The 56,806-nt window shown below is 74.7% G+C and carries 53 protein-coding genes (2 of these 53 only partly in view); 14 read left to right on the plus strand and 39 right to left on the minus strand.

All coding sequences use genetic code 11. The annotated features are described in order from the left end of the window. Nucleotides 1-105 carry the end of a LacI family DNA-binding transcriptional regulator gene (locus tag LEP48_RS18450; RefSeq protein WP_225564907.1) on the plus strand. It extends 864 nt beyond the left edge of the window, so the window shows 105 of its 969 coding nt (coding positions 865-969); its start codon lies beyond the left edge, outside the window; its stop codon occupies nucleotides 103-105. 82 nt (nucleotides 106-187) lie between these two features. On the opposite strand, the gene LEP48_RS07165 is transcribed toward LEP48_RS18450, so the two are convergent. The 21 genes from LEP48_RS07165 to mraZ all read right to left on the minus strand — a co-directional run bounded on the left by LEP48_RS07165 (nucleotide 188) and on the right by mraZ (nucleotide 24,146). Further along, nucleotides 188-2,179, minus strand: a complete 1,992-nt coding sequence (locus LEP48_RS07165; RefSeq protein WP_225564908.1) for a glycoside hydrolase family 55 protein — start codon at nucleotides 2,177-2,179, stop codon at nucleotides 188-190. A 96-nt stretch (nucleotides 2,180-2,275) separates the two neighbouring features. Then, complete coding sequence (locus LEP48_RS07170; RefSeq protein WP_225564909.1) at nucleotides 2,276-3,208, minus strand: RluA family pseudouridine synthase; 933 nt, start codon at nucleotides 3,206-3,208, stop codon at nucleotides 2,276-2,278. A 1-nt stretch (nucleotide 3,209) separates the two neighbouring features. After that, nucleotides 3,210-3,947, minus strand: a complete 738-nt coding sequence (locus tag LEP48_RS07175; protein ID WP_255640890.1) for a signal peptidase II — start codon at nucleotides 3,945-3,947, stop codon at nucleotides 3,210-3,212. A 31-nt stretch (nucleotides 3,948-3,978) separates the two neighbouring features. Then, nucleotides 3,979-4,440 carry a TraR/DksA family transcriptional regulator gene (locus tag LEP48_RS07180; RefSeq protein ID WP_225564910.1) on the minus strand — a complete coding sequence of 154 codons (462 nt, stop codon included), beginning with the start codon at nucleotides 4,438-4,440 and terminating at the stop codon, nucleotides 3,979-3,981. 182 nt (nucleotides 4,441-4,622) lie between these two features. Further along, on the minus strand, nucleotides 4,623-5,255 hold the full coding sequence (locus LEP48_RS07185) for a DivIVA domain-containing protein (RefSeq protein ID WP_225564911.1): 633 nt from the start codon (nucleotides 5,253-5,255) through the stop codon (nucleotides 4,623-4,625). A gap of 226 nt (nucleotides 5,256-5,481) precedes the next feature. Beyond that, on the minus strand, nucleotides 5,482-5,766 hold the full coding sequence (locus LEP48_RS07190; protein ID WP_225564912.1) for a YggT family protein: 285 nt from the start codon (nucleotides 5,764-5,766) through the stop codon (nucleotides 5,482-5,484). Nucleotides 5,767-5,880: 114 nt separating this feature from the next. Next, nucleotides 5,881-6,357: a cell division protein SepF gene (locus LEP48_RS07195; RefSeq protein ID WP_225564913.1), complete on the minus strand. Its 477-nt coding sequence runs from the start codon at nucleotides 6,355-6,357 to the stop codon at nucleotides 5,881-5,883. A 123-nt stretch (nucleotides 6,358-6,480) separates the two neighbouring features. After that, a complete protein-coding gene (pgeF, locus tag LEP48_RS07200) occupies nucleotides 6,481-7,290 on the minus strand; it encodes a peptidoglycan editing factor PgeF (RefSeq protein ID WP_225564914.1) in 810 nt (269 codons plus the stop codon). Then, nucleotides 7,287-8,585 (minus strand): cell division protein FtsZ, encoded by a 1,299-nt coding sequence (gene ftsZ, locus LEP48_RS07205; protein ID WP_225564915.1) that lies wholly within the window; start codon nucleotides 8,583-8,585, stop codon nucleotides 7,287-7,289. Before ftsZ ends, pgeF begins: the two co-directional genes overlap by 4 nt. 268 nt (nucleotides 8,586-8,853) lie before the next feature. Further along, nucleotides 8,854-9,924, minus strand: coding sequence for a cell division protein FtsQ/DivIB (locus LEP48_RS07210; protein WP_225564916.1), 1,071 nt, complete (start codon nucleotides 9,922-9,924; stop codon nucleotides 8,854-8,856). Further along, entirely contained in the window at nucleotides 9,924-11,543 is a 1,620-nt protein-coding gene (gene murC / locus LEP48_RS07215) for a UDP-N-acetylmuramate--L-alanine ligase (protein WP_225564917.1), read from the minus strand. Before murC ends, LEP48_RS07210 begins: the two co-directional genes overlap by 1 nt. Continuing rightward, nucleotides 11,540-12,709 (minus strand): undecaprenyldiphospho-muramoylpentapeptide beta-N-acetylglucosaminyltransferase, encoded by a 1,170-nt coding sequence (murG, locus tag LEP48_RS07220; RefSeq protein WP_225564918.1) that lies wholly within the window; start codon nucleotides 12,707-12,709, stop codon nucleotides 11,540-11,542. The genes murC and murG overlap by 4 nt, the downstream gene beginning before the upstream one ends. A 10-nt stretch (nucleotides 12,710-12,719) precedes the next feature. Beyond that, complete coding sequence (ftsW, locus tag LEP48_RS07225; protein ID WP_225564919.1) at nucleotides 12,720-13,985, minus strand: putative lipid II flippase FtsW; 1,266 nt, start codon at nucleotides 13,983-13,985, stop codon at nucleotides 12,720-12,722. A 26-nt stretch (nucleotides 13,986-14,011) separates the two neighbouring features. Then, a complete protein-coding gene (murD, locus tag LEP48_RS07230; protein WP_225564920.1) occupies nucleotides 14,012-15,481 on the minus strand; it encodes a UDP-N-acetylmuramoyl-L-alanine--D-glutamate ligase in 1,470 nt (489 codons plus the stop codon). Continuing rightward, a complete protein-coding gene (gene mraY / locus LEP48_RS07235; protein ID WP_225564921.1) occupies nucleotides 15,478-16,560 on the minus strand; it encodes a phospho-N-acetylmuramoyl-pentapeptide-transferase in 1,083 nt (360 codons plus the stop codon). Before mraY ends, murD begins: the two co-directional genes overlap by 4 nt. After that, the gene (locus LEP48_RS07240; protein ID WP_225564922.1) at nucleotides 16,557-18,008 is read right to left on the minus strand and encodes a UDP-N-acetylmuramoyl-tripeptide--D-alanyl-D-alanine ligase; all 1,452 of its coding nucleotides are present in this window, start codon (nucleotides 18,006-18,008) and stop codon (nucleotides 16,557-16,559) included. The genes mraY and LEP48_RS07240 overlap by 4 nt, the downstream gene beginning before the upstream one ends. Then, complete coding sequence (locus LEP48_RS07245) at nucleotides 18,005-19,642, minus strand: UDP-N-acetylmuramoyl-L-alanyl-D-glutamate--2,6-diaminopimelate ligase (RefSeq protein WP_225564923.1); 1,638 nt, start codon at nucleotides 19,640-19,642, stop codon at nucleotides 18,005-18,007. The genes LEP48_RS07240 and LEP48_RS07245 overlap by 4 nt, the downstream gene beginning before the upstream one ends. Nucleotides 19,643-19,729: 87 nt before the next feature. Next, the gene (locus tag LEP48_RS07250) at nucleotides 19,730-21,469 is read right to left on the minus strand and encodes a peptidoglycan D,D-transpeptidase FtsI family protein (protein WP_225564924.1); all 1,740 of its coding nucleotides are present in this window, start codon (nucleotides 21,467-21,469) and stop codon (nucleotides 19,730-19,732) included. 458 nt (nucleotides 21,470-21,927) lie between these two features. Next, nucleotides 21,928-22,368 (minus strand): cell division protein FtsL, encoded by a 441-nt coding sequence (ftsL, locus tag LEP48_RS07255; RefSeq protein WP_225564925.1) that lies wholly within the window; start codon nucleotides 22,366-22,368, stop codon nucleotides 21,928-21,930. Beyond that, complete coding sequence (gene rsmH / locus LEP48_RS07260) at nucleotides 22,365-23,450, minus strand: 16S rRNA (cytosine(1402)-N(4))-methyltransferase RsmH (protein WP_225564926.1); 1,086 nt, start codon at nucleotides 23,448-23,450, stop codon at nucleotides 22,365-22,367. Before rsmH ends, ftsL begins: the two co-directional genes overlap by 4 nt. Nucleotides 23,451-23,711: 261 nt before the next feature. After that, the gene (mraZ, locus tag LEP48_RS07265) at nucleotides 23,712-24,146 is read right to left on the minus strand and encodes a division/cell wall cluster transcriptional repressor MraZ (RefSeq protein ID WP_225565178.1); all 435 of its coding nucleotides are present in this window, start codon (nucleotides 24,144-24,146) and stop codon (nucleotides 23,712-23,714) included. A gap of 404 nt (nucleotides 24,147-24,550) precedes the next feature. Between mraZ and LEP48_RS07270 the strand changes: the two genes are divergently transcribed. Genes LEP48_RS07270 through LEP48_RS07280 form a run of 3 tightly spaced genes read left to right on the plus strand, consistent with a single transcriptional unit; the run spans nucleotide 24,551 to nucleotide 29,158 of the window. Next, nucleotides 24,551-25,549 (plus strand): AAA family ATPase, encoded by a 999-nt coding sequence (locus LEP48_RS07270; protein ID WP_422723814.1) that lies wholly within the window; start codon nucleotides 24,551-24,553, stop codon nucleotides 25,547-25,549. Between the two features lie 10 nt (nucleotides 25,550-25,559). Next, the gene (locus LEP48_RS07275) at nucleotides 25,560-26,933 is read left to right on the plus strand and encodes a DUF58 domain-containing protein (RefSeq protein WP_225564927.1); all 1,374 of its coding nucleotides are present in this window, start codon (nucleotides 25,560-25,562) and stop codon (nucleotides 26,931-26,933) included. Continuing rightward, on the plus strand, nucleotides 26,930-29,158 hold the full coding sequence (locus LEP48_RS07280; protein WP_225564928.1) for a transglutaminase TgpA family protein: 2,229 nt from the start codon (nucleotides 26,930-26,932) through the stop codon (nucleotides 29,156-29,158). Before LEP48_RS07275 ends, LEP48_RS07280 begins: the two co-directional genes overlap by 4 nt. A 95-nt stretch (nucleotides 29,159-29,253) precedes the next feature. Here LEP48_RS07280 and LEP48_RS07285 read toward each other — a convergent pair whose 3' ends face one another. Genes LEP48_RS07285 through LEP48_RS07295 form a run of 3 tightly spaced genes read right to left on the minus strand, consistent with a single transcriptional unit; the run spans nucleotide 29,254 to nucleotide 31,462 of the window. Next, nucleotides 29,254-29,688: a DUF3040 domain-containing protein gene (locus LEP48_RS07285; RefSeq protein WP_225564929.1), complete on the minus strand. Its 435-nt coding sequence runs from the start codon at nucleotides 29,686-29,688 to the stop codon at nucleotides 29,254-29,256. A 38-nt stretch (nucleotides 29,689-29,726) separates the two neighbouring features. Beyond that, entirely contained in the window at nucleotides 29,727-31,004 is a 1,278-nt protein-coding gene (gene dinB / locus LEP48_RS07290; RefSeq protein ID WP_225564930.1) for a DNA polymerase IV, read from the minus strand. Continuing rightward, complete coding sequence (locus LEP48_RS07295; RefSeq protein ID WP_225564931.1) at nucleotides 31,001-31,462, minus strand: SAV_6107 family HEPN domain-containing protein; 462 nt, start codon at nucleotides 31,460-31,462, stop codon at nucleotides 31,001-31,003. Before LEP48_RS07295 ends, dinB begins: the two co-directional genes overlap by 4 nt. 204 nt (nucleotides 31,463-31,666) lie before the next feature. Here LEP48_RS07295 and LEP48_RS07300 point away from each other — a divergent pair, with 204 nt between their 5' ends. After that, nucleotides 31,667-32,626, plus strand: a complete 960-nt coding sequence (locus tag LEP48_RS07300; RefSeq protein ID WP_225564932.1) for a spermidine synthase — start codon at nucleotides 31,667-31,669, stop codon at nucleotides 32,624-32,626. Nucleotides 32,627-32,773: 147 nt separating this feature from the next. Here the strand turns inward: LEP48_RS07300 and LEP48_RS07305 are convergent, their stop codons facing one another. From LEP48_RS07305 to LEP48_RS07325, 5 genes are all read right to left on the minus strand, one after another. Then, the gene (locus LEP48_RS07305; RefSeq protein WP_225564933.1) at nucleotides 32,774-32,977 is read right to left on the minus strand and encodes a cold-shock protein; all 204 of its coding nucleotides are present in this window, start codon (nucleotides 32,975-32,977) and stop codon (nucleotides 32,774-32,776) included. Nucleotides 32,978-33,338: 361 nt separating this feature from the next. Then, nucleotides 33,339-34,280, minus strand: coding sequence for a PAC2 family protein (locus tag LEP48_RS07310; protein ID WP_225564934.1), 942 nt, complete (start codon nucleotides 34,278-34,280; stop codon nucleotides 33,339-33,341). Between the two features lie 193 nt (nucleotides 34,281-34,473). After that, nucleotides 34,474-34,914, minus strand: coding sequence for a response regulator (locus tag LEP48_RS07315; protein ID WP_225564935.1), 441 nt, complete (start codon nucleotides 34,912-34,914; stop codon nucleotides 34,474-34,476). A gap of 95 nt (nucleotides 34,915-35,009) precedes the next feature. Next, a complete protein-coding gene (locus LEP48_RS07320; protein ID WP_225564936.1) occupies nucleotides 35,010-36,236 on the minus strand; it encodes a sensor histidine kinase in 1,227 nt (408 codons plus the stop codon). Beyond that, nucleotides 36,233-37,642 carry a PP2C family protein-serine/threonine phosphatase gene (locus tag LEP48_RS07325; RefSeq protein WP_225564937.1) on the minus strand — a complete coding sequence of 470 codons (1,410 nt, stop codon included), beginning with the start codon at nucleotides 37,640-37,642 and terminating at the stop codon, nucleotides 36,233-36,235. Before LEP48_RS07325 ends, LEP48_RS07320 begins: the two co-directional genes overlap by 4 nt. A gap of 223 nt (nucleotides 37,643-37,865) precedes the next feature. On the opposite strand from LEP48_RS07325, the gene LEP48_RS07330 reads away from it, so the two are divergent. Both LEP48_RS07330 and serA read left to right on the plus strand, forming a co-directional pair. Beyond that, a complete protein-coding gene (locus LEP48_RS07330; protein ID WP_225564938.1) occupies nucleotides 37,866-40,190 on the plus strand; it encodes a HelD family protein in 2,325 nt (774 codons plus the stop codon). 7 nt (nucleotides 40,191-40,197) lie between these two features. Continuing rightward, nucleotides 40,198-41,472, plus strand: a complete 1,275-nt coding sequence (serA, locus tag LEP48_RS07335; protein ID WP_255640891.1) for a phosphoglycerate dehydrogenase — start codon at nucleotides 40,198-40,200, stop codon at nucleotides 41,470-41,472. Between the two features lie 155 nt (nucleotides 41,473-41,627). Here serA and LEP48_RS07340 read toward each other — a convergent pair whose 3' ends face one another. From LEP48_RS07340 to LEP48_RS07350, 3 genes are all read right to left on the minus strand, one after another. Beyond that, nucleotides 41,628-41,831 (minus strand): DUF5302 domain-containing protein, encoded by a 204-nt coding sequence (locus LEP48_RS07340; protein WP_225564940.1) that lies wholly within the window; start codon nucleotides 41,829-41,831, stop codon nucleotides 41,628-41,630. A 103-nt stretch (nucleotides 41,832-41,934) separates the two neighbouring features. Continuing rightward, complete coding sequence (gene nrdR, locus LEP48_RS07345) at nucleotides 41,935-42,477, minus strand: transcriptional regulator NrdR (RefSeq protein ID WP_225564941.1); 543 nt, start codon at nucleotides 42,475-42,477, stop codon at nucleotides 41,935-41,937. Between the two features lie 86 nt (nucleotides 42,478-42,563). Then, nucleotides 42,564-42,905 carry a LysM peptidoglycan-binding domain-containing protein gene (locus LEP48_RS07350; RefSeq protein ID WP_225564942.1) on the minus strand — a complete coding sequence of 114 codons (342 nt, stop codon included), beginning with the start codon at nucleotides 42,903-42,905 and terminating at the stop codon, nucleotides 42,564-42,566. 254 nt (nucleotides 42,906-43,159) lie between these two features. Between LEP48_RS07350 and lexA the strand changes: the two genes are divergently transcribed. Then, a complete protein-coding gene (gene lexA / locus LEP48_RS07355; protein WP_225564943.1) occupies nucleotides 43,160-43,906 on the plus strand; it encodes a transcriptional repressor LexA in 747 nt (248 codons plus the stop codon). 28 nt (nucleotides 43,907-43,934) lie between these two features. Here the strand turns inward: lexA and LEP48_RS07360 are convergent, their stop codons facing one another. The 3 genes from LEP48_RS07360 to hflX form a co-directional block, all read right to left on the minus strand. After that, the gene (locus tag LEP48_RS07360; RefSeq protein WP_225564944.1) at nucleotides 43,935-44,891 is read right to left on the minus strand and encodes an L-lactate dehydrogenase; all 957 of its coding nucleotides are present in this window, start codon (nucleotides 44,889-44,891) and stop codon (nucleotides 43,935-43,937) included. A gap of 9 nt (nucleotides 44,892-44,900) precedes the next feature. Continuing rightward, on the minus strand, nucleotides 44,901-46,982 hold the full coding sequence (locus LEP48_RS07365; RefSeq protein WP_225564945.1) for an ATP-dependent DNA helicase: 2,082 nt from the start codon (nucleotides 46,980-46,982) through the stop codon (nucleotides 44,901-44,903). A 70-nt stretch (nucleotides 46,983-47,052) separates the two neighbouring features. Beyond that, complete coding sequence (gene hflX / locus LEP48_RS07370) at nucleotides 47,053-48,576, minus strand: GTPase HflX (protein WP_255640892.1); 1,524 nt, start codon at nucleotides 48,574-48,576, stop codon at nucleotides 47,053-47,055. Between the two features lie 180 nt (nucleotides 48,577-48,756). On the opposite strand from hflX, the gene LEP48_RS07375 reads away from it, so the two are divergent. Further along, a complete protein-coding gene (locus LEP48_RS07375; RefSeq protein WP_225564946.1) occupies nucleotides 48,757-49,362 on the plus strand; it encodes a class I SAM-dependent methyltransferase in 606 nt (201 codons plus the stop codon). Nucleotides 49,363-49,397: 35 nt separating this feature from the next. Here LEP48_RS07375 and dapF read toward each other — a convergent pair whose 3' ends face one another. Further along, a complete protein-coding gene (gene dapF / locus LEP48_RS07380; RefSeq protein ID WP_225564947.1) occupies nucleotides 49,398-50,330 on the minus strand; it encodes a diaminopimelate epimerase in 933 nt (310 codons plus the stop codon). Next, complete coding sequence (miaA, locus tag LEP48_RS07385; RefSeq protein ID WP_225564948.1) at nucleotides 50,327-51,346, minus strand: tRNA (adenosine(37)-N6)-dimethylallyltransferase MiaA; 1,020 nt, start codon at nucleotides 51,344-51,346, stop codon at nucleotides 50,327-50,329. Before miaA ends, dapF begins: the two co-directional genes overlap by 4 nt. A gap of 145 nt (nucleotides 51,347-51,491) precedes the next feature. Here miaA and LEP48_RS07390 point away from each other — a divergent pair, with 145 nt between their 5' ends. Beyond that, nucleotides 51,492-51,965 carry a VTT domain-containing protein gene (locus LEP48_RS07390; protein WP_225564949.1) on the plus strand — a complete coding sequence of 158 codons (474 nt, stop codon included), beginning with the start codon at nucleotides 51,492-51,494 and terminating at the stop codon, nucleotides 51,963-51,965. Here LEP48_RS07390 and LEP48_RS07395 read toward each other — a convergent pair. Next, nucleotides 51,915-52,637: a hypothetical protein gene (locus tag LEP48_RS07395; protein ID WP_225564950.1), complete on the minus strand. Its 723-nt coding sequence runs from the start codon at nucleotides 52,635-52,637 to the stop codon at nucleotides 51,915-51,917. The genes LEP48_RS07390 and LEP48_RS07395 overlap by 51 nt on opposite strands. Before the next feature lie 137 nt (nucleotides 52,638-52,774). On the opposite strand from LEP48_RS07395, the gene LEP48_RS07400 reads away from it, so the two are divergent. After that, entirely contained in the window at nucleotides 52,775-53,344 is a 570-nt protein-coding gene (locus LEP48_RS07400) for a YbjN domain-containing protein (protein ID WP_225564951.1), read from the plus strand. Continuing rightward, on the plus strand, nucleotides 53,341-53,940 hold the full coding sequence (locus LEP48_RS07405) for a type III secretion system chaperone family protein (protein ID WP_225564952.1): 600 nt from the start codon (nucleotides 53,341-53,343) through the stop codon (nucleotides 53,938-53,940). The genes LEP48_RS07400 and LEP48_RS07405 overlap by 4 nt, the downstream gene beginning before the upstream one ends. A 39-nt stretch (nucleotides 53,941-53,979) precedes the next feature. Here LEP48_RS07405 and miaB read toward each other — a convergent pair whose 3' ends face one another. After that, complete coding sequence (miaB, locus tag LEP48_RS07410) at nucleotides 53,980-55,626, minus strand: tRNA (N6-isopentenyl adenosine(37)-C2)-methylthiotransferase MiaB (RefSeq protein ID WP_225564953.1); 1,647 nt, start codon at nucleotides 55,624-55,626, stop codon at nucleotides 53,980-53,982. A 178-nt stretch (nucleotides 55,627-55,804) separates the two neighbouring features. Between miaB and LEP48_RS07415 the strand changes: the two genes are divergently transcribed. Continuing rightward, nucleotides 55,805-56,599 carry an amino acid ABC transporter ATP-binding protein gene (locus LEP48_RS07415; RefSeq protein ID WP_225564954.1) on the plus strand — a complete coding sequence of 265 codons (795 nt, stop codon included), beginning with the start codon at nucleotides 55,805-55,807 and terminating at the stop codon, nucleotides 56,597-56,599. Between the two features lie 69 nt (nucleotides 56,600-56,668). Beyond that, nucleotides 56,669-56,806, plus strand: partial view of a glutamate ABC transporter substrate-binding protein gene (locus LEP48_RS07420; protein WP_225564955.1) — the 5' portion only. 702 nt of this gene lie beyond the right edge of the window; only the first 138 of its 840 coding nucleotides appear in the window; the start codon lies at nucleotides 56,669-56,671; its stop codon lies off the right edge, out of view.

Genomic DNA, 56,806 nt, shown 5'->3' on the forward strand with positions numbered 1-56,806 from the left:
CAGTCGGAGCACCTGGCCGCGAGCGTCCTGGCGGCGATCGACGGCGCGGACGCCCCGCCGTGGCCCGACGACCCGGCGCTGGTCGTCGCCCGCGGCTCCGCCTGAGCCGGGCGGCCGCCCCCGCGGGAGCGGCCGCCCGGCCCTGTCCGACGACCGGCCCGGTCCGACGGCCGGACGCCGGCGCGCGTCAAGGCGCCGGGTAGTCCACCACGAACTCCGGCGACCCGGACGTCGACGGCGGCACCGCGTCCCCGACCCCGTTGACGACGTGCTCGATCGTCCCCGCGCTGAGGTTGACGGTCATGATGTGGTGCAGCCGCACTCCCGGGGCCTGCGGCACGGCGAACCCGTTCTCGGTGACGATGTCGGGGTCGTTCTGGTTGAACACGTAGACCCCGGCGCCGAAGAGCCGGTGTCGCTCCACGTGGTCGCCGACCTTGTACCCCGCCCAGCCGAGCGTGCCGTCCGGCTGGGTCCAGTCCGCCTGGGTGGGCGGGTCGTAGGGCAGCTCGTTCTGGTAGAGGACGACGGTGCCGTCCTCGCCGTTCCACACCGTGTTGTGCTCCTGGAAGTGCTCGACGAACAGCCCGGTCGCGGTGACCCGGTCACCGTTGACGACGACGCCGGTGCGGCCGGTGTTCGTGCGCCAGCGCATCGAGTCTCCGTTGACGCCTTCCGAACCGTCCGTGGGGAAGCCCTCCACGCCGTGGTCGCCGCGCCAGACCCAGGTGTGGTCGATGAGCACGTCGTCGGCGTTCACCTCGAGCGCCACGTCGACCTTGCCCACGTGCGGCCCGCCGACCCGGAAGTACACGTCGGAGAGCGTCACGGGGTTCTCGCCCGTGGTGCAGCGCGGGTCGATCGCCGCCCACAGCGCCGACCGCTCGCAGAGGCGGTCGCGCCAGGTGTCGACCCGGTCCCGCCAGGGGCTCCGGTCCGCGCGGCCCACCTGCAGCAGCACCGGGGACTCGACCGTGCCCGCGTCGATCGTCACGCCCGCGACGACCACGCCGGCCGTGTCGGCCACCGTGAGCGGGACGGCGCCGTCCACGGCGGTGAGGGTCGCGTGGCCCATGCCGAGCACCACCGTGCCGGGCCGCTTCACCTTGATGCTGCGCGCGACGTCGTACACGCCCGGCGTGAGCAGCAGGTGCTTGCCGCGCGCCAGGTGCCGGTTGATCGTGGCCACGGAGTCACCGGGCCGCGCGATGTAGAAGTCCGTGATCGGCACCGTGCGTCCCGGCGTCGGGCCGTCCGCCCAGGAGATGCCGCTGGTGTCCTTCTGCGCGGCGGGGACCCGCACCTGGTAGCGGCCGTCGTCGTCGACGAACAGGTACGGCTTCTCGCGGCTCACGGGCGTCGTGTCGAGCGTCGTGTACGGCTCGGCCGGGAAGCCGGCCTCGCTCGGTGCGCCCTCGACGCCGGCGAACACCTGGTTCCACACCCCGTTGGACCAGCCGCCGCCGAGCTCGGAGTTGCGCGTGAGCCACTGCTGCTGGGAGCCGTTCGTCACGGCGGTGTCGAACCGGGAGTCCGCGATGAAGCCCCCGCTGGCGAACTGCGGGCCCGCGGAGCAGTAGTCCATCAGCGACAGCGGACCGCGGACGTCGAGGCGCCGCATCGAGACGGCCTGGGACACCGCCCAGAAGTTCGTGGTGGCCTCGCAGCCGCCCTGGCCCGCGGTGTTCACGTCGAGCGCGAGGTTCGAGATGGTCCGCCAGAAGTTCACGAGCGCGATGCAGTTCGGGTTCGCGTCGTCGCCCAGGCAGCGGTTGCGCACCTCGATGGCGCCGTTGACGGTGACGTCGTCCGGTGACGCGCCCAGCCCGGCGACCTCCGTGTAGTACCCGACGCCGAACTGCAGCGGGTCCGCGTCGCTGCCGTACGTGCCGGGCAGGAAGTAGACCGCGTGGCGGTCGGTGCTCATCTCGGCGTCGACCTGCTTCGCGTGCAGCGCGTCCATCGCCTGCTGGATCTCGTCCTGCGGCGTGTCGGGGCCGAAGACCGTGACGTTCGGCCCGAGGTCCGGGTCCCGCGGGTCGATCCGCTGACCCGGCGTCGCCTGCGCGCCGGGGGCTCCTGCCAGGACTGTCACGAGTGCTGCTCCTGCGGCGACGGCCGGCGCGCGGCGGAGCCGGTGCAGTACCGGTCCGGGCGTCGGCCCGTGGGGTGATGACATGCGTCCTCCTCGTCGAGGTCGCGGGTGACTCGTGTCACCCGTCGGCACGACAGTAGGGCGCGCGGGGCGCCACGACAAGCGGCACCCACGGATCGCTCAGGCGTAGGCGCCGCGGACCACCTCGAGCGCCCGCGCCAGGTCCTGCGGGTACTCGCTGGTCACCTCGACGTGGCGGCCGGTCACCGGGTGCTCGAAGCCCAGCCGCACGGCGTGCAGCCACTGGCGCGCCAGCCCGACCTTCGACGCCAGCACCGGGTCCGCGCCGTAGGTGAGGTCCCCCACCAGCGGGTGCCGCACGGCCGAGAAGTGCACCCGGATCTGGTGCGTGCGGCCCGTCTCGAGGTGCACCTCGACCAGGGAGGCCGCCGGCAGCATCTCCAGCACCTCGTAGTGGGTCACCGAGTGCTTGCCGTCGGCGACGACGGCGAACCGGTAGTCGGCCCCCGGGTGCCGGCCGATCGGGGCGTCGATTGTCCCGGTGGTCGGCTCGGGGTGTCCCTGCGCGAGCGCGTGGTACACCTTCGTGACCGTGCGCTCCTTGAACGCCCGCTTGAGCCCCGAGTACGCCGCCTCGCTCTTGGCGACCGCCATCAGCCCCGACGTCCCGACGTCGAGCCGGTGCACGATGCCCTGACGCTCCGCGGCGCCCGAGGTCGCGATCCGGTAGCCCGCCGCGGCGAGGGCGCCGACCACCGTCGGGCCGGTCCAGCCGGGCGACGGGTGGGCGGCGACGCCCACCGGCTTGTCGATCACCACGACGTCGTCGTCCTCGTACGCGATGCCCATGCCGGGCACCGGCTCGGGCACGACGGCGGGACCGGCCGCCGTCGGGTCCGGCACGTCGACCTCCAGCCGGCCACCGGCCGGCACGCGGTCCGACTTGCCCACCGTGCGGCCGTCGAGCTGCACGGCGCCGGACGCGGCGAGCTCCGCGGCCTGCGTGCGGGAGAACCCGAGCATGCGCGCCAGGGCCGCGTCGACCCGCTCGCCCGCGAGTCCGTCCGGGACGGGAAGCGTACGCAGTGCCACCTCAGCGCTCCTCGTGGCCGTCGGACGACGCGCCCTCGGGGACCGCACCCTCGGGAGCCGCGCCGGCGGGCTCCGCCGGCGCCTCGTCGTCGGCGTGCCGCTGCCCGTCGAGCCCGATCCCGCGGAACGTGAGGACGACGATGAGCCCGGCCGCGACGACGATCGCGATGTCGGCCACGTTGCCGATGAACACGCCGTAGTCGATGAAGTCCACCACGTGTCCTCGGGCGAACCCGGGCTCGCGGAAGAACCGGTCGCCCAGGTTGCCGAGCGCCCCGCCGAGCAGCAGCCCGAGCGCCACCGCCCAGCCGGCCGACCCGATCCTGCGGATCGCGCGCACGATGACCACGACCACCACGACCACCACGATCGTGAGCACCCACGTCATGCCGCCGCCGATCGAGAGGGCCGCGCCGTCGTTGTAGATGAGGCGCAGGCCGAGCAGGTCGCCGACGAGCGGCAGCGCCGCGGCCCCCGGCTCGAGCGCCGACTCCGCCCACCACTTGGTGAGCTGGTCGGCGGCGAGCACGAGCGCGGCGAGGACGACGGTCCAGGCGACCAGCCGCCGGCGGCGCGCGGGAGCGGTCACCGGCACGTCGCTGTCGGCGCCGCCGTCGGCCGCTGCGTGGGTGGCGGCACCGCCGTCGGCGTCGGCGTCGGACGGCACCGGCGACGACGTGGGCGCGTCGTCCCGGGGCGCGGGCTCAGGGGCCGGGGAACCGGCGGGCGTGGTGGACATCGTCGGCCAGTCTAGGTGGCCGACGCGAGCCTCAGCGCCGCTCCTCGCGGGCCTTCGCCTCGACGGACAGCGTCGCGCGCGGGAACGCCTGCAGGCGGGCCTTGCCGATCGGCAGGCCGGTGATCTCGCACGTCGCGTACGTGCCCTTGCCGATGCGGTCGATCGCGTGGTTCGTCTGCTCGAGCAGGTCACGCGTGTTGTTGACGAGGGTGAGCTCCTGCTCACGCTCCAGCGCGCTGGAGCCGTAGTCCGCCTGGTCGTCACCGGCGCCGTCACCCGAGTTCCGCAGCAGGTCGGACAGCTCCGCGTCCGCCGCGGCGAGCTCCCGCTGGAGCCTGGCGGCGTCGTCGAGGAGGAACGCGGCGAGCTCCTCCACCTCGTGCAGGGTCCACGGCTCCTCGCCGTCGCGCACGGGGAACTTCTTCACGTCCCGGGTCAGGTGCGGGAAGTTCTCCCGCAGTGCGGCACGGGTCGCGGTCGAGAGCTTGGCCATCGGTGCCCCTCCATCGGCTCGCGATCTCCTGCGGACCGCGAGGTCACCGCAGCGTAAGTGCGAGAACCGGTCCGCACAACAGCACGCGCCGTGAGGCGTCGTGCTCGTCGTGCGGACCGGTTCTCGCATCGATCGGACCAGCCGATCAGGTCGCGCGGCGTGCACCCGGGTGGTGCCGCGGCTCAGAGCTCCGAGGAGCGTGCGGCACCGGCGTTCTGTCGCGGCGGGAGCGCGGAGCCCCGCGCGTCCAGGTCGCCGAGCAGGTTCTGCAGGAAGCTCTTGAGACGGGTCCGGTAGTCGCGCTCGAAGAGCCGCAGCTCGTCGATCTTGCGCTCGAGCAGCGAACGCTCCTGCTCGAGCTGCGACAGGGTGCGGTGGCTCGTCTCCTCGGCCTCGCGCACGATCCGGGTGCCCTCGGACTTGGCCTCGGAGATCAGGCGGTCGCCCTCCTCCTGGCCCGAGCGCACGTAGTCGTCGTGAAGCTTCTGGGCGAGCTGGAGCATGCCGGTGGCCGACTCGGGCTCCTGCGGCGGCTGCCCCTTCGCGGCCGCCATCGGCGCGGGAACGGGTGCCGGGGCCGGCGTCGGCGCGGCGGGCTGCGCCTGCTGCGCGGCGTCGGACCGGCTCAGCTCTCCGACCCGACGCTCGGCCGCGGCCAGCTTCGAGCGCAGGTCCTCGTTCTCCTCCTGGACCGAGGTGAGCGTGCGTACGACCTCGTCGAGGAAGTCGTCCACCTCTTCGACGTCGTAGCCCTCTCGGAACTTCGTCGCGGCAAACTTCTTGTTCAGGATGTCCTCTGCCGTCAGCAGCGCCATCGTCTCACCTCATCGGTTGCACAGTCTCGGTTGCACGGTCGTGGCACGGACCCGGGCCGTCCGTCGTCCGGGTGACCACGGTAGCCCACGGCGCGCGAGGCGACATGCGCAGATGCCGCGCGCCGCGGGCGCCCACACGACGTCTTCACACCGGGCGTCGGCGGCCCCGGGCGGGAAAGGTCCGGCTTGTCGGGGTTCGGCGCGACGCGCCGGCGAGCCCGTGGCGTCAGAGGCTGCCGAAGAACGACGACAGCAGCGACACGCCGATGAACAGGACGAGGAAGGCCAGGTCGAGACGCACCTGACCGAGCGTCAACGGGGGGATCAGGCGGCGCAACCAGCGCAGCGGCGGATCGGTCACCGTGTAGACCGCCTCGGCGATCACCAGGACGACACCCCGCGGGCGCCAGTCCCGCGCGAAGAACTGCACCCAGTCGAAGACGAGTCGTACGACCAGGCACAGCAGGAAGAGCCAGAGCACGATGCTGATCAGCTGGAAGATGACGCTCACGGGGACGAACCTACCTGAGACGAGCGGCGGCCAGGGTCGGCGTGCCTCGACCCTGGCCGTGTGCAGCGGGCGCGGGGGCGCGCTCACGGGCAGCGCGCCGTGACGGAACCGCGATCAGCTCTGGTTGTAGAACGCTCCCCCGCGGCCCGACGGCACGGGAGGCGTGGTGGCGGGGGCTTCCTCGCCCGCGATCTCGACGTGCTCGGGCGAGAGCAGGAAGACCTTGTTGGTCACCCGCTCGATCGACCCGTGCAGGCCGAAGATGAGACCGGCCGAGAAGTCGACCAGACGCTTCGCGTCCGCGTCGTCCATGTCGGACAGGTTCATGATGACCGGCGTCCCGCCGCGGAACGCCTCGCCGATGCTGCGGGCGTCGTTGTACGAGCGCGGGTGGATGGTGGTGATCCGGCGCAGGTCGCTGCCCACGACGGACTCGGTCACCCCACCGCGGTGCAGCGGGGTGACCTGTGCCTGGTAGTCGTCACGCACCGGTGCCTCCAGCTCCTCGTACTCGTCGAGGTACTCCTCCGACTCGCCCCGGTCGTCGGCGAGCCCCAGGTACAGCATCGTCTTGCGAAGCGCTCCGCCCATCGCCCTGCTCCGTTCGTCGGCACGTCCCGCCCTGCGACTCGGACGGTGACCTGACCGTAACCATGGCGAGCCGCGCAGTAACGGACGACACGCCGGAGTGTCGCGGCACGCGGGGCAGGCTGGTCACGTGAGCGTGACGACCCCCGCCTGCCGGCCCGTCGTCGTCCCCGCCGCCGTCGCGCGGCGATGGGAGTACAGGTCCGGGTCGGTGAGTGTGCACCGGTCCACGTGCACGGCGGCGACGCCGCGGCCGGCGAGCTGGGCCAGGACGCCCCGCGGGAGGTCGAGCGCGGGGGTTCCCGCGGCGGTGGCGGAAGCCGTCTCGGGCACGACCCGTGACACCTGGGCCGCCAGCTCGGCGGGCACCTCGTAGCACCTGCCGCAGACGGCCGGCCCCACCGCGGCGCGCACGTCCGCCGTCCGGGCGCCACGCGCGACCATCGCGTCCAGCACCGCGTCGACCACCCCGAGCTCGGTGCCCCTGCGCCCGGCGTGGGCGACGGCGACGACACGAGCCACCGGGTCGGCGAGCACCACGGGGACGCAGTCGGCGACGAGGACGCCCAGGCCGAGCCCTGCCGTGGCCGTCACCAGCGCGTCCGCCTCCCCGGAGACGAGCGGGGGCGCGTCCGACGCCCAGCGCTCGCGCTCCGCCTCGCCGAGCTCGAGCACCTCGCGGCCGTGCACCTGCGCCGCGAACGCCACCGGTGCCCCGACCCAGCGCTCCAGCCGGGCACGGTTCTCGCGGACCCTGACCGGGTCGTCGCCGGTCGACGTGCCCAGGTCGAGCGACGACCACGGTGCGGGCGAGACGCCGCCGTGCCGGGTGGTGAACCCGGCGACGACGCCCGCACCGAGGTCGACACGGAGCAGTCCGGCGCCGAACTGTGCCGGCAGCAGCGACTCCTGGGCCCAGCCGACCGGTGCGCTCACTTGAGGAAGTCGGGCACGTCGAGCTCCTCGGCCGGGCGGCGCGGCTCGTCGAACAGCCGCGGCACCTCGACGGGGCGCTCGACGGTCACGCCCTCGCCCGCGCCGTCCTCGACGACCGTGAACGCGGGCCGCTGGTCGGCGGCGTGGCCCACCGGGACGGGCGCGTCCAGGCTGGCCGGGACGTCGTCGGGCTCGGCCGGGATCGGCCGCGGCTGCTGGTGCACGGGCTGGGGCGGAGCGGTGCGTGCCGCGTCCGGCAGCGGCACGGAGGACGTGGTCGGCGCCGCCGGCCGCGTCGACGACCCCGAGACCTGGCCCAGGGCGCGGGCGTCCTTGCGCACCTGCGGCACGCCGCCGTCGAAGCCGGCGGCGATCACCGTGACCCGGACCTCGTCGCCGAGGGCGTCGTCGATGACGGTGCCGAAGATGATGTTCGCCTCGGGGTGCGCGGCCTCCTGCACGAGACGCGCGGCCTCGTGCACCTCGAAGAGCCCGATGTCGCTGCCGCCCTGGATCGAGAGCAGCACGCCGTGGGCGCCGTCGATCGAGGCCTCGAGCAGCGGCGAGGAGATGGCGAGCTCGGCCGCCTGGATGGCCCGGTCCTCCCCGCGCGCCGAACCGATGCCCATGAGCGCCGACCCCGCACCCTGCATGACGGACTTGACGTCCGCGAAGTCGAGGTTGATCAGGCCCGGCGTGGTGATGAGGTCGGTGATGCCCTGGACACCGGAGTGCAGCACCTGGTCGGCCGAGTGGAACGCGGCGATCGCCGAGACGCTCTTGTCGGACATGGACAGGAGCCGGTCGTTCGGGATGACGATGAGGGTGTCGACCTCCTCGCGGAGCGTGTCGATCCCCTGCTCGGCCTGCACCGAGCGGCGCCGGCCCTCGAACGTGAACGGCCGGGTGACGACCCCCACCGTGAGCGCGCCGAGCGAGCGCGCGATCCGCGCCACGACCGGGGCGCCACCGGTGCCGGTGCCGCCGCCCTCGCCCGCCGTGACGAAGACCATGTCGGCGCCCCGCAGGACGTCCTCGATCTCCTCAGCGTGGTCCTCGGCCGCCTTCTTGCCGACCTCCGGGTCGGCGCCGGCGCCCAGGCCTCGGGTGAGCTCGCGCCCGACGTCGAGCTTGACGTCGGCGTCCGACATCAGCAGCGCCTGCGCGTCGGTGTTGATGGCGATGAACTCGACGCCCTTGAGGCCGACCTCGATCATGCGGTTCACGGCGTTCACGCCGCCACCGCCGATGCCGACCACCTTGATCACTGCCAGGTAGTTCTGCGGAGTTGCCACGTCGTTGCCTCTCGGGTCGTTCTGGTCCCGACTCCCCCTCCACCCGAGATCCTGGGCCCGGGACTCAAACCCTAAGGTTCGAGTTGAGGGTTAGAGTTATGTCAGGTTGCTGCTGCGTTCGACGGTATGCGCCCGGCCGGACGCGACGACGGACGTGTCTCGGCGTGTCGCACCGGCCGGACCCACCGACAGGCCCACCGGCGACCTCGCCGCGCCCACCGCCGACCGCGCGACCGCCGGACCGCGCCATCCGACCCACCACGACGGCTCACCGGGTGACCGGAAGCTCAGGGGACGAGACGTCGAGCGTGCGGGCGTCCGGCGCCACCTCGCGCAGCGTGGCCACGACGGAGATCTTGAGCGGCATGTCCTCGCTGCTCCCCCAGCGCACGGTCGTGCCGTCGTCCAGCACGGTCTCGACGGCATCCTGCGTCCCCGCGCTCGCCTCCGTGACCTTCCCGGCGAGCCCGTCGGGCAGCGCGGTCAGCACGTGCAGGGCGGCCTGGAGCGCGCGGGCGTCGTCCAGCGGCACCGTGACCTGCGCCAACCCCTTCGGTGCCTTGAGCCGGGTGGCGAGCCGCACGCCCTCGTTGTCCAGGACGACGTAGCCGTCGTCGGTCGGGACCGCCGCCACCGGGACCCGGGCGGTCAGCGCCACGCGGAGACCGTGCGGCCAGGCTCGGGTCAGGCTCACGTCCTTCACCCCCCGCACCTCGAGGATCTCCTGGCGCATCGCGACCGTGTCGAGCCGCGGGAGCGGCACCCCGACCGAGGCCTCGACGATCTCGCGCACCGCCTCGGGGTCCACCGTGGTGCCCTCGCCGGAAACCTGGACCTCCCCCGGCTCGAGCGCCAGCACCGGCGACCACAGCGCCCCCGCGACGAGGCCGCCGCCGACCACCAGCACGAGTGTCCACGTGAGCACGCGGCGCCACGCGCGGTGCCGGCGCATCGCGGTGCGCTCCGCGAGCCGGTCGGCCATCGCCGTGGACACGCGCGGCGGGGTCTGGCTGTCCGCCACGGCGACCGCCGTGCCGACCGCCGTGCCGCCCGCCCTCGGCGGGGGCTTGGACGCGGCGTCCGCGCCGGCCCTCGACGCCGGCTTGGACGCCGGCTTGGACGCGGGCTTCGACGGCGGCGTGGAGCGGCCCGGCGCCGGCTTCGGACCAGCCTTCGGCGCGGCCTTCGCTCCGCCCTTCGCGGTGGCCGCCCCGCCCGCGCGGGGGACGGAGCCGGTGCGCGGGCGGGACGACGACCCGGCACGCGGGGTCCCGCCCGTCGCCGGCTCGCGGCGCGCGGGCGTCCGGGGCGCGGGGCGCGGGCGGGGCGGGGGACGCATCAGTCCATGCTCTCCTCAGTGCCGGGCCCGACGGGCCCCGCCACGCCGTCGGCGGCCCCGCCGGGCCCCGTACCACCGTCGCGGACCGCACCCACCGAGTGATCGGTGCGGTCGGTGCGGTCGGTGCGGTCGGTGCGGCCGGCACGGTCGGCGAGGTCCGCGAGGATCACCGGGCCGAGCTCGGTGACGTCGCCCGCCCCCACGGTGAGCACGATGTCTCCCCGCCGCGCCGCGCGGGCCGCGACGTGCGCGGCCTCGGCCCGGTCCTCGACCGCGCGCACCGCGCCGCCCGTCACGGTGCGCGGCGCGAGACCGGTGATGGTGTGCGCGCCCACGGCAGGGTCGACGTCCTCGCGCGCCCGGTAGACGCCCGTGACCACCACCTCGTCCGCGAGCGCCAGCGCCTCGGCGAACCGCTGCGCGAAGATCCGGGTGCGGGAGTACAGGTGCGGCTGGAAGAGGACCACGATCCGCCCGTCGCCCGCCACGGGCCGCGCGGCCCGCAGGAGGGCCGCGACCTCCGTCGGGTGGTGGTCGTAGCTGTCGAAGACCCGTACCCCCGCGGCCTCGCCGCGCAGCTCGAAGCGCCGGCCCGTGCCGACGAACGTCCCGGCCCCGGCCACCGCCCGGTCCGCGGGGACCCCAAGGAGCACCGCGGCGACGACGGCGGCCGTCGCGTTCAGCGCGTTGTGCGCCCCGGGGACGTCCAGGCGCAACGCGTACGGCCCGTCCCCGAGCGGCCCGCCCCCCACGGTGGCGCTCACGGTGCCCGCGCCCGGGACGACGTCGCGGACCCGCACGTCGGCGTCGGCGGCGAGCCCGTACGTGACGACGCGCCCGCCCGCGGCGCGGTGCGCCACGGCGAGCGCCGCCGAGCCCGGGTCGTCGGCGCAGGCGACGAGCGCGCCACCGACCGCGATGTGCCCGGCGAACGCCACGAACGCCTGCTCGAACGCCTCCTGCGACCTGTAGTGGTCGAGGTGGTCCGGCTCGACGTTCGTCACGACGGCGATCGTCGGTGCGTAGTTGAGGAACGATCCGTCCGATTCGTCGGCCTCGGCGACGAGCACGTCCGACGTGCCGAGATAGCCCCCGGGGACCGCGTGCTCGGTGCTGTCCGCGTCGCGCACCCGGACGGTGCCGCCGATCGCGAAAGAGGCGTCCACGCCGCAGGCGCGCAGCACGGTGGCGACCATGGCCGAGGTCGTCGTCTTGCCGTGCGCCCCGGCGACGGCGACCGCGCGCCGGTCGACCATGAGGGACGCGAGCGCCTGGGAGCGGTGGAGCACCCTGATCCCGGCTGCCCGTGCCGCCACGAGCTCCGGGTTCGACTCCCGCACGGCGGAGGAGACGACGACCGAGTCGACGAGCGGGTCGCCGTCGGCGCCCACGACGTGCGCCGCGTCGTGCCCCACCCAGACGTGCACGCCGTCGGCCCGCAGCGCGTCCAGCGCCGGGGACGTGGCGGCGTCGGACCCCTGGACGGGCACGCCGCGCGCCGCGAGCAGCCGCGCCACGACCGACACGCCCGCGCCACCCACCCCGACGAGGTGCACCCGCCCGAGTGCCTCGACGGGCAGCGGCGGCGCCCCGGCGCCAGGGCCGTGCTCGCCGCTCATGCCTGCTGCCCGGACGGCGCCGCGCCACCCGCGACGGCCTCGCCCACCAGGTCCGCGACCCGCGCCGCGGCGTCCCGCACGCCGGCGGCCCGCGCCGCGGCGGCCATCGACGCGAGCCGGCCCGTGTCACCCAGGAGCGCGGGAACCTGCCGCGCGACCCACGCGGACGTCAGGTCGGCGTCGTCCACGAGCAGCCCGCCGCCCGCCTCGACGAGCGGACCGGCGTTGAGCCGCTGCTCCCCGTTGCCGATGGGCAGCGGCACGTACACGGCCGGGACGCCGAGAGCGGCCAGCTCGCACACCGTGCCCGCGCCCGACCGCGCCACGACGAGGTCGGCGACGGCGAGCGCCAGGTGCATCTCCGACAGGTACTCGCGCACCTGGTACCGGGCGGCCTCGTGACCCCCGGCCAGCACGGCGTTCTCGACCGCCGTGCGCACCGGGACGTCCTTGCCCTTGCCGGTGAGGTGGAGCACCTGCACGCCGGCGGCGAGCAGGGCGTCGACGGCACCGGCGAGGGCCGCGTTGACCGACGCCGCCCCGGACGACCCGCCCGTGACCACGAGCGTGGGCGAGGTGGCGTCCAGGCCGAGCGCGTCGGCGGCCCGCACGCGGGCACCGGCCGCGTCCCGCTCCCGCTCCTCGACCAGCGCGCCGATCTCCGCGCGCAGCGGCAGGCCGACGACGGTGGCGCCGGGAAGCTCGGTACCGGCGAAGGTGACGCCCACGCGAGCGGCCCAGCGCGCGCCCAGCCGGTTGGCGAGCCCCGGGCGCGCGTTCTGCTCGTGGATCACCACGGGGACACCCCGCCGCCGCGCCGCGAGGTACGCCGGCGTGGAGACGTAGCCGCCGAAGCCGACCACGGCCTGGGCGTCGATCTCGTCGATCGCCGCCTCCGCGGCGCGCACGGCGGACGTGAGGCGGCCGGGCAGCCGCAGGAGGTCGACGCTGGGGCGGCGCGGCAGCGGGACGCGCGGCACGGGCCACAGCCGGTACCCGCGGGCGGGGACGAGCTCCGCCTCCAGGCCCGTGGTGGTGCCGAGCGCGATGATCCGTGCCTCGGGCTCCCTGGACCGCAGCTCGTCCGCGACGGCGAGGAGGGGATTGACGTGGCCGGCCGTGCCGCCGCCGGCGAGCACGACGGAGGTGACTGCAGAACTCTTCACACCCCGGACCCTATCGGCCGCGGGGACCTCCTCGGCCGCGCCCGCGGCGTCGTGAGAGGACACCGACGGACCGGCGCACGACACCTGCCCGGGCGGCGAGCGCGTCGGCCGCGCCCGGCTCGGTGCGCGCGAAGCTGATGACCACGCCGAGCGCGATCATCGTGGTCACCAGAGCCGAACCGCCCGCCGAGACGAGCGGCAGGGGGACGCCGATCACGGGCAGCACCCCGATGACCACGCCGATGTTGATGAACGCCTGCCCGACGATCCAGCAGGCGATCGCCGCCGTCGTGATCTTGACGAACGGGTCCGGGTGCCGCCGCACGACGCGCGCCATCGCGACGCCGAGCACCGCGAACAGCGCCAGCACGAGGAGGGTCCCGAACAGCCCGAGCTCCTCGCCGACGACCGCGTAGATGAAGTCGTTGTGAGCCTCCGGGAGATAGTTCCACTTCTCCCGGCTGGCGCCGAGCCCGACGCCGAAGAGGCCGCCGGTGCCGAGCCCGTACAGGCCGTGGATGGACTGGTAGCACTCCCCCTGCTTGTCCGCGCAGGTGCCGTAGGTGGCCAGGATCCGGTCGAGCCGGTCGCTGCCGTCCTGGTTGAGGATGAGGAACCAGCCCACGAACGCGGCGGCGGCCCCGCCGCCGAGGGCGAGCATCGTCGCCGGGGCTCCGGAGACCCAGTAGGCGCCCAGCCCGAGCAGCGCGATGACGAGCGCCGTGCCCAGGTCGTGCCCGGCGACGACCAGCCCGGCGACCACCACGATGCCGATGCCGCCCGGTGCGATCGCCTGCCCCCACCGCCCGAGCAGGTGCTGCTTGCGGCCCAGCACGGCCCCCAGCCACAGGGCCAGCGCCAGCTTGGCGAGCTCGGAGGGCTGGATCCGCACGGGCCCGATCGGGAGCCAGTTCTGGTTGCCGTTCACCGAGTCCCCGACGATCATCACCGCGACGAGCAGCGCCACCGCCACGAGCAGTGCCGGCCAGGCGAGCCGCTTGTACCAGCGCACGGGCAGTCGCGACGCGACGAGCATCAGGGGCAGGCCGATGAGCGCGTACTGCCCCTGGGTGAGGAACGCCAGGTAGGGCGAGTCCCCTCGGGAGATCGACTCGATCGTGGAGCTCGACAGCACCATGACGAGGCCGATGACGAGCAGCAGGCCGGTGGCCCCGACGAGCAGGTAGTAGCTCGTCACGGTCGAGTTCCACTGGCCCAGCCAGGGCCGGTCCGTGCGACCGGCGGCCGGCCGCGTGGTCCCCGTCGTCACCGCCATGCGCTCCCCCGTGCCTCGTGCGTCGCCTACGGCGTCCCGGTCAGCTCCTGGACCGCCGTGGCGAAGGCCTCCCCGCGCCGTGCGTAGGAGGCGAACTGGTCCATCGACGCGCCCGCCGGGGCGAGGAGCACGGTGTCGCCCTCGCGGGCGAGACCCTGCGCGGCCGCCACGGCCCGGCGCATCACGGAACCAGTGTCGCCGGGATCGACCACGACGACGGGGACCTGCGGGGCGTGTCGGGCCAGCGCGTCGCGCAGGGGGGCCGGGTCGGCGCCGATGAGCACGGCGGCGCGGAGCCGGTCCGCCTGGCCGGAGACCAGCTCGTCGAACGACGCGCCCTTGGCCAGGCCGCCCGCGACCCACACGACGGTGCCCGCCGCGCAGGCACCGAGGGAGGCCGCGGCCGCGTGCGCGTTGGTCGCCTTCGAGTCGTCCACGTAGGAGACCCCGCCCAGCTCCCGCACGAGCGCGATGCGGTGCGCGCCGGGCCGGAACGCGCGCAGCCCGTCGCGGACCGCAACCGCGGGCACCCCGTGCGCCCGGGCGAGGGCCGCCGCCGCGAGCGCGTCCGCCACGACGTGCGGGGCCGGCGGGGCGCCCGGGGGCGCGAGGTGCGCCAGGTCCGCCAGCGTGGCGAGCTCGGTGGCGTGCGTGCGGTGCTCCCGGGTGCCGGACGCGGCGTGGAACGCGCGGTCGACCAGCACGTCCTCGACGACGCCGACCTGACCGAGCGCGGGCGCGCCGAGGGTGCAGCCGACGGCGCGGGCGCCCTCGACGACATCGGCCTCCTCGACCAGCTCGCGCGTCGCGGGGTCGGCCACGTTGTAGACGCAGGCCACCTGCACGCGGTCGAGGATGCGGCCCTTGTCGCGGGCGTAGGCCTCGAACGACCCGTGCCAGTCGAGGTGGTCCGGCGCCAGGTTCAGCACCGCCGCGGCCTCGAACGACGTCGTGCCGGTGAAGTGGAGCTGGAAGCTGGAGAGCTCGACGGCGAGCACGTCGTAGGACGGGTCGAGCGCCGCCGCCACGAGTGGGGCGCCCACGTTGCCGACGGCGGCCGTGCGCAGGCCCGCGGCCCCCAGGATCGAGGCGAGCATCTCCACCGTGGTGGTCTTGCCGTTCGTCCCGGTCACCCCGAGCCACGGCGCCGGGCCACGAGCGGCCCCGTCGTCCGCCGGCCCGCGGTCGGTCCGCAGCCGCCAGGCGAGCTCCACCTCGCTCCAGACCGGCACCCCGGACTCCGCCGCGGCGGCCAGCAGGGGCGACGAGGGGGGCCAGCCCGGGGACGCGACCACCAGGTCGGCCGCCGCGACGACCTCCGCCGCGCGTCGCGGGTCGTCCGCGTCGCGCACGTCGGCGCCCTCGGCGCGGGTGTCGACGGTCACGAGCGAGCGCACCCGGCCCGCCAGCGCGTCCGCCACCGCACGGCCCGTGACCCCGAGCCCGGCGACGACGACGCGCGCCTCCCCGAGGCCGACGGTCAGGTCCGGCGTCACGTGACCACCCACTCGGCGTAGAAGACGCCCATGCCGAGGGCGGCGAAGAGGCCCGCGATCAGCCAGAACCGGATGACGATCGTCACCTCGCCCCACCCGGACAGCTCGAAGTGGTGGTGCAGCGGCGCCATCTTGAACACCCGCCGGCCGGTCATCTTGAAGAAGCCGATCTGGATGACGTCCGACATGACGATGATGACGAAGAGCCCACCGATGATCGCCGCGAGGATCTCGGTGCGGGACAGGATCGAGATGCCAGCGAGCGCGCCGCCGAGGGCCAGCGAGCCGGTGTCGCCCATGAAGATCTTCGCCGGGCTGGCGTTCCACCACAGGAAGCCGACGCACGCGCCGCAGATGGCCGCCGCGATGATCGCCATGTCCTGCGGGTCGCGCACCTCGTAGCAGCGGGGGCCGGCGGCGGCGAGGCGCTGGCACGACTGGTTGAGCTGCCAGATGCTCAGCAGCACGTACGCGCCGAACACGATGAGCGACACGCCCGTGGCCAGCCCGTCCAGGCCGTCGGTGAGGTTGACGGCGTTGGACCAGGCGGTGATGAGGAAATTCGCCCACACCACGAACAGGATCAGGCCCACGGTGATGCCGGCGAACGCGAGGTCGAGGTTGGTGTCGCGCAGGAACGAGATCCGCGTGGAGGCCGGCGTGCGCGCGTTGTCGTTGGGGAACTGCAGGGCGAGCACGGCGAAGCCGATGCCGACGAAGCCCTGCCCCACGATCTTGGCCCTGGCCGTCAGCCCGAGGGAGCGCTGCTTGCGGATCTTCGTGAAGTCGTCGAGGAACCCGACCAGGCCGAGACCGGTCATGAGGAAGAGGCACAGCCACGCCGACGCGCTGGGCGGGCGTCCCGCGACCGCCATCGACACCGCGAAGCCCACCAGCGTGGCGCCGATGATGACGACGCCGCCCATCGTGGGGGTGCCGCGCTTGGTGAAGTGGGCGGTAGGGCCGTCCTGCCGCACGAACTGGCCGTAGTTGCGGTGGATGAGGAACCGGATGAACAGGGGGGTGCCGAACAGCGCGACGATCATCGAGACCGCCGCCGCGGCGATGATGGCGATCACGGGGCGACCTCCCCGGTGACCTGCGGGCCGGCCTGCGACGTGGCCGGGGTACCGGCGGCGAGCTCGTCGCCCAGCCGCCACAGCCCCGCCCCCAGCGAGGACTTGACGAGCACGACGTCGCCGGGCGCGAGCTCGTCTGCGAGCACGCCGCGCGCGGCGTCGAGGTCAGGCACGAAGACCGACTCCTCTCCCCAGGACCCCTCCTGCATGGCTCCCTCGTGGATGTGGTAGGCCCCTTCGCCGACGACGACGAGGAGCTTGACGTTCAATCGCACCACGAGCCGGCCGATGGCGTCGTGCGCGGCGCGCGCGGAGTCGCCGAGCTCGAGCATCTCGCCGAGCACCGCGACGGACCGCCGCGTGCGGCCGGCCATGACGGCGAGCGTCCGCAGCGCGGCCCGCATCGAGTCGGGGTTGGCGTTGTAGGCGTCGTCCACGACGGTGACACCGTCGGGCCGCTCGGTGACCGCCATGCGGTGCGGGCTGAGCGCGGACGCGCTACCCAGCGTCGCGACGACGTCCGCGAGGTCGGTGCCGAGCGCCGTCGCCGCGGCTGCGGCCGCCAGCGCGTTGCTCACGTGGTGCGCGCCGACCAGGCGCAGGTCGACCCGCGCCGGGGCGCCGGCGCCCTGCAGGGTGAACGACGCCCGGCCGGACGCGTCGACGGCGACGTCGTCGGCCCGCACGTCGGCGGACGGGATCGTCCCGAAGGTCACGACGCGTCGTCCGTCGGCGCCCGCCGCCATCGCGGCGACCCGCTGGTCGTCGGCGTTGAGCACGACGGTGCCGCCGGGCAGCGCCCCGGCCACCATCTCGGCCTTGGTGGCCGCGATCGCCTCGACGGAGCCGAACTTGCCGACGTGGGCCGTCCCCACGGCGAGCACCACCCCGACGTCGGGCGGCGCGATCCGGGTGAGGTAGGCGATGTTCCCGGGGGCGTCGGCGCCCATCTCCAGCACGAGGGCGCGGGTGTCCGCGGTGATCTGGAGCACGGTCAGCGGCAGGCCGATCTCGTTGTTGAACGAGCCTGCCGGCACGACGACGGCGTCCGCCGGCCGCCCTGCCCGCAGGACCTGACCCAGCAGGTCCTTGGTCGTGGTCTTGCCCACCGACCCCGTGACCGCGACGACACGCAGGTCGCCCGCGGCGCGGACCCGCGCGAGCACCGCGCGGGCGAGCTCGCCGAGCGCGACCTGCACGTCGTCGACGACGACGGTGGGGACGCCCTCGACCTCGCGCGCCGCCAGCACGAGGGTCGCCCCCGCGCCGACCGCGGCCGCGGCGAAGTCGTGGCCGTCGACGTGCTCGCCGCCCAGCGCCACGAACAGCGACCCGGCCTCCACCCGGCGCGAGTCGACGACGACCGGGCCGTGCACCCGGGTCCCCGCCTCGGCGTGCAGCCGTCCCCCTGTCGCCTCGGCGACGTCGGCGGCGGTCAGATCGATCATGCGGTGGTGGTCCTCTCGTCCTTGGCGCCCTCGTGACCGGCGCGCTGCTGCAGCGCCCGGCGGGCCTCGACCCGGTCGTCGAGCTCGACGTCGACGCCGGCGACTTCCTGGATGGTCTCGTGGCCGCGTCCGGCCACGAGCACGGTGTCCTCGGGTGTCGCGGTGCGCACGGCGCGCGCGATCGCCTCCGCGCGGGGCGCGACCTCGGCGACCTCGACCTCCCGGCCCGCCTCGCGGGCCACGGCCTGCGCGGCGCGCGCGCCGTCGAGCACGGCCGCGCGCACCGCGGCGGGGTCCTCCCCGTGCGGGTCGTCGTCCGTGAGCACCACGACGTCCGCGCCGGCGACGGCGGCGGCGCCCATCGAGGGGCGCTTGCCCTTGTCCCGGTCCCCCGTCGCACCGAAGACGACGACGAGCCGCCCCGCGGTGGTGGGTCGCAGCGCTGCCAGCGCGAGCTCGAGCGCGTCCGTGTTGTGCGCGAAGTCGACGACCACCCGGGGGTTCCCGTCCCCGCCCGGACCGACGACCTCCATGCGTCCGGGCACGCGCGCGCTGAAGCCGCCCGCGGCCGCGAGCGCCTGGACGACGTCGTCCAGGTGCGCCCCGCCCTCGAGGACCATCGCCGCGGCGAGTGCCGCGTTCGCCACGTTGAAGTCGCCCGGCAGGGTCGTGGAGGTGCGCAGCGTGCGCCCGTCGGCGTGAGTCAGGACGAAGGCCGAGCCGGTGCCGTGGGGCACGACGTCGGTCACGGTCCAGTCCGCGGCGGCCTCGCCGGGCCGCGCGGCCCGGGTGCGCACCGTGGCCACCGGCACGCGTGCCGCCGCCGCCATCCGCTCGCCCCAGACGTCGTCGACCACGACGACGCCCCGGCGCGCGTGCGCGGGCGTGAACAGCGCGGCCTTGGCGTCGAAGTAGGTCTGCAGGTCCCCGTGGAAGTCCAGGTGGTCCTGGCTCAGGTTCGTGAAGCCGACGACGCCGAACTCGACGCCGTCCACCCGGTGCATCGACAGCGAGTGCGACGAGACCTCCATGGCGAGCGTGCGCACGCCCTGCTCGCCCATCGCCGCGAGCAGCGCCTGCAGGTCCGCTGCCTCCGGCGTGGTGAGCCGGCTGGGCAGCACGCGGTCCCCCACGCGCATCTCGACGGTGCCGACGAGGCCGCCGGTCCAGCCGAGCGCACGCAGCAGGTGGTCGAGCTGGTACGTCGTCGTGGTCTTGCCGTTGGTGCCCGTGACGCCGAACGTCATGAGCCGGTCCGCCGGGGTGCCGTACACCCACGCGGCGACGGGCCCGAGCACCGCGCGAGGGTCCGGGGCCACGAGCACGGGCGTCGACACGAGCCCGGGCGCGGACGCGAGGAAGGCGGCGCCGTCGGCGTCCGTGAGGACCGCGCGGGCGCCGCGCGCCACCGCGTCCGCGGCGAACCGTGCGCCGTGCGCGTGCGCGCCGGGCAGGGCCACGAACAGGTCGCCGTCGGCCACCACGCGGTTGTCGGAGGCCACCGAGGAGACGACGACGTCCGCGCCGTGGGGCGGGGCCGGCGACGTCACCTCGAACCCGAAGGCCAGTGCGAGGTCCCGCACCCGGCGGGGCGCGGTGCCCTCCGGCCGGATGCGGGGATGCGGGGAAGTCACGGAGAAGAACCTACCCTCTGGGGGGCCCGCTCCTGGTACCCGGCCCAGGTCCCATGGCGAGGGTCACGCTCCCCGCGCGGGGACCGGTCACGAGCCGTCTTTCCAGGTGAGGGGGTACGGGTCGAACCTCGTCCCGCTGGGCGGCACGTCCGCCTTCTGCAGCGTGTACCCCATGAGGTCGCTGAACACCGGCGCCGCCGTCACGCCACCGTAGATCGACGAGTGCGGGCTGCGCAGGAACACCGACACCGTGTACTTCGGGTCGTCGGCGGGCGCCACCCCGATGAACGAGGCCATGTAGGTGGTGGCGCCACCGGGCAGGAACATCTGGGCGGTCCCCGTCTTCCCGGCCACGCGGTACCCAGGCACCCGCGCCGAGGACGCCGTGCCCTCGTCACCCGTGACGGACTCGAGCATCCGCAGCACCGACCTCGCGGTCTTCGTGGACACCACCCGGGTCTCCTCGGGCGCGGGCGCCGGCGTGAACGTGCCGTCGGCGGCGCGCGACCCGGCGAACAGGCTGGGCTCGACCAGCACGCCGTCGTTCGCGATGGTCGAGAAGACCTGCGTGGCCTGCAGCGCGTTCACCGCCAGCCCCTGGCCGAACAGGATCGTGTACGGGGTGCGCGGGTCGTTCGCGAGGCTCTCCTTCGACGGCAGCAGCCCCTTGGACTCTCCGGGCAGGCCCAGGCCGGTGAGCTCGCCGAGCCCGAACTTGCGCAGGTAGTCGAGACGCACCTGCTGAGGGATCTTCTCCCCGATCTGCACCGTGCCCGTGTTCGACGAGTGCGCCAGCACCCCGGCCAGGGTGAGGTGCTGCACCGGGTGCTCGTGGGAGTCCCGGAACGACTGCCCGTTCGGGGTCTCGTAGCGGTACGGCACCTCGAACCGGCTGCCCGGCTCCCAGTAGCCGCCCTCCAGGGCGGCCGCCATGGTGATCACCTTGCCGGTGGACCCGGGCTCGAAGACGTCCTTGACGGCGCGGGAGCCGTCCGCGACCGCCGCGGTGGAACGGTCGTTGGGGTCGACGTCGCCCGAGTCCGCCAGGGCGAGGACCTTGCCGGTGGAGATCTCCGAGACGACCGCCATCGCGTACCTGGCGCCCGTCGCGGACACGGCCTCGTCGAGCAGCTCCTCGGCCTTCCACTGGATGTCGGAGTCGACCGTCAGCTGGACGTCGCTTCCCGCGACCGCGGGGGTGGCCTCGACCGGCGCGTTGGGGATCATCACCCCGTCGCGCCCCTGCTCGAACGTCGTCCGGCCGTCGGTGCCCGCCAGGAGGTCGTCGTACGCGCCCTCGATGCCGCCCTGCCCCTCCTGGTCGGCGTTCAGGAAGCCGACCAGGGTGCCGGCCACCTCCCCCGCCGGGTACGTGCGGCGGGACGTCTGCTCCGTCCTGATGTAGGCGCGCAGCCCCAGGTCGGCGACGGCGCGCTGCACCTGGGGCACCGCGTCACGCTTGAGCGGGACGTACCGGTCCTCGCCGTTGAGCCGCGCGGCCAGCACGGCCGGTTCCTCGTCCAGCACCGGTCCGAGCAGCTGCGCGATGCCGAGGGCGCCGTCCTGGACCGGCTCGCCCGTGGACGTCTCCACCCGCTCCCCGCCGCGGAACCCTTGGATGGCCTGCTGGTCGGCGATGATCGTGTACCGGTCCACGCTCGTGGCGAGCGCGCGGCCGTTCGCGTCCACGATGTCGCCGCGGTGCGCGAGCTGCACGTCGGAGGTGGTGCGCATCGCCTGCGCCTCCCTCGCCAGCGCGGGGCCCTGGAAGATCTGCACGTGCACCAGCCGGCCGACGAAGACCGTCAGGACGAGCGCCGCGATCACGATCAGCCAGCGTTGCCGCTGCTCCGGCGTCCCGGGACGGGGCGCCGAGCGCCGCGGCGGAGCCGTGCGCGACGGCCGACGGCGCTCGGGCGCCGATGTCTTCCGGACGCCCCTGGCCGCGGCGGACGTCCCCGACCCGCCCGCGCGGGGGGCCGACGTCCCCGACGCGCGGGTCCGCGGGGCCGACGTCGTGGCGGACGCCGGGCGCGCGGGCTGCTTGCGCGGGGAGGACTTCTGCGGGGCCGACGTCCGGGAGGCCGACGTCCGGGAGGCCGACGTCCGCCGCGGCGCGCCACCGGACCTGCCGGCAGTGCCTGACGTGCCTGACGTGCCTGACGTGCCTGACGTGCCGCGGCGGCCGGCGCCGCTCGTCGATCGGGGTGCCACCCCCCGATTCTGCGGTGCGCCGGCGCCCGGACCGTGACCCCGGCGCGGGCGTGTCGCCCCGCCGCCGGAGGTCACGGCGTACCCGAGCCGTCCGAGTCCTGGTCCGTCCCGACGGTGCTGCGCTTCTCGACGCTGATCATCGTGGGGTTCTCGGCGGGAACCATGCCCAGAGCCCGGGCCCGGTCGTCGAGCGACGCCTCCGCCGCCCGCAGCTGCGCCTGCTTGGCCTGCACGTCCTCGGCGACCCGGGCCACCTGGCGCTGCAGCGACGCCGACTCGTACGAGCCGCGGGCCATCGTCGTGTTGAGCAGCAGCGCCGCCAGCAGCGCTCCCGCCAGGATCACGGCGCACAGCACCAGGAACGGCGCGCCGGACGTCGCCTGCAGGGGCGCCCGCACGGCGTCGAGCCGCCGCCCACGTTCGGCCCCCCCGGCCAGCGGGGTCAACGGCGCGCGGCGCGGCGCGGTCGTCCTGGGGCTCGGGGTCGCGGCCGGGGCACGCAGGGCACTCATCGGCGGGCCTCCTTGGTGGTCGGGTGGGGCAGCAGGTGGGACGGCGTCGGGCGCAGGCGGCGGGCGGCACGCAGCCGCACCGACGCCGAGCGCGGGTTGCGCTCGAGCTCGGCCTCGTCGGCCTCCTCCGCGCCCCGCGTGAGGGCCTCGAGGTACGGCCGGTGGGTCTCGGGCTCGACCGGGAGCCCCGGCGGGGCGCTCGACGTCGTGCCGCGCGCCAGCGCCCGCTTGACGATCCGGTCCTCCAGCGAGTGGTACGCCTCGACGACGACCCGCCCGTCGGTGGCCAGCGCCTCGATCGCCGCGGGGACGGCGCGCTCGAGCACCTCCAGCTCGCCGTTCACCTCGATCCGCAGGGCCTGGAAGGTGCGCTTGGACGGGTTGCCGCCCGTGCGGCGCGCCGCCGCGGGGATGGCGTCGCGCACCAGCTCCGCGAGCTCCGCCGTGCGCTCCCACGGGCGCTCCTCGCGGCGGCGCACGATCGCGCGGGCGACCCGGGGGGCGAACCGCTCCTCGCCGTACTCGCGCAGGATCCGGGCGAGGTCACGCTCGGCATAGGTGTTCAGCACGTCGGCCGCCGTCATCCCGCCCGACTGGTCCATCCGCATGTCGAGGGGGGCGTCGTGCGCGTACGCGAACCCGCGGTCGGCCTCGTCGAGCTGCAGGGACGACACCCCGAGGTCCATCAGCACGCCCTGGACGCCGCCCGGGGAGTGCTCGGCCACGACCTCACCGATCTCGTCGTACACCGCGTGGACCGGCGTGAACCGCTCGCCGAAACGGGCCAGCCGTGCCCCGGCCAGCGCCAGCGCCTGGGGGTCGCGGTCGATCCCGAGGACGCGCGCGGTGGGCACCTGCTCGAGGACCGCCTCGGTGTGCCCGCCCATGCCGAGCGTGCAGTCGACCAGCACGCTGCCGGGGGTGGCGAGCGCCGGCGCGAGCAGGTCCACGCAGCGCTGCAGCAGCACGGGGAGGTGCCGGTCGCTCGCCGGGCGCCCCGGGGCGCGAGAGCCGGCCCCGCCGGGCGTGGGCCCAGAGCCCTGCTCTGGCGTGGTCGCGTCCTTGGTGGCGTCGTCGGTCATGACTGGTCCTCCTCTCGCTCGTCGCGGTCGTGCCGTCGTGTGGTCGGTCGTGGTGGTGCGTCCCGCCGGGGCCGGCCGGTCAGGTCTCCCTCCGCGTGTTCTGGCGCCGGGGAAGTGCGTCAGACTCTCGCGGCTGGAGGCCTCACCGGCCGGGCCGGTCTCGTGGTGCTCGTGTCCTGCTGTGCTCATGTGGCTGATGTACCTGATGTACCTGTGGTGCCGCTGTGCTGTTGTGGGTCCTGCCGGGCCGCCGGGAACGGCCTAGAACTGCAGGTCCGGGAAGAGCTGCTCCGCCGTGTCGGAGTACGCCGACTCCTGCTCGGCGAGGTACGTCTCCCACGCCGCGGCGTCCCAGACCTCGACACGGGTGCCGGCGCCGATCACCGCGACGTCCCGCTCCAGGCCGGCGTACGCGCGCAGCGCCGGCGGGATCACCACGCGACCCTGCTTGTCCGGGACCTCGTCGCTCGCGCCCGACAGAAACACGCGCAGGTAGTCGCGCGCCTGGCGGCTGGTCACCGGGGCCTGCCGGACCTGCTCGTACATGCGGCCGAACTCGTCCATGGGGAGCAGGAACAGGCAGCGCTCCTGCCCCCGCGTCAGGACGAGGCCGGGAGCGAGGCGAGCACGGAACTTCGCCGGGAGGATCAACCGGCCCTTCTCGTCGAGCTTGGGGGTGTACGTGCCCAGCAGCAGTCCAGACCCCGGGAATCCCTCCCCCAGCACTCCGGCCACGGCCCGCACCTCCCCTCGCGCTCCCGCGCCCTCCACGCTACTCCACTTTGCTCCACCGGGCCCGCTCATAGGCCGGGGAGTTCTCCCCATCGCTCCCCCACCGGTGCCGGGTGGACGCCTCGCGCGGCTCGTGCACCCCCGTCCGCCCCCGTCCGTGGCGGCGGCGCGGGTCGCGCACGGGCAGCAGATCACCCGCCGGGGACCTGTGACGGAAGGCACATCTGCGGCGGCGGTTCCACTACGCTGCGAGAAGGTCGGTGGGTGACCCCACCACAGGCAGGCCGGGTCACCGCCCCGGCCCGGCACCCGGAGGACACGTGCAGCCCCACATCGATGCGCCGTCGACGCCCACCGCGAGCGGCCCGCTGCGCTCCCAGGACCTCGCGCGAGGGATCGCGGACCTGGTCGGCACCACCGCGAAGGTGCGCGACGCCGTGGAGTCCGTCGTCGCGGGCCGGGCCGGCCTGGCAGACGTCACCGTCGCCGTGCTGCTCGCGGAGGGCCACCTCCTCATCGAGGACGTGCCCGGGGTCGGCAAGACCACCCTGGCCAAGGCCCTGGCCCGCAGCATCGACTGCCGGGTGGGCCGGATCCAGTTCACGCCGGACCTGCTGCCCAGCGACCTCACGGGCGTGAACATCTTCCGGTCGGCGACGCACGACTTCGAGTTCCGGCCTGGGCCCGTCTTCAACAACGTCGTCATCGGCGACGAGATCAACCGGGCGTCGCCGAAGACTCAGTCCGCGCTCCTGGAGTGCATGGAGGAGGGCCAGACCACGGTCGACGGCACCACCTACTCGCTCCCTCGCCCGTTCCTCGTCGTCGCCACGCAGAACCCCGTCGAGATGGAGGGCACCTACCCGCTGCCGGAGGCCCAGCGCGACCGCTTCACCGCGCGCCTCACCGTCGGATACCCGGATCCGGACGCCGAGATGACCATGCTCGACCGGCAGGAGTCCGCGGACCCGCTGGCGCACCTCGCACCCGTGACCACCGGCGCCGACATGGCGAGGTTCGCGACGCTGGTGCGCTCCGTGCACGCGGCGCCGGCCGTCAAGCAGTACGTGCTCGACCTGGTGGGGGCCACCCGGTCGCACGCCGGGCTCCGGCTCGGCGCCTCGCCGCGTGCCTCGCTCCAGCTCCTGCGGGTGGCCAAGGCGCTCGCCGCCATGTCCGGCCGCGAGCATGTGCTGCCGGACGACGTCCAGGGCCTCGCGGTGCCCGTCCTGGCCCACCGCCTCATCCTGAGCACCGAGTCGCGGCTCGCCGGGACGACCGCCGAGGACGTCGTGACCGAGATCGTGCAGCGGACCGGCGTCCCCGGCGCCCGCACCGGCATGCCTGTCCGCCCCTTCGGACGCTGAGGCCGCCGCCGTGGTCAGCGAGACCGCCCCGGGCCCCGGGGCACCGGCGCCCGGCACGACGCCGAGCCCCGCTCGCGCCGCCCTGGGCCGCCTCGCCCGCGTGCGCCTCACCGGCCGCGGGTACGCGCTGCTGATCTCCGGCGGCGTCCTGGTGCTCGTCGGGATCCTGCTCGAGCTGCCCGACGTCGTCGGCCTCGGGGCCGCCGGGATGCTCGCGGTCGGGTGCGCCTGGGCCGTGATGGGGGTCCAGCGGCTCGACGCCGGCCGCGGTGCGCTGGTCGTGGCCCGTGAGCTCACCCCCAACCCGGTCGTGCGCGACCGGTCGACCGCGGTCCGGCTCGTCGTCGGTGCGCGGTCACGCACCGGCGCCGCGTACGAACGGCTCGCCCGCCTGCGGCTGTCCGAGCAGGCCGCGCACGAGCTGGCCGGGCCGCAGGGCATCCGCGCGCGGGTGACCGCCCACCCGGACCGGATCACGGTCGGCTACACGCTCCACCCCACCCGGCGTGGCCGGTGGCCGCTCGGCCCTCTCCTGACGACGCGCACGGACGCGTTCGGCCTGGTGCGCACGACGCAGTCGCTCGGCGAGCCGAGCCTCGTCGCGGTGCGACCGCGGACGCTCCCGCTGCCCACCCGCACCCGCGTGCTGGGCGACGTCGACCACATCGCCACCGGGGCCCGGCTCGCCTCCACCGACGACTCCGTGCTCCGCGAGTACGTCTCCGGCGACGACCCGCGACGGGTGCACTGGGCGGTCTCCGCGCGCCAGGGCCGGTTGATGGTGCGTGCCGACGAGAGCGCCGGGGTGCGGCCGGTGACCGTCCTGCTCGACTGCTCCCTCCTGCCGCCCCCGGCCGACAACCGCGGCGGGTCGTGGCCCACGCAGCGCGGGGTGCGCCAGCTCGAGGACGCCGAGCACGCGGTCGAGCTCGCGGCGTCGGTCGCCGTGTCGTTCCTCGACTCCGGGCACCCGGCGCGGCTCGTGTCCACGGGCGCCGGGGCCACCGGGTTCGCCCCGGGCGCGCGCACCGGGCGCTCCGCGGTCCTCGACGCCGCGGTCGACCTGCACGGCCACCGCACCGCGGCCGAGGCACAGAGCGCCGTGGCCGCCACCGCCCGGTCCCTGCGGCTGGGCCGCACCCAGGCGGAGATCACCGTCGCCGTCCTGGCCCCCCTGCCCGACGCCGCGCGCTCCGAGGTCGCGTCGCTCGCGAGCGACGGCACCTGCTGGGCTGTCGTCGTGGCGCCGTCCGACCCGCGCGGCGGTCTGGACGCCGAGCGGACCGCGACCGACCTGCGGCACGCCGGCTGGCAGGTGGCGGTCTGCCCTGCCGGCACGCCCGCCGACCGCGCCTGGGCCCTCCTGACGGAGCGGGCCGCATGATCCCCGCACACTCCGGGCCCGTGGTCCGGACCGTGGCCTTGGGCCTCCTCGTCGCCGTCGCCGTCGCCGCGTCGATGCTCTCCCTGACCACGATCATCGTGCCGGGGTGGTGGGTACGCGCGGGCCTCGTCGGGATCGCGCTCGTGACGTGCACGACGATCACCACCCGCGTGCTCGTAGAGCGTCGCCGTCGGGCCCGTCGCGGGGCCGGCGCGACCGAGTCCGGGTCGGTGCTGCCGACGCTGGCGGGTGCCGTGGTGGCTGCCTGGTTCACCCTCGCGCGGTTCGGGGGCCCGACCGCCGACCTCGCCCTCGTCGTCGGTCCCGCCCACGTCGGTCGCGCGATCTCGCGGCTCGGCGAGGCCGGTGAGATCGCCCGGTCGGAGGTCGCCCCGGTCACGGGTGCGCTCCCGATCGCCCTCCTGGCGGTGGGCGGCACCCTCGGCGTCCTGCTCCTCGCCGACGCTCTCGCGGGCGGGCTGCGCCGACCGGCGGCCGTGGGCCTCCCGCTGCTCGCGCTGTGGGGCCCGCCGCTGGTGCTCACCGGCGAGGTCAGCTGGGGCGTGTTCGTCGTCACCGTCACCGCGTTGCTGCTGCTGCTCACGCTCGAGGGCCCGGTCGGCGCGCGGGCGCGACGCTCCGGCGAGCGTCCGCCCGCCCCCGTGCGCCGGGCCGAGCGTTCCCGCGCCCTGGTCACCACCGCCGCGGCCATGACGGTCGCGATCCTCGCCGGCCTCGTGGGGACGGCCTCGGCCGCCCTGCCCGGCGTGGCCGGCGGCTGGTACCGGGCCTTCACGACCACGGGCGACACGATCCGGCTCGCCGAGGACCTCGACATCCTGAGCAGCCTCACCGAGCGGTCGAGCGCCGTGGTCCTGCGGTACGAGGGGTCCGAGGACCTCTCCGTCGGCCCGCTGCGCAGCTACACCGCCACCGCGTTCGACGGCCGCAGGTGGCAGCGGGGTGCCGAGCGCGACGGCGAGGAGTTCGCCCCCGCCGACGTCCTGTGGCCGGAGGAGCCACCGGCCTCACTCCGGACGCAGGAGGTCTCCCTGACCGTCGGCGAGCTCCGGGACGACAAGCTCCCGCTGCCGATCGACCCGCGCACCGTCACCACCGACGAACCGTGGCGCTACGACCCGTCGCGCGACGAGGTGATCGGGGCGCGCACCGACCCCGGCGAGTCCTACGTCCTGGGCGTGCGGTCGCGCGACCTGACCCCCGAGGCGCTGCAGGACGCGGGCACCGCGGACCTCGACGAGGCCCTGACCCAGATCCCGGACACCGCGCACGCCGACGAGATCGCGCAGACGGCGCGCGACGTCGTCGGCGACGCCGCGACCGGGTACGACCAGGCCGTCGCCCTGCAGCGCTGGCTGCGTGACGCCGGCCGGTTCACGTACTCCACGACCCTGCCCCGTGGCGGCACCGGCGACCCGGTGTGGGACTTCCTGCAGCATCGGACCGGCTACTGCATCCAGTTCGCCACGACGATGGTGGTGATGGCCCGGTCCCTCGGGCTGCCCACCCGGATCGCCGTCGGCTACCTGCCCGGCGAGCGCACCGACGAGACGTCGTGGGAGATCACCGGCGAGGACTCGCACGCCTGGCCGGAGATCTACTTCGAGGGGGCGGGCTGGGTCCGCTTCGAGCCGACCCCCGCACAGCAGACGGGCGCCGCGCCGCAGTACACGGTCCCGGAGGTCGACGGCGCCGCGGCACCCGTGCCGACCGCCAACGAGTTCGACGAGCGGCCGACCGCCGACGCCGCACCGAGCGAGGCGGCCTCGGCGTCCGAGGCCCCGCAGGTCGCCGCGCCGCCCGTGGACGACTCCGTGCCTGCCTGGGTGTGGGGCGTGACCGCGGCGCTCGGTGCGGGGGTCGTCGCCCTGTTCCTCGTCCTCCTGGCCCGGCGACGGCGCGACACGCCACCGCTCGACCCCGAGCGCGCCTGGTCCCAGGTGGTGGCGACCCTGGCCGCCGGTGGCGTCCGACTGCCCCCGCCCACGACCTTGCGCCGGGCTCCCGAAGCGATCGCCGGTAAGGTCGCGGAGCGGTCGGGCCGGCCCGTCGCGGGTGACGTCCTGGACGACCTCGGCGCCCTGGCCGACACCGTGGAGCAGTCCCGCTACGCCCTGACGCCGGAGCACGTGGACCCGGAGCGGCTCGAGTCGCTCACGAGCTCCGTGACGACTGGGCTCGCCGAGCAGCTCGGCAAGCCCTGAGGTCCGAGACCACCGCACAGGACGGGCCCCCCGGCATCAGCCGAGGGGCCCGTCCTCATGAGCGGTACGTCACTCGCGCACGAGTGCCGTCGGGGTCAGTGGCCCTGCTGACGACGACGCTCCCAGCGCTCCTCGAGGCGCGCGATGAATCCGGGCCCCTTGCTGTTCTGCGCGGGACGGGCGGGGGCGGAGGCCGCGGGCCGCGGCGCGCGGCCGGGCTGCGTCGACGGATCCACCGTCCCGTCCGCCCGGACGACGCCGGCCGGCCCGGACTTGCGGGGTGCGGCGAACGCATAGGCGACGCCGGCGAACATCAGGACGAACCCGGCCACCCCGACCCAGGTCTGCGAGGTCATCGCGCCGACCACGAGCAGGAGCATGCCGACCACGACGCCGACACCGGCCAGGACATAGCGCATCGGCGAGCGACGGCGCGCCTGTTGCAGCGTGTTGGCCAGACGAGGGTCGTCGCTGCTCAGCGCGCGCTCCATCTGCTCCAGCACTCGCTGCTCGTACTCGGACAGAGGCATCGAGTCCCCCCGGGTCTCGCGGTGGAACGTTATCCCCCTCAGGATAGGCCCGCCGCGCCCGGCGCGGTAGTCGGCGGGTGCTCCTGCGGCCCCCGGGTCCCCGAGGCGCCCAGTCTGATGGCCGACCGACCGAATTTCTCCCGCACCGCGTCGAGCGTGACCTCCACCTCACGGCGTGCCTCGCGGCGCGGGTCCAGGGCTTCCTCGAGCGTCGGCTGCTCCGCGAGACCCGCACGTTGTTGCAGGTTCTCGCCGCGGACACCGACCAGCCGCACCGGCAGGCCGCGCAGGTCGGCGGCGGCCAGCAGCTCGCGCGCGACGAGGAAGATCTCGCGCGCGACGTCCGTGGGCGTGCCGAGCGTCCGCGCGCGCGTCAGTGTCCGGAAGTCGCTGGTGCGCACCTTGACCGAGACCGTCCGGGCCACGACCCCTTGGTGGCGCATCCGCGCGGCGACGCGGTCGGCCAGCTCGAGCACGCGGTCCTCGACGGCGCCGAGGTCCCACAGGTCCCGCGCGAAGGTGGTCTCCGCCCCGACGCTGCGCTCCTCGCGGCCCGGCACGACCGGCCGCGGGTCACGACCCCACGCCAGGTCGTGCAGATGGGCGCCCGCGACGCTCCCGACGGCCGCCTGCAGCGACGGCACGTCGCAGTCGGCGAGCTCGGCGACCGTCGTGACGCCCCAGCGTGCCAGCGCCGCCTCCGTCTTCTCCCCCACGCCCCACAGCGCCCCCACCGGCAGGGTGCGCAGGAACGAGACGGTGGCGGCCGCCGGGACGAGCATGAGCCCGTCGGGCTTCGCGTGGGTCGACGCCAGCTTGGCGACGAACTTGTTCTGCGCGATGCCCACCGAGCAGGTGATGCCGTGCTCGGCGCGCACCCGTTCGCGCAGGCGCGCGCCGATCTGCGTCGGGCTGCCCAGGCGCCGGCGGGCACCGGACACGTCGAGGAACGCCTCGTCGACCGACACCCGTTCGACGAGCGCGGTGACCTCGCCGAGCATCTCCATCACCGACTCGGAGACCGAGTGGTAGAGACCGTGCTCGGGCGGCACGACCACCAGGTGGGGGCACAGGCGCAGCGCGGCGGCCATCGACATGGCCGACCTCACGCCGAACGCCCGCGCCTCATAGGTGGCCGCGAGGACGACGCCTCGCCCCTGGCCGCCCACCACCATGGGCCGCCCGCGCAGCTCGGGACGGCGGACGAGCTCGCACGACGCGAAGAAGGCGTCCATGTCGACGTGCAGGATCGACGTGCCCGACTCGTCCGAGCCCCAGTCGCGGAACGCCCCGGCCGCCCGCGGGCCGCGGCTCACGACGCCGCCGGCGCGGCGTGCAGTCGCAGGGCGAAACCGCCGTCGGGGTCGACCAGGATCCCCACCTCGTCGCGGAAGTCCTCCGCGCAGGCGACGAGCTCCGCGGCCCGACGCGCGGTGACCTGCTCCCCGTGCCCCGCCTCGATCGCGACCCGGAGCCGGGCGCCCGAGGCGAAGTATCCCGCCCACGGCGCGAGGTCCGGCTCGACCCGCGCCAGCATGTCCCACACGGACCGCGCGCCGGTGCGGGGCGAGGGACGGCCGCGCAGCGCGACCACCGCCGCCGCCGCGCGCAGCGCTGCCAGGTGCCCGTGCTCGAACCGCTCCGCCGGGTCGGACGCGGTCGCCGCCGCGGCGAGCTCGGCGTCCGAACGGGCCAGGAGCCGGTCGACCTCCGGGTCCGTGCCGCCCCGGGCCGGCGGACCGGCGGGACGGGGGACGCGGTCGTGCGACGGCACCGGGCCCGGCCCGCGCCGCGCCGCATGGCCCGACCTCGTCCGAGCGGACGTCCCAGTCTTCGTCTCGGCCAGCATCGCGCACCTCCCGTGCTCCGCGGTCTCCCGCTACCCCAGTGTCGAACACATGTTCGAACTCTGTCAATCCCCCGGCCGGGACCGCCGCGTCCTGCCGGCGGCGGCCGTCGGGGCGGGGAGACTGGTGCCATGTCCCGTTCTGGCACCCGCCGACCCGGCGGCCGCAAGGGCCGCGCCGTCCCAGGATCTCGCGAGGCACCGACACTGCCCACGGAGCCCGTCGACATCGACACCGGGTCGGCCCGGGTCGAGCGCGACCCCGACCGCCCCGACCTCGTGACGCTGTACGTCAACGACGTCCCGAGCTCCGCGCTGGACCTCGCCGACCCCGGGTTCCTCTCCTTCGAGTACATGCAGCAGATGGCATCCGTGCTGGACGTGCTGCCGCCCGGGCCGCTCCGGGTCCTGCACCTGGGCGCCGCGGGATGCGCGCTGCCGCGGTACGTGGCCCACGAGCGGCCAGGGTCGCGCCAGCTCGGGGTGGACGTCGACGCCCGGTTGCTCGAGCTCGTGCGCACCTGGTTCGACCTGCCGCGCTCGCCCGCGCTCCGGCTGCGCACCGACGACGCGGGCCACGCGCTCGCGGGGCTGCCGCCGGCGTCCTACGACGTGGTGGTCCGTGACGTGTTCGCGGGTGACCGGACGCCGGCCCACCTCACCGGCGAGGAGTTCTTCGTCGCCGCCCACCGCGTGCTCAGGCCCGGCGGCGTGCTGCTGGCCAACTGCGCCGACCGGCCCCCGCTGCACCTCGTGCGTCGCGAGCTCGCGGCGCTGGCGGGCGCCTTCGGTGCCGACGCCGCCCGGGACGGGCGTCTCGGGGCGATCGCCGAGCACGCGATCCTCAAGGGCCGGCGATACGGCAACGTCGTCCTCGTCGCCCTCCGCGGGCCGGACCAGGACGCACCAGCCGCCGACGACAGCGGCGCGACAGACGCCGGAGCGACGGACGGCGGAGCGACGGACGGCGGAGACCTCAAAGACCCCGCCCTGGCACGCGCCCTGCGCAGCCTGGCCGTGCCCGCGCACCTGGTGTCCGGCGCGGAGCTCGTCCGGTTCGCGAGCCTCACGCCGGCCGGCGTCCGGAGCTAGCTCACCGGCGCTACGGGGCCACGGCGCTACGGTGCCACGGCGCTACGGTGCCACGGCGCTACGGTGCCACGGCGCTGCGGGCTACGGCGCGGCGGGCACGACGAGGGCCGCGGACCTCGCGGTCCGCGGCCCTCGTCCTCGCCGTCCTCAGAGGGGGACGACCTGCTCAGCCTGCGGACCCTTCGGCCCCTGGGTGATCTCGAACTCCACCCGCTGCGCTTCCTCGAGGGTGCGGTAACCCTGCGTCTGGATCGCCGAGTAGTGCACGAAGACGTCGGCACCGCCGTCGTCCTGGGCGATGAACCCAAAGCCCTTCTCGGAGTTGAACCACTTCACAGAACCCTGCGCCATGCTGTTCCTTCGACCTTCCGTGCAACGGTCACGAGCGGGCCGGGCGGCCGCTCGCCACTGCGAGAGCCCGCCGACGCCGATGCTGCGCCGGGCAGTCGATCGCAACGCCCGCCAGTGTGGCACGGACCACACCGGTGTGCCACGGAAATGGCCGTCGGCCCGATCCCGGACGAACCGGCGCACACCGGACCGTGCTCGAGGACGCCCGTCGGCTCGGCCTTCCGACCACCTGTCAGGGCCTGAGCCATGCATACGTGCACGTGGCCCTGACAACTCGCGGTGCGCAAGAGTTGTCAGGGCCTGAGCCATGGATACGCGCACGTCGCCCTGACAACTCGCGGGGCAGGAGGCCGCGTGGCGGTCAGTCGTCGCCCTGCTGCGACAGGAAGCGCTCGAACTCCGCCCCGAGCTCGTCCGCCGTCGGCAGCGGCGCCTGCTCCGCGAGCAGGTTCGGCCGCCCGACGGACCGCGTGAACGCGTCGTACTGCTCCTCGAGCGCCCGCACGACCGCCGAGACCTCCTCGGACGCGCCCACCTGCTTCTCGACGTCGAGCGTCGCGTCGGCGGCTGCGGCCGCCAGCCCGCCTGTGACGAGGTCCAGCCCGGTCGCGCGCTCCACGTGCTGCAGCGCGGCGACGGCGGCCGGGGCGTACCGGGTCTGCGCCAGGTAGTGCGGCACGTGGACGGTGAACCCGATCGCGTCGTGCCCCGACTCCCCCAGGCGGTACTCCAGCAGGGCCGCGAACGAGCCCGGGACCCGGACCGTGCCGAAGAACGACGTGTAGTCCTCCACCAGGCCCGCGCGCGTCCCGTGCGCCGTCAACGACAGCGGCCGCGTGTGCGGCACGCCCATCGGGATCCCGTGGAACCCGACCACCAGGGAGACGTCGAAGCGCTCGACGAGTCCCTTGACCGCGGCCACGGCACGCTCCCACTGCAGGTCCGGCTCGGCGCCGTGCAGCAGCAGGAACGCCGTGCCCTCCGGGTCGACGACGTGGTCGATCGCCAGGAACGGCTCGTCGTACGCGGACCACCGGTCGGCGTCGAACGTCATCACGGCACGCTTCGAGCGGTAGTCCAGGAGCTGGTCGACGTCGAACGTCACCAGGCGCGTCGTGACGAGCTGCTCGGTGAGGTGGCCGACCGCGATCTCACCGGCCGCGCCGGCGTCCACGAAACCACCGACCGCGTGCAGCAGCACGGGCCCGGCACCGCGCCCCTCGCCCGGTCCTTCGTCCGTGGACCGCGTGACGCGGGCCACCGCGTCCTCGTCGACCTCGTAGATCCCCTGCGGGTCCAGCAAAGCCCGTCCTCCTCGCCTGTCGTGCGCCGCGCGACGCCCGTCGCGTGCCTGCGTGCGGGCCTCGCGCCCGCTGACGTGACAACGACACCGGGCCCAGGATCCTTCCCGCCCGGCGGAATCGGGCCCGGTCAGCGGGCCGGGGGCGGCGGCGGTGTCGACCCGAGGGCCCCCTCGACGGGGCGTCGTCGGCGCCTCACCGGCGCGGCAGGCGCACCACCGTGACGAAGAAGTCGTCGATCTGGCGGACCACCTGGATGAACCGGTCGAAGTCCACGGGCTTGGTCACGTAGGCGTTCGCGTGCAGCGAGTAGGAGCGCAGCACGTCCTCCTCGGCCTCCGACGTCGTGAGCACGACGACGGGGATGTGCCGCAGGACCTCGTCGGACTTCACCGCGGCCAGGACCTCGCGCCCGTCCATCCGCGGCAGGTTGAGGTCGAGCAGGACGAGGTCGGGCGTGGGGGCGTCGGCGTGCTCACCCTCCTTGCGCAGGAACTCCATCGCGCTCACGCCGTCGGAGACCACCCACAGGCGGTTCGCGACCTTGTGCTCGTCGAAGGCCTCCCGGGTCATGAGCACGTCGCCCGGGTCGTCCTCCACCAGGAGCACCTCGATGCCCGACTGCTGTTCCGTCATCCGCCCCGCCCTCGTCGTGCCTCTGACCAGCGGCGACGTGCGGCCGCCGGCGCGGTGCCGACCGTCTGCCCCCGGGCCGGCGCGTGCGGCCGACACTAGCCGAGGACGGTTCCGGCCGCCTCGCCGGACGGCGGTCCCGCCGCGGACAGGGTCCAGCGCACCGTGGTCCCGCCGCCGTCGGTCGGCTCCAGCCACACGGAGCCGCCGTGGTGCTCCACGACCCGCTTCACCAGCGCCAGGCCGATGCCCGTGCCGGAGTAGACCTCCTTGGGGTGCAGGCGCTGGAAGATCACGAACACGCGCTCCGCGTACTGGGGGTCGATCCCGATGCCGTTGTCGGCACAGGAGAGCTCCCAGCCCCCGGCGAAGTCGGGGCCCGCGGCGGCGCGCCGTGCCGTCAGGTGGACGCGGGGCGGGCGGTCGGGGTGGGCGAACTTCAGCCCGTTGCCGACGACGTTGCCCAGCAGCATCGCCAGCAGGGCCGGCTCACCGCGCACCACCGGGAGCGGGTCGTGGGTCACCTGCGCACCCGACTGCTCGATCCGGTGCTCGAGGTCGTGCAGCACCTGGTCCAGCACACCGTTCAGGTCGACGTCGCGCGGCGGGTCGCCCGAGCGCCCCACGCGCGAGAAGCTCAGCAGGTCCTGGATGAGCCGCTGCATGCGCCGGGCGCCGTCGACGGCGAACGCGATGTACTGGTCGGCCCGGTCGTCGAGCCGGTCCCCGTACCGCTTCTGCAGGAGCTGGGTGAAGCTCGCCACCTTGCGCAGCGGCTCCTGCAGGTCGTGCGAGGCGACGTAGGCGAACTGCTCCAGGTCGCGGTTGGACCGCTCGAGCTCGCGCGCCTGCTCCTCGATGAGGGCGTGCGCCCGCTGCGCCTCGGCGTGCGACTCCCCCAGCTCGGCGAGCTGGGCGACCAGCTCGCGCCGCATGTGCTCGACGTCGGAGGCGAGGTCGGCCACCTCGCCCGCGGCCACCGCGTCGCCCTCGAACCGGATCTCGTGCTCGTGCGCTCCCGTGCTCGCGGCGCGGACCGACGCGGCCAGGTGCGCCAGCGGGTCGGTCACCCGTCGCTGGATGGCCCGCCACATGGTCCACCCGAGCACGATGACGAGGATCACGAGGACCACCACCACGCCCAGGAGGATCTCGTTCCAGAGGCGCACGGTGTCGATGGCGGCGTCGCCCGCCCCGTCCTGCAGGTGGTGCAGGGACCGCTCGAGCGCGACCAGTGCCACGCACAGCGCGAGGAGGAGGACCGCTCCCACCAGCCGCAGGCGCCGCAGCACGACGTCACGCAGGGTGCGTCTGCGCCCGCTCATGCCTGCGCCCACTCTGCCGAGTCGGCCAGGGTCGACGAGCGCTCCCCGCGCAGCCCGGCCTCCCTGCCGGTCCAGCCGACGACGAGCAGCGCGGCGTCGTCGACGAGCGCGCCGCCGTGCAGCGCCCGCACCCTGCGCAGCACCCGCTCGACGACGCCGACGAACCCGTGCTCCGCGAGATCGGCGCGTACCAGGGAGTGCAGCCCGGACTGCCCCAGCCGGGGGACGCGGTGCCGCATCGGACCGAGAGGCCCGGCGTGGTCGCCCCGCAGCTCGGCGAGGCCGACCACGTCGCGCCCGATCCCGTCGAGCGCGTCGCCGACCTGCGGCGCGGCGGCGGGCGTACCGGTCATCTCGGCCTCCACGAGGCCGTCCGTGTACAGCATGATGGCGAACGGCCCGTCCAGCGTCAGGTGCCGAGGGGCCCACTCGCCCGGCACGGGCACCCCGAGCGCGCGTCCCCGGCCCACGGGTGCCAGCAGCTCGCAGGTGATGTCGCCCACGGGCCCGGTGATGAGCAGGGGCGGCAGGTGACCGGCCAGGTAGAGCTCCGCGCTCGCCCGGTCGGGCGCGATCGCGATCTGGCACAGGGTGACGAACACCTCGGGCCGCGCGCGTTCCGTGAGCAGGACCCGTTCCAGGTGACCGAGGATCCGGTCGGCGGGAGTATCGGTGAGCACGAGCGTGCGCCACGCCGTGCGCAGGGTGGCGCCGAGCGCCGCCTCGTCCGGGCCGTGGCCGGCGACGTCGCCGATCACGGAGAGCACGGTGCCGTCGGGGCGCTCGACGGTGTCGAAGAAGTCGCCCCCCAGCAGGCCCTCGCCGCCGGGCAGGTAGCCGACCATGACCGACACCTTCTCGTCGGCCACCAGCGGCTTGGGCAGCAGCGCCCGTTCGAGCCGGGCCGTCTCGGACGCGCGCACCGCGCTGCGGTACAGCTCGCGCTGCTGGGCGGCGGACCGGCGGCGCTGCAGGGCGTAGCGCAGGGACCGGCCGAGCAGGTCGGCGTCGGTCTCGCCCTTGACCAGGTAGTCGTCGGCGCCGGCCGCCACGGCCTGCACCCCCTGGTCGATGCCGGCGTGGCCGGTGAGGACCACGAGGGCCGGCACGTCGGGCGAGCGCTCGGCGACCGCACGCAGACGCTCGACCGCGGTGAGCCCGACGGCGTCCGGCAGCCCCAGGTCCAGCAGCACGCAGTCCACCGCCGGTGCCCCGCCGGCGTCGGCCAGGGCGTCCACCGCCTCGGCGACGGTCCGCGCGCGGCGCAGCACCACGTCCACGCCGGCGTCGTCCAGCAGCTCGCTCACCAGGATGGCGTCGGCGTCGTCGTCCTCGACGAGCAGGACCTCGGTCACGTCCCGGGCCGGATCGGCCGACCCGGCGCGCAGAACGTCACCGCTGCTCATGGGCCATGATCTTAGTCCCGTGCCCCCCGGCGGGGCCGGGCGGCGGCCCGGCGCGTCGCCGGCCCCGCCGCACAGCGGCGGCCGCCGGGCTCTCCGAGGACGTCCCGGGCGCCCGCCGCCTCCTGCCGTCGCTGTCACCACGGGGCCCGCGGATCTGCGATGATGGTCGGCCGCACGGCGCAGCGGGTCCCTCCGAGCGCCATCACGGCCGCAGGGAGGTTGCGTGGCGGGCAGGCAGGACGAGCTGGCACGAGAGCAGGCGGTGGTCGACCGCCTCTACGGCAGGCTGGACGAGCTGCGGGTGGCGACCCGGGCCCGCCTCGCCGGCGTCCGCCGCTCCGGGCCCTCGGGGTCCCCCCAGAACCGCAGCGAGCGCGACGCGTTCGCGACCCTCTACGAGGACCGCGTCGCCCAGCTGGACGCCGTCGAGGACCGGCTGGTCTTCGGGCGCCTCGACCTGCGCGGCGACGAGGTGCGGTACGTGGGCCGGATCGGCCTCGCCGACGACGAGCACCGGTCGCTCCTCACCGACTGGCGGGCCCCCGCGGCCACCGCCTTCTACCGCGCCACGGCGCTGCACCCGGGCGACGTCCAGCGCCGCCGCCACCTCGTCACCGCCGGCCGCGCCGTGACCGGCGTCGAGGACGAGGTGCTCGACCTCGACGCCCTCGCCGGGGCGGCCCCCGACGGCGCGCAGGGCGACGGCACCGGGACGCTCGCGGCGTCGTCGCTGTCCGGCGAGGGGGCCCTGCTCGCCTCGCTCGCCTCGCGGCGCACCGGCCGGATGACGGACATCGTCGCCACGATCCAGGGCGAGCAGGACCGGATCATCCGCGACGAGCTCGCGGGCGCGCTGGTCGTGCAGGGCGGGCCGGGCACGGGCAAGACCGCGGTCGCGCTCCACCGTGCCGCCTACCTGCTGTACGCCCACCGCCGGGTCCTCGAGCGCAGCGGCGTGCTGCTCGTCGGGCCGAGCCGGGCGTTCCTGCGCTACATCGACCAGGTCCTCCCTTCGCTCGGCGAGACCGGGGTCGTCTCGACCACCATCGGCGAGCTCCTCCCGGGGATCTCCGCGCGCGGGGTCGACCGGGGCGAGGTCGCGCAGGTCAAGGGCCGGCTGGTGTGGCAGTCGGTGGTGCGGCGCGCCGTGCGCGCCCGCGAGCGCGTCCCGGCCGCCGACCTGCCGGTGCGCGTCGAGGGGCACGACTACGTCATCCGGCGCCGCGACGTGCGCGAGGCGATCGCCCGCGCACGGCGCACCCACAAGCCGCACAACGAGGCACGCGCGACCTTCGTCCGCGAGATGCTCTCGCGGCTCGTCGACCAGTACCGCGCGGACGTCGACGCGGAGCTGTCCTCCGAGGACGTGGCGACCCTCACCGAGGACCTGCGCTCGGCCCGCGAGGTGCGGGTCGCCCTCAACATCGCCTGGTTCCCGATCACCCCGCAGCAGCTCGTCGCCGACCTCTTCGCCAAGCCGCACCGGCTCGCCGAGGCGGGCCCGGAGCTCTCCGACCACGACCGGTCCCTGGTCCGGCGCGAGCCCGGGAGCCCCTGGACGGAGTCTGACGTCCCGCTGCTCGACGAGGCCGCAGAGCTGCTGGGCGAGGACGACTCCCTGTCCCGCCTCGAGGCGCGCGCCCGCGAGAGGGAGCGGGCTGCCGAGCTGGAGTACGCGCGCTCGGTGCTCGAGTCGACGGGGGCGGGCGCCGGGATCGTCGACGCCGCCACGCTCGCGTCGCGGTTCGAGGCCACCGGGCCGCGCCTCACCACCGCGGAGCGGGCCGCGTCCGACCGCACGTGGACGTACGGCCACGTCGTCGTCGACGAGGCGCAGGAGCTCTCCCCCATGGCCTGGCGGGCGCTCGTGCGCCGCGTGCCCACCCGGTCGATGACCATCGTCGGCGACGTCGCGCAGACGTCGGCGGCGGCGGGCACCCGGTCGTGGGCCGACGCCCTCGACCCGGTGCTGCGGGACTCCTGGCGCCTGTCCGAGCTCACCGTCAGCTACCGCACCCCGGCGCAGGTGGCCGAGGCGGCCCAGGAGATGGCCGCGGCGGCCGGGCTGCCCACCTCGCCGCTGACGGCCGCCCGCGAGGTGGACGGCGCGCTCGAGCTGACGCGCGTCCGGCCCGGGACGGCCGCCCCGGCGGCGCTCACCCAGGAGGTCGTGGACCAGGTGGGCAAGCTCGCGACGGAGTTCGTCGGCGCCGACGGCGCCGGGCGCGTCGCGGTCGTCGCGGCGGCCGACCAGGTGCGTGCCCTGCGCGAGGCCGTCGAGTCCGTGCTCCCCGACGCCCTGGGCCGCTCGGAAGGTGCACGGCTGCTCGCCCAGCGCCCCGAGGACGCCCAGGTGGTGGTGCTGGACCCTCGCGAGGCCAAGGGGCTGGAGTTCGACGCGGTCGTGCTCGTCGAGCCCGCCGCCGTCGCCGAGGGAGACGGCGGAGCCTCCGACCTGTACGTGGCCATGACCCGCCCGACGCAGCGGCTCGTCGTGCTGCACTCGCGCGACCTGCCCGCGGGGCTGGCTCTCTCGACCGTGCCGTGAGACGCATTTGTCCACCCACCGTCGGCGGGCGCACCATAGGCACGTGCTGAGAGCCCTCCTCCTCGAGAACATCCATCCCGTCGCCGTCCAGAACCTCCGCGATGCGGGCATCGAGGTCGAGGTGCGCTCCGGCGCCCTCGACGAGCCCGAGCTGATCGAGGCCCTGAAGGACTTCCAGATCCTCGGCATCCGGTCCAAGACCCAGGTGACGCGCCACGTCCTGGAGTCGCTGCCGGGTCTGCTGGCCGTGGGGACGTTCAGCATCGGCACCAACCAGATCGACCTGGCCGCCGCGGCCGCCCACGGCATCGCCGTGTTCAACGCCCCGTACTCGAACACGCGGTCCGTCGTGGAGCTCGCGCTCGCCGAGATCATCTCCCTGACGCGGCGGCTGCCGGTCCTCGACAAGGCCCTGCACGACGGCACCTGGGACAAGACGGCGGAGGGTGCGCACGAGGTGCGCGGCCGCACGCTGGGCATCATCGGCTACGGCAACATCGGCGCCCAGCTGTCCGTGCTGGCCGAGAACCTCGGGATGCGGGTCGTGTTCTACGACACCGCGGAGAAGCTCGCGATGGGCAACGCCCACCGGGCCGAGACGGTCGACGAGCTCCTGACGGTCGCCGACGCGGTGACGATCCACGTCGACGGCCGTCCCGGCAACGCCGGCCTGTTCGGCGCCGACCTCTTCTCGCGGATGAAGCCGGGGGCGATCTTCCTCAACCTGTCGCGCGGGTTCGTCGTCGACGTGGCCGCCCTGCGCGAGAACATCCTGTCCGGCCACCTCTCCGGCGCCGCCGTGGACGTCTTCCCCGCCGAGCCGAAGAAGCGGGGCGACTCGTTCACCTCGGAGCTGCGCGGCCTGCCGAACGTGATCCTCACCCCGCACGTCGGCGGGTCCACGGAGGAGGCACAGGAGGCCATCGGCGAGTTCGTCTCCAAGCGCCTGCGCGACTACGTGCAGACCGGCTCCACCACCCTGTCGGTGAACCTGCCGACCCTCGCGCTGGAGCACACCGGCGTCGGGCGCATCATGCTCATGCACCGCAACGTGCCGGGTGTCCTGGCCGCGGTCAACCAGGTCTTCGCGGACCACGGGGCCAACATCGAGGCGCAGACGCTCGCCACGCGCGGCGAGATCGGCTACGTGGTGACCGACATCTCCGACGTCACCGAGCGCGGCGCGTCGGCCAAGCTCCAGGCGATGGACTCGACCATCCGCCTGCGGATCCGCGACGCGTTCGAGCGGCCGGAGTTCCCGCCCGGTCCCGCCGCCGGCTGACCACCGCACCGCGAGCGGCCGCAGCACGCGCCGCTGCAGCGTGCCGCCGCGTCCGGCCGTCGGTCCGCCCGACCCGCGGGCATGACGCGACGAGGGCGCCCCGGGAGTCCCGGGGCGCCCTCGCGCGTCCAGCCGTCGGTCCGCCCGACCGCGGGTCAGCCGGACTTGCGCCGGAACATCTTCTGCACCGGACCGTTCGTCTCCGAGCCGTGGACCTGGCCGGTGTTCGCCTCGGCCCCCGCGCTGGGGTGCCGCGCGGCGTTCTTCTTCTCCAGGGCCTCGCGGAAGCGTGCCTTGGTGTCCTCGCTCGGTCCGGTCCTGTCGGAACCGTTGGTCGACGCCGCATCGTCTGCCGTCATCGCGACCACCTCGTCTCTCGTCGGGGTGTGCGTGCTGACGTCACCACGTCGCACTGCACCTGAGGCGACCAGCATGCGTCACCGGCCCGGCGAAAGCCAGGCGTTACCCGCGGGCCTGGTCCGGCGCGGGCGCCGCGTCCTCGTCGGGGCGAGGCGCCACGTCCGCCGATCCGGAGGCGGCGGAACGGGCCGCGCGCTCGTCCCGCTCGGCCCGCAGCGAGGTGATCGCGCTCTCGAAGTCCTCCAACGAGTCGAACGCCTGGTAGACGCTCGCGAACCGCAGGTAGGCGACCTCGTCGAGCTCGCGCAGCGGTCCCAGGATCGCCAGCCCCACCTCGTAGGCGTCGATCTCGGGGCTGCCCGTGCTGCGCAGCGTCTCCTCGACCTTCTGCGCCAGCAGCGCCAGGTCGTCGGCGCTCACCGGCCTGCCCTGGCAGGCCTTGCGCACCCCCGAGACGATCTTGTCCCGGCTGAACGGCTCGGTCGCGCCGGACCGCTTCACCACAGAGAGGCTGGCGGTCTCGATCGTCGTGAACCGTCGCTGGCACGCCGGGCACTGGCGGCGCCGGCGGATCGCGGTGCCGTCGTCGGACGTCCTGGAGTCGACGACCCGTGAGTCCTCGTGTCGGCAGAACGGGCAGTGCATCGGTGGTCTCCTGCGCTCGGGTGCCGGGCCGGTGACCGGCTGCCGACAACGTAGGCGCCGCGCGAGGCCCTGCGCAACACGCGTCCTCAGCGCTCGCCGTCGTCGGCAGGAAGGAGCACCACCTGGCCGGCCCGCAGGTCGACCGTCCGCAACCCGTTGAGCTCGCGCAGCTCGGCGACGACGTCCCGCACGTCCTCGCCAGTCACGGCGACCTCCCGCGCGTACTCCCACAGCGTCTCCCCCGGGGCCACCGTGTGCAGCCGCACCTCGACGGGGCCCCTCGGCGCCTCGGCCATCGCCTGCTGACCGACCAGCCCGGCCGAGGCGGCGAGCATCGCGGCCAGGGCCGTCACGACGCCGCGTCCGCGCCGGGTCAGCCGCAGGCCGCCCAGACCCCAGGGTCCTGGTGCACTGGTGACGGTGGCCATCGCGATCATCCTCTCGGGTCGAACGTCCGTGGGCCTCGAACACGCGTCCGTCGAACAACCGTTCGTCGAACACGTGTATCAAGGTCTACCACGAGTCGGCGACACGGTCGAGGGTTTCTCGAACAGATGTTTGATGTGCAGCGTGATCTGACCTACAGTGGCACCAGCGCGATGGAACGTTTGTCGGATTTCAGGCAGTCAGGATTCGTGGCACGAGCGGCACGGTCCGCGGTGCCCCAGGACGGGGGAAGGTCATGACGAGCGCACGGGAGGACGCAGCCGGGGCGACGGACGCGACGCTCGCACCGGTGAGCGAGCTCGCACCGGGCGGCGACCGCCTCACCCCCCGCCAGCGACGTGTGCTCGAGACCATCCGGTCGTCCGTGGCGAGCCGCGGATACCCGCCCACGATGCGAGAGATCGGCGAGGCCGTCGGCCTGGCCAGCCCGTCGTCGGTGAAGCACCAGCTCACCACCCTGGAGCGCAAGGGATACCTGCGCCGGGACCCGCACCGGCCGCGCGCGATCGAGGTCGTCGACCCGCAGGACCTGGCGACCACCGCGACCGTCGTGCCTCTCCCCGAGGTCCCGGACGCCGGGCCTGCCGGGTCCGCGGGCTCCTCCGCCGCGCCGAGCTACGTGCCGCTCGTCGGCCGGATCGCCGCGGGCGGGCCGATCCTGGCCGAGCAGGTCGTCGAGGACGTCTTCCCCCTGCCCCGGCAGGTCGTGGGCGACGGGGAGCTGTTCCTGCTGAAGGTCGCGGGCGACTCGATGGTCGACGCAGCCATCTGTGACGGCGACTGGGTCGTCGTGCGGCGTCAGCCGGTGGCCGAGAACGGCGAGGTCGTCGCGGCGATGATCGACGGCGAGGCCACGGTCAAGACGTTCAAGCAGACCGACGGGCACGTGTGGCTGCTGCCGCAGAACGCGGCCTACACGCCCATCCCGGGCGACGAGGCCCAGGTCCTGGGACGCGTCGTCGCCGTTCTGCGCAGCCTCTGACCACCACCCCGCCGCGAGCGGAGTCCGCTCAGAAGCCGAACCTGCGCTGGACGGCCCGCATGCTCTCCGCGGACGCACGCAGCCCCGCAACCTCCTCGTCGGACAGCGGCGTGTCGATCGTCTCGGCCACCCCGCGGCTGTCCACCAGCGACGGCACCGACATGCACACGTCGCTGATGCCGTAGAAGCCGTCGAGCCGCGACGACACCGACATCACGCGGTGCTCGTCGTTGAGCACCGCTTCGATGATGCGGGTCGCGGCGAGCCCCACGGCATAGTTCGTGGCGCCCTTGCCGGCGATCACACGGTAGGCGGAGGTCACCACGTCCTCGGAGATGGCCGACCGGGCCGCCGCGTCCAGCGCCGGGCGGCCGTGGAAGGGCCGCCAGTCGAGGAGCGGCACGCCGCCGATCGTCGCCGAGCTCCACAGCACGATCTCGGAGTCGCCGTGCTCCCCGGCGATGTTCGCGTGCACGTTGCCCACCGCCACACCGACGTGCCGGGCGAGCGCGTCGCGCAGGCGGGACGAGTCCAGCACCGTGCCGCTGCCGAAGACGCGGCGGTGGTCGAGCCCCGACAGCTCCTGCGCCGCGTAGGTCACCACGTCCACGGGGTTGGTCACCATGAGGAAGATCGCGTCGGGGGCCACCTCGACGAGCCGCGGGATGAGCTTGCGGGTCAGGGCGATGGTCGCCTCGGCGAGGTCGAGCCGGGACTGCCCGGGCTTCTGCTTCGCGCCCGCGGTGACGGCGACGACGTCGGCCCCCCGGCACACCTCCACGTCGTCCGAGCCCTCGATCTCGGCCTGCGGGATGAACATGCCGCCGTGGCGGAGGTCCAGCACCTCGGCCTCGACCTTGGTGCGGTCGACGTCCAGGAGCGACACGTGCCGTGCCGCCCCGCGCGTGAGGGCCGCGTACGCGAGGGTCGACCCCACGGCTCCGGCACCGACGATCGCCAGCCTGGTCGTGCTCCGGTTCTCCACGCGGCCAGGTTAGACGTCCAGACGGCGCAGTGCAGCACGCACCAGCTCGCCGTCCGTCGTCGTCCAGAAGTTCGGCATGGACCGGGTGAGGAAAGTGCCGTAGCGGGCCGTCGCAAGGCGAGGATCGAGGACCGCGACGACCCCGCGGTCGCCGGACGTGCGCACCAGCCGGCCCGCGCCCTGGGCGAGCAGCAGCGCGGCATGCGCGGCCGAGACCTGCATGAACCCGTTGCCGCCCGACTCCTCCACGGCGCGCGCCCGCGCCGCCTTCACCGGGTCGTCCGGCCGCGGGAACGGGATGCGGTCGATCAGCACGAGCTGGCTGGCGGGGCCCGGCACGTCCACGCCCTGCCACAGCGACAGGGTGCCGAAAAGGCACGTCGCCGGGTCCTCGGCGAACTGCCGCACGAGCGTCGGGAGCTGGTCGTCGCCCTGGCACAGCACGGGCACGTCGAGCCGCTCCCGCATCGCCTCGGCAGCGGCCGTCGCGGCACGCCGGGACGAGAAGAGTCCCAGGGTCCGCCCGCCGGCAGCCTCGACGAGGCCCGCGATCTCGTCGAGCTGAGCGTCGGTGGTCGGTTCCCGCCCCGGGGCAGGCAGGTGCCGCGCGACGTAGAGGATGCCCTGTCGGGGGTAGTCGAACGGGCTGCCGACGTCCGACCCGGACCACTGCGCGGACTCGTCGGTGCCCCCGGAGCCCGCCAGCCCCAGCGACCGCGCCACGGGGTCGAACGAGCCGCCGAGGGCGAGCGTCGCCGAGGTGAAGACGCCGGTCGCCTCGCCGAGCAGGTGCGTGCGGATGAGGCCGGCGACGGCGAGCGGGGCCGCGTGCAGCCGGGTGGTGCCGTCGCCCGCCCACGGGGCGTGCTCGGACGGGCGGGAGCACCACAGCACGTCGGCGCTCGTGTCCTCGCCCGCCATCCGTTCGGCGACCTCGAAGAGCTGGAGCACGGCCGACTGGGCCATCTTCATCCCCGCGTCGCCGGCGCCGGCGTCACCCTTGGTCTTGTTCTCCCCGGCAGGCTTCAGCCGCGTGAGCAGCTCACGGGCGGCGTCGCGCACACCCGCGACCGCCGCCCTGAGGTCGTCGGGCAGGCCCGACCCGAAGCGCTCGGCCGGGGCCGTGGCGAGGAGCGAGCCCAGCTGCTGGGACGCCTGGTCCAGGGCCTCGGTCTGCGTGCCACCGTGCCGACGCGCCAGGCGCGCGGCGTGCTCCACCACCGTGATCGACAGGTCCACCGTGGCCGACGCCGTGACCCGGTCGGCGAGCTCGTGCGCCTCGTCCACAACGAGGGTGCCGTGCTCCGGCAGCACGCCGGTGTTGCCCGCCGCCGCGATGCCGAGCATCGCATGGTTCGTCACGACGACGTCCGCCTCGCGTGCCGCGGCCCGCGCCTGGTCCGGGAAGCACTCGGCCAGCAGGGGGCACGACGCCCCGAGGCACTCCAGCCTCGTGACGGACACCTGCCGCCAGGCCTTGTCCGGCACGCCGGGCACGAGGTCGTCCCGGTCGCCGGTGTCCGTCTCCTCGGCCCACGCGTGCAGCCGGCGGACGTGGTCGGCGAGCCGCCCGCCGCTCTCGGACGGCCCCTGCGCGCCGCCCGGTGCCGGGTGCTGCTCCGCCGCGGCGCCCTCGCCCGGTCCCGGGTCGGAGGGCAGGTCGAAGAGCGTGGCACCCTCCACCGGATACCCTCCGGTGACCTTGTGCTTGCACAGGTAGTTGTGCCAGCCCTTGAGGAGGGCGACCTTGGGCGGCCTGGGCAGCCGGGGGCCCACCGTCTCCGCGACGAGGGGCAGGTCCCGCGTGACCACCTGGCGCTGGAGCGCCAAGGTCGCGGTCGAGACCACCACGCGCTCGCCGTCGAGCACCGCGTGCCGTACGGCGGGCACGAGGTAGCCCAGCGACTTGCCCGTCCCCGTGCCGGCCTGGACGAGCAGGTGCCGCCCGTCCGTGATCGCCTCGGCGACCTCCCGGGCCATCTGGTGCTGGCCCTCCCGGCGACCTCCGCCGAGCCTGCCGACCGCGAGGTCCAGCAGGTCGTCGGTGCCGGGGACTGTCGCGGGCTGTGCGGGGGTGTCGGGGGGCGTCACCCGTCGATCCTAGGTGCGGGGACCGACGTCCCGGACAGCGCCCCGACCAGTGCCGGACAGCGCCCGGTGCTCAGCCCGCCGCGGCCCGCAGCTCGGCCGCGAGGGACTCGTCGACCTGCCCGCGCACGCGGGTCCCGGTCTCGAGGTGCTCGGCGCGCACGCCGCTGCCGTGCTCATGGGCGCGGTGCACCAGGTCGCCGCGGGAGTACGGCACGACGACGTCGACCTCGACCTGCGGGCTCGGCAGCTCGGCCGCGACGAGCGCGCGCAGCTCGGAGATGCCCTCACCGCTGTGCGCCGAGACGACGATCGTGCGCCGCTCGCGCCGCTGGATGCGCCCCACGACCTCCGGGTCGGCGATGTCGGCCTTGTTCAGCACGACGATCTCGGGCACGTCCGCGATCCCCGGGATCTCCGCGAGCACCTCGCGCACCGCGGCGATCTGGCCCTCCGGCTCCGGGTGCGAGGCGTCCACCACGTGCAGCAGCAGCGCGGCGTCGCCCACCTCCTCGAGGGTGGAGCGGAACGCCTCGACCAGCTGGTGCGGCAGCCGCCGCACGAAGCCGACGGTGTCGGTCAGCGTGAAGAGCCGGCCGTCCTCCGTGCGCGCCTTGCGCACCGTCGGGTCCAGCGTCGCGAAGAGCGCGTTCTCCACGAGCACGCCGGCGTCGGTCAGCGTGTTCAGCAGCGACGACTTGCCCGCGTTCGTGTACCCCGCGATGGCGACGTTCGGCACGGCGTGCCGCTGGCGCTCCAGCCGCTTGGTCTCGCGCGCCGGCTTCATCGCCGCGATCTGGCGGCGGAGCTTCGCCATCCGGTCGCGGATGCGGCGCCGGTCCAGCTCGATCTTGGTCTCACCGGGCCCGCGCGAGCCCATGCCCGCACCCTGTCCGCCCACCTGGCCACCGGCCTGGCGGGACATCGACTCGCCCCAGCCGCGCAGGCGCGGGAGCAGGTACTCGAGCTGCGCCAGCTCCACCTGCGCCTTGCCCTCCCGCGACTTCGCGTGCTGGGCGAAGATGTCGAGGATCAGCGCGGTACGGTCGATGACCTTGACCTTCACGACGTCCTCGAGCGCGCGGCGCTGGGACGGGGCGAGCTCGGTGTCCGCGACCACGGTGTCCGCGCCGGACGTCGCCACGACGTCCGCGAGCTCGGCCGCCTTGCCCGAGCCGAGGTACGTGCTCGGGTCAGGCTTCTGGCGCCGCTGGAGCAGCCCGTCGAGGACCTCGGAACCGGCGGTCTCCGCGAGGGCGGCAAGCTCGCGCAGCGAGACCTCCGCCTCGCGCGCGGCCGCCTCTCCGCCCGAGTACACGCCGACGAGGACGACCTTCTCGAGCCGCAGCTGCCGGTACTCGACCTCGGTGACGTCCTCGAGCTCGGTGGACAGACCCGCCACGCGGCGCAGCGAGATGCGCTCGGCGAGGTCCAGCTGGTCGCCGTCGTAGGCCGAGTGGACCGTGGCGCCGTCGGAGCGCGCCGTTCCCGCCCTTGCCAGCACCCGCGCCACGACGTCGTCGGCGATCGCCTGCGCGTCGCGCGCCTCCGGCGACACCGACGGGGAGGTCTCGGGGTTGGTCGAGGATTCGGTCAAGATGTGCCTTCCGGGTCGAGGAGCGCGGCGCCCCGGGCATCGTCGGATGCCTCAATCGCGACGCGCGGGACGGTGCAGACGCCGTCCGACGGGTAGAACAAGAATCGCACGCCCGATCGTCCCGCCCCAGCGAATTCTCCCAGCGCGAAGCGCCCGGCGGCCCGACCGTAGGATCTGCGGGTGAGCGAACGCCCCGACCACTACTTCAGCGCCCGGCCCGCCTCGGACGCCGAGCGACGACGCAGGACGGTGCGCCTGGCCGGCCAGGACGTCGAGGTCGACGTCGCGGCGGGCGTCTTCTCGCCGGGCGGCCTCGACAAGGGCACCCGGGTGCTCCTGGACGAGGTACCGGCCCCGCCCGCGACGGGCGACCTGCTCGACCTGGGCTGCGGCTGGGGCCCGGTCGCACTGACCCTGGCCCTGCGCTCGCCGGACGCCACGGTGTGGGCGCTCGACGTCAACGAGCGCGCGCTCGACCTGCTCCGCGGCACCGCCTCTCGGCTGGGGCTGACGAACCTGCGCGCGGTGACGGCCGACCAGGTGCCCGCCGACGTCCGGTTCGACGCCGTGTGGTCCAACCCGCCGATCCGCGTCGGCAAGTCCGTGCTGCACGACCTGCTGCGCACGTGGCTCCCGCGGCTCGCCGACGACGCCGAGGCCTGGCTCGTCGTCGCGAAGAACCTGGGCTCGGACTCGCTGGCGCGCTGGATCACCGAAGAGCTCTCGCTCGACGTCTCCCGGCGCGCGTCGTCGAAGGGGTTCCGGGTGCTGCAGGTCCGGCGCTGACGTCCGGGCGGGACGTCACACGAGCTCACACGAGCTCACACGAGCGTGGTCTCGCCGCTGAACACCAGCTCGGCGGGCCCGGCGAGCTCGACGTGACCGCCCGGGAGCAGGCTGACGCGCACCTCGCCGCCGGGCACCTCGACGGACCACACGTCCGGCACCGGCACGTCGCCGGCGCCGTGCAGCGCCCAGGTGCGCACCGCGAGCGCCGCCGCGCAGGCGCCCGTCCCGCAGGACTGTGTCTCCCCCACGCCGCGCTCGTGCACCCGCATGCGCAGCCGGCCCACCGGCCTCCCGTCGGCGCCCGTGACCTCCTCGAGGGGAACGACCAGCTCGACGTTGGTCCCCTCGGGCGGCACGGGCTCGACCCGGGGCGCGACCGTCAGGTCCAGGCCCGCGAGCGACTCCTCGTCCGGGAGGGCCACGACCGTGTGCGGGTTGCCGAGGTCCACGCTCAGCGCCGGACGCGGCGTCGACCACCCGGCCGCGAGGACCTGCGCGTCGAGCCCGTCCCGCGCCGCGGCGTCGCCGCCCGGCAGGGACCAGGGGCCCATGTCCACGGCGTACCAGCCGTGCGCGTCCTTGCGGACGCGGCGCACGCCCGCGCGGGTCCCGAGCGCGAGCTCGCCGCCGTCCGACAGGTCCGCGAGCCCGAGGCTCTCGGCGAAGGCCGCGAAGACGCGCACGCCGTTCCCGCACATCTGCGCGACGGAGCCGTCGGCGTTGCGGTAGTCCATGAACCAGATCGCCTCCGGCTCGGCGGCCAGGACCTCGTCCGCGACCCGTTCGCCGGCCCGCGCGACGGCGGCCGTCGGAGCGAGCCGGATCACACCGTCGCCGCCGATGCCGGCCCGGCGGTCCGCGAGCAGGCGGACCTGCTCGGCGCCGAGCTCGAGATCGCCCCGGGTGTCCGCGAGCAGCACGAAGTCGTTCTTCGTGCCGTGCCCCTTGGTGAAACGCAACGTCATGACCCCAGACTACGGCGCACCGGCTCCGCGGCCGGCTCGGGCAGCGACCCGGCGTCGGCGGCCCGCACGAGCGCGAGGGCGTCGTCGAGCAGCGTCGGCGAGCCGGCGTCCAGCCACCGGACACGCGGGTCGCGCCCGAACCAGCCCATCTGCTTGCGCGCGAGCCGGCGGGTGTTCGCGACGATCGCCTCGCGGGCCTCGTCGGCCGTGAGCTCGCCGTGCCACGCCGCGAGCAGCTCGGCATACCCGACGGCCCGCGCGGCGGTGGCGCCGAGGCCCGCGCCCACGCCGCCCTGCTCCGGCGAGGCGAGAGAGCGGACCTCCTGCTCCAGGCCGCCCTCCCACATGCGCTCCACGCGGTGGGCGACGCGGGCGTCGAGGACCTGGCGGTCGCAGTCCAGGCCGATCTGCACGGCCGGGCGCACGTACTCCTGGCGCGGCAGGTTCGCCGTGTACGGCCTCCCGGTGATGGCGATCACCTCGAGGGCGCGGACGAGCCGGCGGGTGTTGCGGGGGCCGATCGAACCGGCGGCGGCCGGGTCCCGCTCCAGCAGCTCGTCGTACAGCGCCCGGGAGCCCTCCGCCTCGGCCCGGTCCTCGAGCCGGGCCCGCACCCGCGGGTCCGTGCCGGGGAAGTCCAGGTGGTCCAGCAGCGCACGCACGTAGAGCCCGGAGCCGCCGACGACGACCGCCCGCGCACCGCGGCCGGCGATGTCGTCCAGGTCCCGGCGCGCCGCCGACTGGTAGCGCGCCACGGACGCGTCCTCGATCGGGTCGAGGACGTCGAGCTGGTGGTGCGCGACCCCCCGGCGCTCGGCGACCGGCACCTTCGCCGTCCCGACGTCCATGCCCCGGTAGAGCTGGTACGCGTCGGCGTTGACGATCTCGGCCGGCACCTGCCCCGACAGCGCCTTCGCCAGGTCCAGGGCCAGGTCCGACTTGCCGGTGGCCGTCGGCCCGACGACCGCCACCACGCACCGCGGTCCCGCGGCGCTCCCGTCCCACTCGACATTCACGACGCCACGGTACGACGCCCCGGTACGACGCCCCGGTACGACGCCCCGCACGGCGAGGTGCGACACACGACACGACACGGTCGCGGGCCGTGGCCACCGGGTCCGCTATCGTCCGGTCCGTGCCGGCGCGAAGGAGCACCTGACGATGGGACTGCTCCTCGGGACGTTCGGCGTGGGGCTGGTCTCCGCGATCCTCCCGGTGGTGAACCTCGAGGTCTACCTCGGCGTCGTCGGCGCGCAGGTCTCGGGGACGGCGCCGGCGGCCCGGCTGGTCGCGCTCGCCCTCGCCGCCGGGGCCGGCCAGACGCTGGGCAAGCTGGTCTGGTACCTGCTCGGCGCCCGCTCCCTGGAGTCCCGATGGGTGCGTCACAAGCTGGACCTGCGGGGACGCCGCCGGCGGTTCGAGTCATGGCGCGACCGCATCGCCGACCGCCCGTGGCTCAGCGCCCTGGTGCTGCTGGCGTCCTCCGTGGTCGGGATCCCGCCGCTGCTGATCATGGCCGTGGTGGCCGGCTCGCTGCGCGTCCCGCTGGTCGTGTTCGTGCCGACGGTCGCACTGGGCCGCGCGCTACGCGCCTGGTGCCTCCTGGCCGGCGTCGGGACCCTCGTGGGCTGGTGACCCGTCACGAGCGGGCGCGCGGTAGACCGTGACCCGGTAGACGTCTGCCAGGTGCTCGGCGCCCGGCGCTCCCGCCGCCTCACGGACCTCGGCCCGCCAGCCCCCGTCGACCGCGACGCGGTCGAGGACCGCGCGCACCGCCGGCGCCCACGCCGCAGGCCCCGGGTCCGGCCTGCCCGGGAGACCCCCCGAGGCGACGACGACGCCAGCGGCGGCCCGCACCGCGGCCACGACGTCGTCGGGCGCGCCGCCCCCCTGCGCGCCGGGATCCGCCGCGGTGTCCGGGCCCAGCTCGTGGACGACGACGTCCGCGACCTGCGCACCCCGGCCGCACGCCCGCAGCGCCTGCGCCAGGGCGCACAGCGCCACGGAGGCCGGCACCTCGGCGGCGGGCACCGGCGGGCGGCCGGCGGCCGCCGAGGGCCACGCGCGCACCAGCGGCACCCACCGGTCTCCCACCCCGGCCGAGGCGAACGAGGGGCGCATCACGCCCGACCGGTGCCCGCTCGCAGGGGCGAGCACGACGACGGTCCCGCCGTCGGGCAGGTCGGCGACGAGCTCCGCGAGCGCCTCGTCGACACGGGTGCGCAGGACCGACAGGACGCCGGACCCGCCCGCGACACCAGGAACGAGCAGCGGCGTCGCGGGGACGGCGATAGCGACGACGGGCACCGGGCCAAGGTACCCCGCGACACACCCCGTGACGCCCACCACGGCTCGCGGCGACTGGCGGCGCGAGGGCGGGCGCGGACGACCGCAGGGCGGACACCCCCGTTCCTCCGCCGCGAGCGCCGTGTAGCGTGGGGCCGGTGAGGTTCTTCGGTGCACGCCGGACGAGCGGGTCCGGGCCGGCCAACGGTCGCCCCGACGAGCTGGGCGACGACGAGCTGCAGGCCCGGGTCGAGGGACTCCTGATGCAGCACGTGGGCGATCCGGACCACGGCGACCCCCTGGACCCCTTGACGCGGGACCGGGTGACCGCCTGGCTCGAGCGCTCCGGCTTCTCCTACTTCGTGGACTCCGACGGCGACGTGGGTGGGCTCTGGCACGGCTGGCTGTTCTACTTCCTGGTGCTGGGCGAGCACTCCGACGTCCTGCAGGTGCGCGGCCAGTGGCACCGCGACCTGACGATCGAGCGGCTCGAGGACGTGCTCGAGCTCTGCAACGAGTGGAACGCGGAACGGATCTGGCCCAAGACGTACGCCCGCGTGCGTGACGACGGCACCATCGTCGTGTGCGCCGAGGTCACGGCCGACATCGGCGGCGGCGTGACCGACGACCAGCTGGACCAGCTCCTGCAGTGCGGGCTGAGCACGGGCTCCATGTTCTTCCAGCACCTCGACACCACGTTCCCCGACCCGCTGCGGGAGGCGTCGTGACGCGCGACAGCACCCCCGGTGCCCCCGGCGACCGCGGGTCTCGGGTCACGGCGGCGCGCGCGCTGCGCACCGCAGGCGGGGCCGTCGGCAGGGCCGTCCAGCACCTGGGCTCCCGGGCGGCCCGGCGTCGCTCGGCGCGCCTGCACGGCGTGCCCGTCCGGCCGCGACCCTTGACGACCGGTCGCCTCGCCGACGACCTCGAGCGCCGGGGCTACCGCTTCCGCACCGACGCCGACGGCGACGTGACGGGCACCTGGGACGGCAACCGCTTCTGGTTCCTCATGCTCGGGGACCACTCCGAGATCCTGCAGGTCCGCGGGCGATGGGCGGGCACCGTCCCGACGCAGGCGCGCCTGTCGGTGCTGCAGGCCGTCAACGACTGGAACCGCGAGCGCGTGTGGCCCAAGGTCTACACGCGGGCGGAGGGAGAGGCGCTGGCTCTCTACGCCGAGGTCTCGGTGGACTTCGAGCACGGGGCGACGGACGAGCAGGTCGCGGCCACCGTGTCGTGCGGTCTCGTCACGGCGTCCCAGTTCTTCGCCACGGTGGGCGCTCTCGTGCCCCCGTCGGCCGAGGACCACGACGGCGAGTCCTGACGGACTCCTTCGGATGCCGGTGCGGCCGCCCGCTCGCGGTCAGCGCCGCAGCGTCGGCATGCCCAGCGTGACGGCGCCCGCCGGCGCGGGCGTCCCGTGGCCGTGCCCGTCGTCCCCGCCGAGCCGCGCCCGCTCCTGGCGCGCCCAGGCGTCGCCCGAGCGGGTCCGGCGCACGGCGTAGGTGCCGCCCGCGAGGGCGGAGTCCGCGATGAGGTGGTGGGGCGCGCTGCGGGTCACCGTGGCGGTGACCATGTCACCGGGACGCGGCAGCCGCGGGTCGAGGTCGGCCACGTCTGCGAGCCGGGCGTCGTCGAGCGACGACGGCGCCCCGGCGAGCAGCGCGTGCTCGGCCCCGAGGCCGGCGGGCAGCGCGACGTGGACCAGGCGGTTGTCGGGCGCCCGCCCGGAGAGCCGGTGCGAGGCGCCGTCCTTGCGCCCGGGACCGTCGGCCACGAGCACCTCGAGGGTGCGGCCCACCTGGGCGGCGGCCTCCTGGGCGCCGATCCGCTCCTGGAGAGCGAGGAGCCGCTCGAACCGCTCCTGGACCACGGCCTTGGGCAGCTGACCCTCCATCGTCGCGGCGGGCGTGCCCGGGCGCGGCGAGTACTGGAACATGAACGCCGAGCTGAACCGCGAGGCCTCCACGACGCGCATCGTCTGCCCGAAGTCCTCCTCGGTCTCCCCGGGGAAGCCCACGATGATGTCGGTGGTGATCGCGGCGTCGGGCATGGCGGCGCGCACCCGGTCCAGGATGCCGAGGAACTTCTCCGAGCGGTACGAGCGGCGCATCGCGCGCAGGACCCGGTCCGAGCCGGACTGCAGCGGCATGTGCAGCTGCGGCATGACGTTCGGGGTCTCGGCCATCGCCGCGATGACGTCGTCGGTGAACGCCGCCGGATGGGGCGAGGTGAAGCGCACCCGCTCCAGCCCCTCGATGGTGCCGCAGGCGCGCAGCAGCTTCGCGAACGCGCCGCGGTCGCCGAACTCGACGCCATAGCTGTTGACGTTCTGGCCGAGCAGGGTCACCTCGACGGCTCCCGCCGCCACCAGTGCCTCGACCTCGGCCAGGACCTCGCCCGGGCGACGGTCGCGCTCCTTGCCGCGCAGGTGCGGCACGATGCAGAACGTGCAGGTGTTGTTGCAGCCCACCGAGATGGAGACCCAGCCCGCGTAGACCGACTCGCGGCGCGTGGGCAGCGTCGAGGGGAAGACCTGCAGCGACTCCGCGATCTCGACCTGGGCCTCGGCGTTGTGCCGCGCCCGCTCCAGCAGCACGGGCAGCGCGTCGAGGTTGTGCGTGCCGAAGACGACGTCCACCCAGGGCGCCTTGCCGACGATCTCCCCGCGGTCCTTCTGCGCGAGGCAGCCGCCCACGGCGATCTGCATGCCCGGCCGGTCCGCCTTGATACCGGCGAGCTGGCCGAGGTTGCCGTACAGGCGCGTCGCGGCGTTCTCCCGCACCGCGCAGGTGTTGATGACCACCACGTCGGCGCGGCTCGCGGCCTCGTCCGCCGCGGTGGCGCGGGTGTAGCCGGCCGCCTCGAGCATGCCGGCCATGTGCTCGGAGTCGTGGACGTTCATCTGGCAGCCGAGGGTGCGCACGAGATAGGTGCGGCCGTCGGCGGCGTCGACGACGGGCAGGGTTCCTGCGGTCGTGACGGCGGGGGTCTGGATGGTCTCGGACATCGCTTCTAGGGTACGGTGCCCGGCGCCAGGGTCCCGACGGGGCGACCCCTGCCCCGCGTCCCGGGGCATCGTGTCCGCCGTCGGCCCTCTTCTGGACGCCGAGCACCGTTACCCAACCGTTGCGGAACCCGCGACACGGGTGCTGGTCGCGGAAACACCGACTGGATAGGTTCAAGAAATGGATCACGACGACGCGACCCCCACGACCGGGCCGGCGGGGACCTCGACGCCCCTCGGCCCCCCGCTCGTCGAGCTCGAAGGCGTCAACAAGCACTTCGGCGACCTGCACGTGCTGCGCGACATCGACCTGACGGTCCGCAAGGGCGAGGTCCTCGTCGTCATCGGACCGTCCGGCTCGGGCAAGTCGACGCTGTGCCGGGCGATCAACCGGCTCGAGACGATCGACGAGGGCGAGATCCGCATCGACGGCAAGCCGCTCCCGGAGGAGGGCAAGGCGCTCGCCAAGCTCCGTGCCGACGTCGGCATGGTCTTCCAGGCGTTCAACCTCTTCGCGCACCGCACCGTGCTCGACAACGTGACGCTCGGGCCGCGCAAGGTGCGCCGCGCCGGCAAGAAGGAGGCGGAGGCCGAGGCTCTCCAGCTCCTGGACCGCGTGGGGGTTCGCAACCAGGCGAGCAAGCTCCCCGCCCAGCTCTCCGGCGGTCAGCAGCAGCGGGTCGCGATCGCGCGGTCGCTCGCGATGCACCCCAAGGTCATGCTCTTCGACGAGCCGACGTCGGCCCTGGACCCGGAGATGATCAACGAGGTGCTCGACGCGATGGTCGCCCTCGCCAAGGAGGGCATGACGATGGTCGTCGTCACCCACGAGATGGGCTTCGCCCGCAAGGCCGCGGACCGCGTCGTCTTCATGGCCGACGGCCAGATCGTCGAGGAGGCCACTCCCGAGGAGTTCTTCACCGCGCCCAAGAGCGAGCGGGCCAAGGACTTCCTGTCCAAGATCCTCACCCACTGACCGATCCACCGAGCACTGACTGACCATGAGCCATACCCAACGAACGCACCACTGACAAAGGGGAACAGCATGCGTACCCGCACCCGCACCACCGGGGCGATCGCCCTCGCTGCCACCGCAGCGCTGGCTCTCTCCGCCTGCTCGAGCGGCGGCGAGTCCGGCGGCGGGGAGTCCGGCGACGACTCGATCACCATCGGCATCAAGTAC

This window comes from Isoptericola luteus (assembly GCF_020297055.1).
Lineage (GTDB): Bacteria > Actinomycetota > Actinomycetes > Actinomycetales > Cellulomonadaceae > Isoptericola > Isoptericola luteus.

What these genes read in the sequence shown, in the direction of transcription:
- LEP48_RS07165 (WP_225564908.1), bottom strand. Translation starts at nt 2,179, where the DNA reads ATGTCATCACCCCACGGGCCGACGCCCGGACCGGTACTGCACCGGCTC.
- LEP48_RS07175 (WP_255640890.1), bottom strand. Translation starts at nt 3,947, where the DNA reads ATGTCCACCACGCCCGCCGGTTCCCCGGCCCCTGAGCCCGCGCCCCGG.
- LEP48_RS07180 (WP_225564910.1), bottom strand. Translation starts at nt 4,440, where the DNA reads ATGGCCAAGCTCTCGACCGCGACCCGTGCCGCACTGCGGGAGAACTTC.
- LEP48_RS07185 (WP_225564911.1), bottom strand. Translation starts at nt 5,255, where the DNA reads ATGGCGCTGCTGACGGCAGAGGACATCCTGAACAAGAAGTTTGCCGCG.
- LEP48_RS07195 (WP_225564913.1), bottom strand. Translation starts at nt 6,357, where the DNA reads ATGGGCGGAGCGCTTCGCAAGACGATGCTGTACCTGGGGCTCGCCGAC.
- LEP48_RS07210 (WP_225564916.1), bottom strand. Translation starts at nt 9,924, where the DNA reads ATGCGTCCCCCGCCCCGCCCGCGCCCCGCGCCCCGGACGCCCGCGCGC.
- murC (WP_225564917.1), bottom strand. Translation starts at nt 11,543, where the DNA reads ATGAGCGGCGAGCACGGCCCTGGCGCCGGGGCGCCGCCGCTGCCCGTC.
- ftsW (WP_225564919.1), bottom strand. Translation starts at nt 13,985, where the DNA reads ATGGCGGTGACGACGGGGACCACGCGGCCGGCCGCCGGTCGCACGGAC.
- LEP48_RS07240 (WP_225564922.1), bottom strand. Translation starts at nt 18,008, where the DNA reads ATGATCGATCTGACCGCCGCCGACGTCGCCGAGGCGACAGGGGGACGG.
- ftsL (WP_225564925.1), bottom strand. Translation starts at nt 22,368, where the DNA reads ATGAGTGCCCTGCGTGCCCCGGCCGCGACCCCGAGCCCCAGGACGACC.
- rsmH (WP_225564926.1), bottom strand. Translation starts at nt 23,450, where the DNA reads ATGACCGACGACGCCACCAAGGACGCGACCACGCCAGAGCAGGGCTCT.
- LEP48_RS07280 (WP_225564928.1), top strand. Translation starts at nt 26,930, where the DNA reads ATGATCCCCGCACACTCCGGGCCCGTGGTCCGGACCGTGGCCTTGGGC.
- LEP48_RS07285 (WP_225564929.1), bottom strand. Translation starts at nt 29,688, where the DNA reads ATGCCTCTGTCCGAGTACGAGCAGCGAGTGCTGGAGCAGATGGAGCGC.
- LEP48_RS07300 (WP_225564932.1), top strand. Translation starts at nt 31,667, where the DNA reads ATGTCCCGTTCTGGCACCCGCCGACCCGGCGGCCGCAAGGGCCGCGCC.
- LEP48_RS07305 (WP_225564933.1), bottom strand. Translation starts at nt 32,977, where the DNA reads ATGGCGCAGGGTTCTGTGAAGTGGTTCAACTCCGAGAAGGGCTTTGGG.
- LEP48_RS07315 (WP_225564935.1), bottom strand. Translation starts at nt 34,914, where the DNA reads ATGACGGAACAGCAGTCGGGCATCGAGGTGCTCCTGGTGGAGGACGAC.
- LEP48_RS07320 (WP_225564936.1), bottom strand. Translation starts at nt 36,236, where the DNA reads ATGAGCGGGCGCAGACGCACCCTGCGTGACGTCGTGCTGCGGCGCCTG.
- LEP48_RS07325 (WP_225564937.1), bottom strand. Translation starts at nt 37,642, where the DNA reads ATGAGCAGCGGTGACGTTCTGCGCGCCGGGTCGGCCGATCCGGCCCGG.
- LEP48_RS07340 (WP_225564940.1), bottom strand. Translation starts at nt 41,831, where the DNA reads ATGACGGCAGACGATGCGGCGTCGACCAACGGTTCCGACAGGACCGGA.
- nrdR (WP_225564941.1), bottom strand. Translation starts at nt 42,477, where the DNA reads ATGCACTGCCCGTTCTGCCGACACGAGGACTCACGGGTCGTCGACTCC.
- LEP48_RS07350 (WP_225564942.1), bottom strand. Translation starts at nt 42,905, where the DNA reads ATGGCCACCGTCACCAGTGCACCAGGACCCTGGGGTCTGGGCGGCCTG.
- lexA (WP_225564943.1), top strand. Translation starts at nt 43,160, where the DNA reads ATGACGAGCGCACGGGAGGACGCAGCCGGGGCGACGGACGCGACGCTC.
- dapF (WP_225564947.1), bottom strand. Translation starts at nt 50,330, where the DNA reads ATGACGTTGCGTTTCACCAAGGGGCACGGCACGAAGAACGACTTCGTG.
- LEP48_RS07390 (WP_225564949.1), top strand. Translation starts at nt 51,492, where the DNA reads ATGGGACTGCTCCTCGGGACGTTCGGCGTGGGGCTGGTCTCCGCGATC.
- miaB (WP_225564953.1), bottom strand. Translation starts at nt 55,626, where the DNA reads ATGTCCGAGACCATCCAGACCCCCGCCGTCACGACCGCAGGAACCCTG.
- LEP48_RS07415 (WP_225564954.1), top strand. Translation starts at nt 55,805, where the DNA reads ATGGATCACGACGACGCGACCCCCACGACCGGGCCGGCGGGGACCTCG.